52 protein-coding genes (1 of these 52 running past the window's edge) are annotated in these 57,671 nt (G+C 70.1%); 28 read left to right on the top strand and 24 right to left on the bottom strand.

The annotated features are described in order from the left end of the window. The 4 genes from IG98_RS0125550 to IG98_RS50805 form a co-directional block, all read right to left on the bottom strand. Positions 1–955 carry the 5' portion of a Gfo/Idh/MocA family oxidoreductase gene (locus IG98_RS0125550; RefSeq protein ID WP_245651709.1) on the bottom strand. 86 nt of this gene lie to the left of the window's left edge, so only the first 955 of its 1,041 coding nucleotides appear in the window; it begins with the start codon at positions 953–955; the stop codon falls past the left edge of the window. A 441-nt stretch (positions 956–1,396) separates the two neighbouring features. Further along, positions 1,397–1,714 (bottom strand): hypothetical protein, encoded by a 318-nt coding sequence (locus tag IG98_RS0125545; RefSeq protein WP_030917149.1) that lies wholly within the window; start codon positions 1,712–1,714, stop codon positions 1,397–1,399. Positions 1,715–1,858: 144 nt separating this feature from the next. Beyond that, a complete protein-coding gene (locus IG98_RS0125540; RefSeq protein ID WP_245651708.1) occupies positions 1,859–4,060 on the bottom strand; it encodes a polysaccharide lyase 8 family protein in 2,202 nt (733 codons plus the stop codon). 230 nt (positions 4,061–4,290) lie between these two features. Next, a complete protein-coding gene (locus IG98_RS50805) occupies positions 4,291–4,569 on the bottom strand; it encodes a hypothetical protein (protein WP_157594508.1) in 279 nt (92 codons plus the stop codon). Between the two features lie 270 nt (positions 4,570–4,839). On the opposite strand from IG98_RS50805, the gene IG98_RS0125530 reads away from it, so the two are divergent. The 10 genes from IG98_RS0125530 (at position 4,840) to IG98_RS0125485 (ending at position 15,477) form a co-directional block, all read left to right on the top strand. Continuing rightward, entirely contained in the window at positions 4,840–5,085 is a 246-nt protein-coding gene (locus IG98_RS0125530) for a DUF6400 family protein (protein WP_030917140.1), read from the top strand. Then, entirely contained in the window at positions 5,075–5,305 is a 231-nt protein-coding gene (locus tag IG98_RS0125525) for a hypothetical protein (RefSeq protein ID WP_030917137.1), read from the top strand. Before IG98_RS0125530 ends, IG98_RS0125525 begins: the two co-directional genes overlap by 11 nt. Positions 5,306–5,462: 157 nt before the next feature. After that, the gene (locus tag IG98_RS47285; protein WP_157594507.1) at positions 5,463–5,891 is read left to right on the top strand and encodes a DUF2795 domain-containing protein; all 429 of its coding nucleotides are present in this window, start codon (positions 5,463–5,465) and stop codon (positions 5,889–5,891) included. 575 nt (positions 5,892–6,466) lie between these two features. Further along, complete coding sequence (locus IG98_RS55135) at positions 6,467–7,792, top strand: DUF8094 domain-containing protein (protein WP_037971240.1); 1,326 nt, start codon at positions 6,467–6,469, stop codon at positions 7,790–7,792. 30 nt (positions 7,793–7,822) lie between these two features. Then, positions 7,823–9,715 carry a hypothetical protein gene (locus tag IG98_RS0125510; RefSeq protein ID WP_157594506.1) on the top strand — a complete coding sequence of 631 codons (1,893 nt, stop codon included), beginning with the start codon at positions 7,823–7,825 and terminating at the stop codon, positions 9,713–9,715. Further along, complete coding sequence (locus IG98_RS0125505; RefSeq protein ID WP_030917128.1) at positions 9,712–11,553, top strand: hypothetical protein; 1,842 nt, start codon at positions 9,712–9,714, stop codon at positions 11,551–11,553. Before IG98_RS0125510 ends, IG98_RS0125505 begins: the two co-directional genes overlap by 4 nt. Positions 11,554–11,602: 49 nt before the next feature. Further along, a complete protein-coding gene (locus IG98_RS0125500) occupies positions 11,603–12,595 on the top strand; it encodes a nucleotide-binding protein (RefSeq protein ID WP_030917124.1) in 993 nt (330 codons plus the stop codon). Beyond that, positions 12,595–13,356 (top strand): hypothetical protein, encoded by a 762-nt coding sequence (locus IG98_RS0125495; RefSeq protein WP_030917121.1) that lies wholly within the window; start codon positions 12,595–12,597, stop codon positions 13,354–13,356. Before IG98_RS0125500 ends, IG98_RS0125495 begins: the two co-directional genes overlap by 1 nt. Before the next feature lie 18 nt (positions 13,357–13,374). Next, complete coding sequence (locus tag IG98_RS0125490; protein ID WP_030917117.1) at positions 13,375–14,691, top strand: hypothetical protein; 1,317 nt, start codon at positions 13,375–13,377, stop codon at positions 14,689–14,691. A gap of 3 nt (positions 14,692–14,694) precedes the next feature. Next, the gene (locus IG98_RS0125485; protein ID WP_051752860.1) at positions 14,695–15,477 is read left to right on the top strand and encodes a glycoside hydrolase family 16 protein; all 783 of its coding nucleotides are present in this window, start codon (positions 14,695–14,697) and stop codon (positions 15,475–15,477) included. A 115-nt stretch (positions 15,478–15,592) separates the two neighbouring features. On the opposite strand, the gene IG98_RS0125480 is transcribed toward IG98_RS0125485, so the two are convergent. Both IG98_RS0125480 and IG98_RS0125475 read right to left on the bottom strand, forming a co-directional pair. Further along, positions 15,593–17,344, bottom strand: coding sequence for an ABC transporter ATP-binding protein (locus tag IG98_RS0125480; RefSeq protein ID WP_030917112.1), 1,752 nt, complete (start codon positions 17,342–17,344; stop codon positions 15,593–15,595). A 111-nt stretch (positions 17,345–17,455) separates the two neighbouring features. Continuing rightward, positions 17,456–17,968 (bottom strand): GNAT family N-acetyltransferase, encoded by a 513-nt coding sequence (locus tag IG98_RS0125475; protein WP_030917109.1) that lies wholly within the window; start codon positions 17,966–17,968, stop codon positions 17,456–17,458. A gap of 150 nt (positions 17,969–18,118) precedes the next feature. On the opposite strand from IG98_RS0125475, the gene IG98_RS0125470 reads away from it, so the two are divergent. Together IG98_RS0125470 and IG98_RS0125465 are read left to right on the top strand one after the other, a co-directional pair. Beyond that, positions 18,119–19,543 carry an LCP family protein gene (locus tag IG98_RS0125470; RefSeq protein WP_030917106.1) on the top strand — a complete coding sequence of 475 codons (1,425 nt, stop codon included), beginning with the start codon at positions 18,119–18,121 and terminating at the stop codon, positions 19,541–19,543. Positions 19,544–19,605: 62 nt separating this feature from the next. Further along, positions 19,606–20,601 (top strand): GlxA family transcriptional regulator, encoded by a 996-nt coding sequence (locus tag IG98_RS0125465; RefSeq protein ID WP_030917103.1) that lies wholly within the window; start codon positions 19,606–19,608, stop codon positions 20,599–20,601. On the opposite strand, the gene IG98_RS0125460 is transcribed toward IG98_RS0125465, so the two are convergent. The 3 genes from IG98_RS0125460 to IG98_RS0125450 all read right to left on the bottom strand — a co-directional run bounded on the left by IG98_RS0125460 (position 20,587) and on the right by IG98_RS0125450 (position 24,008). Beyond that, positions 20,587–21,936, bottom strand: a complete 1,350-nt coding sequence (locus IG98_RS0125460) for an ABC transporter substrate-binding protein (RefSeq protein WP_157594504.1) — start codon at positions 21,934–21,936, stop codon at positions 20,587–20,589. The genes IG98_RS0125465 and IG98_RS0125460 overlap by 15 nt on opposite strands. 185 nt (positions 21,937–22,121) lie before the next feature. Then, complete coding sequence (locus tag IG98_RS0125455) at positions 22,122–22,502, bottom strand: ArsR/SmtB family transcription factor (protein ID WP_030917097.1); 381 nt, start codon at positions 22,500–22,502, stop codon at positions 22,122–22,124. Between the two features lie 90 nt (positions 22,503–22,592). After that, positions 22,593–24,008 carry an MFS transporter gene (locus IG98_RS0125450; RefSeq protein ID WP_245651707.1) on the bottom strand — a complete coding sequence of 472 codons (1,416 nt, stop codon included), beginning with the start codon at positions 24,006–24,008 and terminating at the stop codon, positions 22,593–22,595. 180 nt (positions 24,009–24,188) lie between these two features. Between IG98_RS0125450 and IG98_RS0125445 the strand changes: the two genes are divergently transcribed. The 5 genes from IG98_RS0125445 to IG98_RS0125425 are packed head-to-tail and all read left to right on the top strand — an operon-like array spanning position 24,189 to position 29,472. Then, on the top strand, positions 24,189–25,148 hold the full coding sequence (locus IG98_RS0125445) for a 3-oxoacyl-ACP synthase III family protein (RefSeq protein ID WP_030917091.1): 960 nt from the start codon (positions 24,189–24,191) through the stop codon (positions 25,146–25,148). Next, a complete protein-coding gene (locus tag IG98_RS0125440; RefSeq protein ID WP_030917086.1) occupies positions 25,148–25,879 on the top strand; it encodes a glycosyltransferase family 2 protein in 732 nt (243 codons plus the stop codon). Before IG98_RS0125445 ends, IG98_RS0125440 begins: the two co-directional genes overlap by 1 nt. Beyond that, positions 25,876–26,997: a cytochrome P450 gene (locus tag IG98_RS0125435; RefSeq protein WP_030917083.1), complete on the top strand. Its 1,122-nt coding sequence runs from the start codon at positions 25,876–25,878 to the stop codon at positions 26,995–26,997. The genes IG98_RS0125440 and IG98_RS0125435 overlap by 4 nt, the downstream gene beginning before the upstream one ends. After that, the gene (locus IG98_RS0125430; RefSeq protein WP_030917080.1) at positions 26,994–28,499 is read left to right on the top strand and encodes a class I adenylate-forming enzyme family protein; all 1,506 of its coding nucleotides are present in this window, start codon (positions 26,994–26,996) and stop codon (positions 28,497–28,499) included. Before IG98_RS0125435 ends, IG98_RS0125430 begins: the two co-directional genes overlap by 4 nt. Further along, positions 28,492–29,472 carry an NAD-dependent epimerase/dehydratase family protein gene (locus IG98_RS0125425; RefSeq protein ID WP_245651706.1) on the top strand — a complete coding sequence of 327 codons (981 nt, stop codon included), beginning with the start codon at positions 28,492–28,494 and terminating at the stop codon, positions 29,470–29,472. Before IG98_RS0125430 ends, IG98_RS0125425 begins: the two co-directional genes overlap by 8 nt. Here IG98_RS0125425 and IG98_RS0125420 read toward each other — a convergent pair. Then, positions 29,427–30,329 carry a hypothetical protein gene (locus tag IG98_RS0125420; RefSeq protein WP_157594503.1) on the bottom strand — a complete coding sequence of 301 codons (903 nt, stop codon included), beginning with the start codon at positions 30,327–30,329 and terminating at the stop codon, positions 29,427–29,429. The genes IG98_RS0125425 and IG98_RS0125420 overlap by 46 nt on opposite strands. 227 nt (positions 30,330–30,556) lie before the next feature. Between IG98_RS0125420 and IG98_RS0125415 the strand changes: the two genes are divergently transcribed. Beyond that, positions 30,557–31,939: an LCP family protein gene (locus IG98_RS0125415; protein ID WP_030917072.1), complete on the top strand. Its 1,383-nt coding sequence runs from the start codon at positions 30,557–30,559 to the stop codon at positions 31,937–31,939. A 119-nt stretch (positions 31,940–32,058) separates the two neighbouring features. After that, positions 32,059–32,619, top strand: coding sequence for a DUF11 domain-containing protein (locus tag IG98_RS0125410; protein WP_030917069.1), 561 nt, complete (start codon positions 32,059–32,061; stop codon positions 32,617–32,619). Between the two features lie 113 nt (positions 32,620–32,732). Here IG98_RS0125410 and IG98_RS0125405 read toward each other — a convergent pair whose 3' ends face one another. Continuing rightward, complete coding sequence (locus tag IG98_RS0125405) at positions 32,733–34,307, bottom strand: DUF7927 domain-containing protein (protein WP_030917066.1); 1,575 nt, start codon at positions 34,305–34,307, stop codon at positions 32,733–32,735. A 644-nt stretch (positions 34,308–34,951) separates the two neighbouring features. On the opposite strand from IG98_RS0125405, the gene IG98_RS0125400 reads away from it, so the two are divergent. Then, the gene (locus tag IG98_RS0125400) at positions 34,952–35,917 is read left to right on the top strand and encodes an ATP-binding protein (RefSeq protein WP_030917063.1); all 966 of its coding nucleotides are present in this window, start codon (positions 34,952–34,954) and stop codon (positions 35,915–35,917) included. A gap of 63 nt (positions 35,918–35,980) precedes the next feature. Continuing rightward, positions 35,981–36,367, top strand: coding sequence for an SCO5389 family protein (locus tag IG98_RS0125395; protein WP_030917060.1), 387 nt, complete (start codon positions 35,981–35,983; stop codon positions 36,365–36,367). Positions 36,368–36,375: 8 nt separating this feature from the next. On the opposite strand, the gene IG98_RS0125390 is transcribed toward IG98_RS0125395, so the two are convergent. From IG98_RS0125390 to IG98_RS0125380, 3 genes are read right to left on the bottom strand one after another with little or no spacing between them, the layout of a single operon-like run. After that, entirely contained in the window at positions 36,376–37,410 is a 1,035-nt protein-coding gene (locus IG98_RS0125390) for an LLM class flavin-dependent oxidoreductase (RefSeq protein ID WP_030917057.1), read from the bottom strand. Positions 37,411–37,436: 26 nt separating this feature from the next. Then, a complete protein-coding gene (locus tag IG98_RS0125385) occupies positions 37,437–38,105 on the bottom strand; it encodes a ribonuclease HII (RefSeq protein WP_030917054.1) in 669 nt (222 codons plus the stop codon). Between the two features lie 54 nt (positions 38,106–38,159). Then, the gene (locus tag IG98_RS0125380) at positions 38,160–39,095 is read right to left on the bottom strand and encodes a LysR family transcriptional regulator (protein ID WP_030917052.1); all 936 of its coding nucleotides are present in this window, start codon (positions 39,093–39,095) and stop codon (positions 38,160–38,162) included. Between the two features lie 99 nt (positions 39,096–39,194). Between IG98_RS0125380 and IG98_RS0125375 the strand changes: the two genes are divergently transcribed. Further along, complete coding sequence (locus IG98_RS0125375) at positions 39,195–40,475, top strand: pyridoxal phosphate-dependent aminotransferase (protein ID WP_030917049.1); 1,281 nt, start codon at positions 39,195–39,197, stop codon at positions 40,473–40,475. A 173-nt stretch (positions 40,476–40,648) separates the two neighbouring features. Beyond that, on the top strand, positions 40,649–41,293 hold the full coding sequence (locus IG98_RS0125370) for a GNAT family N-acetyltransferase (protein WP_030917046.1): 645 nt from the start codon (positions 40,649–40,651) through the stop codon (positions 41,291–41,293). A 205-nt stretch (positions 41,294–41,498) separates the two neighbouring features. Here the strand turns inward: IG98_RS0125370 and IG98_RS0125365 are convergent, their stop codons facing one another. Then, positions 41,499–41,981, bottom strand: a complete 483-nt coding sequence (locus tag IG98_RS0125365) for a hypothetical protein (RefSeq protein WP_030917043.1) — start codon at positions 41,979–41,981, stop codon at positions 41,499–41,501. Positions 41,982–42,284: 303 nt separating this feature from the next. Between IG98_RS0125365 and IG98_RS0125360 the strand changes: the two genes are divergently transcribed. Then, positions 42,285–45,374 (top strand): AfsR/SARP family transcriptional regulator, encoded by a 3,090-nt coding sequence (locus IG98_RS0125360; protein ID WP_030917039.1) that lies wholly within the window; start codon positions 42,285–42,287, stop codon positions 45,372–45,374. 312 nt (positions 45,375–45,686) lie between these two features. Here IG98_RS0125360 and IG98_RS0125355 read toward each other — a convergent pair whose 3' ends face one another. Beyond that, positions 45,687–47,138, bottom strand: a complete 1,452-nt coding sequence (locus IG98_RS0125355) for a DUF7059 domain-containing protein (protein WP_030917037.1) — start codon at positions 47,136–47,138, stop codon at positions 45,687–45,689. Between the two features lie 269 nt (positions 47,139–47,407). On the opposite strand from IG98_RS0125355, the gene IG98_RS53510 reads away from it, so the two are divergent. Continuing rightward, positions 47,408–47,590 carry a hypothetical protein gene (locus IG98_RS53510; protein WP_245651705.1) on the top strand — a complete coding sequence of 61 codons (183 nt, stop codon included), beginning with the start codon at positions 47,408–47,410 and terminating at the stop codon, positions 47,588–47,590. A 34-nt stretch (positions 47,591–47,624) separates the two neighbouring features. On the opposite strand, the gene IG98_RS0125345 is transcribed toward IG98_RS53510, so the two are convergent. After that, positions 47,625–48,221: a TetR/AcrR family transcriptional regulator gene (locus tag IG98_RS0125345; protein WP_030917031.1), complete on the bottom strand. Its 597-nt coding sequence runs from the start codon at positions 48,219–48,221 to the stop codon at positions 47,625–47,627. A 146-nt stretch (positions 48,222–48,367) separates the two neighbouring features. Further along, positions 48,368–48,859 (bottom strand): GNAT family N-acetyltransferase, encoded by a 492-nt coding sequence (locus IG98_RS0125340; RefSeq protein ID WP_245651704.1) that lies wholly within the window; start codon positions 48,857–48,859, stop codon positions 48,368–48,370. A 136-nt stretch (positions 48,860–48,995) separates the two neighbouring features. Between IG98_RS0125340 and IG98_RS45275 the strand changes: the two genes are divergently transcribed. Then, positions 48,996–49,520: a winged helix-turn-helix transcriptional regulator gene (locus IG98_RS45275; RefSeq protein ID WP_245651703.1), complete on the top strand. Its 525-nt coding sequence runs from the start codon at positions 48,996–48,998 to the stop codon at positions 49,518–49,520. On the opposite strand, the gene IG98_RS0125330 is transcribed toward IG98_RS45275, so the two are convergent. After that, positions 49,468–50,121, bottom strand: a complete 654-nt coding sequence (locus IG98_RS0125330; protein WP_030917022.1) for a VC0807 family protein — start codon at positions 50,119–50,121, stop codon at positions 49,468–49,470. The genes IG98_RS45275 and IG98_RS0125330 overlap by 53 nt on opposite strands. 205 nt (positions 50,122–50,326) lie before the next feature. Here IG98_RS0125330 and IG98_RS0125325 point away from each other — a divergent pair, with 205 nt between their 5' ends. Continuing rightward, positions 50,327–51,166 (top strand): SURF1 family cytochrome oxidase biogenesis protein, encoded by an 840-nt coding sequence (locus IG98_RS0125325; RefSeq protein ID WP_051752858.1) that lies wholly within the window; start codon positions 50,327–50,329, stop codon positions 51,164–51,166. Positions 51,167–51,226: 60 nt separating this feature from the next. Here the strand turns inward: IG98_RS0125325 and IG98_RS0125320 are convergent, their stop codons facing one another. Both IG98_RS0125320 and IG98_RS0125315 read right to left on the bottom strand, forming a co-directional pair. After that, a complete protein-coding gene (locus IG98_RS0125320) occupies positions 51,227–51,913 on the bottom strand; it encodes a hypothetical protein (protein ID WP_157594502.1) in 687 nt (228 codons plus the stop codon). A gap of 32 nt (positions 51,914–51,945) precedes the next feature. After that, positions 51,946–52,647 (bottom strand): hypothetical protein, encoded by a 702-nt coding sequence (locus IG98_RS0125315; protein ID WP_157594501.1) that lies wholly within the window; start codon positions 52,645–52,647, stop codon positions 51,946–51,948. Between the two features lie 133 nt (positions 52,648–52,780). Here IG98_RS0125315 and IG98_RS0125310 point away from each other — a divergent pair, with 133 nt between their 5' ends. Continuing rightward, positions 52,781–53,977 carry an amidohydrolase family protein gene (locus IG98_RS0125310; protein WP_030917010.1) on the top strand — a complete coding sequence of 399 codons (1,197 nt, stop codon included), beginning with the start codon at positions 52,781–52,783 and terminating at the stop codon, positions 53,975–53,977. Here the strand turns inward: IG98_RS0125310 and IG98_RS0125305 are convergent. The 3 genes from IG98_RS0125305 to IG98_RS0125295 form a co-directional block, all read right to left on the bottom strand. After that, entirely contained in the window at positions 53,958–54,296 is a 339-nt protein-coding gene (locus IG98_RS0125305; protein WP_030917007.1) for a YkvA family protein, read from the bottom strand. The genes IG98_RS0125310 and IG98_RS0125305 overlap by 20 nt on opposite strands. Positions 54,297–54,475: 179 nt before the next feature. Further along, positions 54,476–55,891 (bottom strand): amidase, encoded by a 1,416-nt coding sequence (locus IG98_RS0125300; protein ID WP_030917004.1) that lies wholly within the window; start codon positions 55,889–55,891, stop codon positions 54,476–54,478. 3 nt (positions 55,892–55,894) lie between these two features. Beyond that, positions 55,895–56,863 (bottom strand): LLM class F420-dependent oxidoreductase, encoded by a 969-nt coding sequence (locus IG98_RS0125295; protein ID WP_030917001.1) that lies wholly within the window; start codon positions 56,861–56,863, stop codon positions 55,895–55,897. Positions 56,864–57,671: the final 808 nt, after the last annotated feature.

Here is a 57,671-nt window from a genome sequence, read left to right as displayed (position 1 = left end):
GTAGCCGGACGGCGTCGATCTGCACCGGCAGCGCCCCCGGTGCGGAGGGAAACCGGGCGTAGCGCGTGTAGGTGCTGCGAACGAAGGCGGACAGGGCGTCGTCGGCGAACGCCGAGCAGGACTGATCTCGGCCCTCGATCACCACCCGGAGCTGGGCGGTGTGGTCCGCGTCGCTGCACGGATAGTGACCGATGAGGGTCGCCCCCTCGAAGTCCAGGGTGATACGGCGCTCGCGCACGGGCGAGGTCAGGTCCGAGTCGATCTCGGTACGCACGCCGGAATGGTGGTCCAACCGGAGCCTGGCGCGGCCCAGGCGGGGCAACCGGAGTTGGTCGGTCACCATGTCCGCCCAGGAGGCGTCGGCGATCCGGGCACCGCCGGCCAGGGTGAGCACCACGGCGAGCGCGTGCGGCATCTCGATGTCGAAGGCGGTGGGGTGGCCGGGGCCCGCCGCGCTGCGGGTGAACCGGGGCTTGTTCTGCACCACACGGATGCCGCGCAGCCTGCCGAACTCCTCCGAGTCCACCGCCGCACGCAGGCGGTGGGTCAGGGAGCTGTGCAGCCAGTGGGTGGCGACGGTGATGTCCAGACCCCAGCGTCGCCTCGTGCGGGCGATGGCCGCCAGGCCCATCAGGTCCAGGGCCAGGGGCTTCTCGATGATGATCTTGCGGTAGCCGAGCTCGGCCAGCCGCTCCAGCATGCCCGAGCGAATATGCGGCGGGGTGCACAGGTGGACCACGGTGCGGTGGGGTGGAGTGCGCCCGGCCGCCTCCTCCAGGGTGCCGACCGCGACCACGCCGGCGACATCGGGGGGAGGCCGGAACGGGTCGTGGACGACGATCCGCCCGGGAGCGAGCAGGTCCGGGATCGCGGCGCGCACCCTGGACAGTGCCGGCAGATGCAGTCCTTCTCCGGCCCTGCCCATTCCAAGGATGAAGGTATGCAACATGAGCATCAACGCCTTTCCGAGTTGCCTGTCGCATAACTCCGAAACATATTTTCCCGGGTACATGTCAGGCGTTCGGCGGAATCTTTATTCACCTGGTTCGACGCCACCGCGAGCACCCCGCAAGCCGTGCTGCTCCACTCACCGTGTCGGGCTGGATGCCATCGAGCGTCAGATATCGAATATCGGGTGCCGGATACCAGGGGAGAAACGTGTGCGTGGGACCGGGCCGCCGTGATGGGGACATGAATAAAGAGCCGACCGGCACCCCTGAACCCGAAATCCTGGAATTTCGCGCGATCGGGCCGCCGGCCTGTGCGGGCGGGAGTTCTCCGGGTAACCGCCGCCCCCCGATCACCGATGGTCATGATTTTGATGGTCGGGTCGGCAGCGAGCCGGACGTGCCTACCGGGCGAACCCGGACCACGTCACGCCGCTCACCTGTCGCGATCAGGCTGTGGAGAAGCTGGACTGTCCGCCGGGCGGGGCGTGCCAGCCGCGATTCGGCTCGACCGGAACACCGGGGCCAAGGCAGAACGGACCCGCGTGGATGAAGACCTTGGAATCGGTCAGGTTGATCAGCAGGTGCGCGGTCGGCGGTAGCCGTCTGCACCCACCGGCGGGCAGGTTCCGGTACCTGCCGAGCTCCTCCAACTCTGTGGTGAAGACGATGACCTCGCCCTCGGCGGCCACCCCCGGCCCCGCCCAGGCGAGAACGGCCGTGGCCGACACCACGATCACTCCCAGAACAGCGCCGAACAGCCTCATTCGCCCCTCCAGGACGGTCTTGAAGCATGCCCCGAAAGATCTCGGTGCCCCGGCGTCGTCCATACGGAACCACCGGCATCGGCCATCATGAGGTAATCGAAAGTGATGTGTCAATCACTCTGGGTAACGGAAATCCAAAGCCGGTCAACCCCGCGAACGTTCCAGCTCCACGTGCCGGTCGAGCCGTACGGTGACCGTCTGCGAGCCGCCGCCCCGGCCTGCCAGTCGTCCGAAGGCGAGGGTGAGCCGCGCGCCGGTCGTGGCACCGGTCAGGAGCGGGTGCCCGTCGAGCACCTCGGCCACCGGCCGGTCCCAGGTCACGGTCAGCTCGTCCTCCTCACGCCGGGGATCCGACACGGTCAGCGTCGCCGTACCGTCGCCGCTCTCCCTGACGAGAACCGCGCACGGGGCCTCGGCGGTCAGATCGGCGACGGTTCCCCCGTTCCAGAAGTTGACCGCGGTGATCCCGAGAGACGGGACCCGGACGCCCTGCTGCCGGACGGTGTTGACGAGCACCCGCGCCCAGCCGGGATCGGCGGCACGGGCCCGGGTCTCCGCCCGGCTCGCACCTGGCAGGAGGAGGTAGACGTAACCGGCCGAGTCCGGGTCGACGCCGTGGTCCAGCCAGAGCGTCACGTAGCTCCGGGTCACCTGGCCTGCGGTGCGTTCCTCGCACAGCGTGCGCAGCCGGGTGGGACAGGGCAGGACGTAGCCGCCGTGCCCGGCCAGATGCGCCCAGCCCTCCCGGTCGTCCACGGTGAGGGGCGCGCCGGTCCTGCGGTTGTCCACGACGGTCTCGACCGCCACGCCGTCCTCACTGGTGATCCCGGCCCCCAGGCAGAGCACCGCGTCGTCGAGGAAGAACCACGACTTGAAAGCCTCCATCGTGCTCTCGAACCCGTTCAGGTGCTGGCCGACCGTCGCGTAGGTGCCGTCGGTGGCACCGCCCACCCAGCGGGCAGGCGGGCAGGTGTCGCCCCAGGCGTTACCGGCGCCGTCGGCCAGCCGCCTGGTGGAGACGGTCGTGCCCGGCAGGCGGTAGGGGTCGACGGTGGACCAGAAAGAGTCGGAGTACTGGTCGCCGTGCCCCTCGCCCCACCAGTAGAGCATCCCCGATCCGGTGTGCCAGCCACGCCTGTTCTCGCCGTTGCCGTGCTCGTAGTGGCCGATCCGGTACGAGGCCATGCTGAGCCCCGCGCACCAGGCCGGCCTGCGGTGGACGGCGCGGGCGCTCATCGCCGGCAGCCGGTGTCCGAGTGGTTCCTCGGCCGCCGGAATCGCGTCGTCGTCCAGAACCGCGGCGAGGCGGGCGTGGAACCCCAGGTCGCTCCTCTCTGCCGCGTCGAGCATAGGTCTGGAGGTGTCGCGCAGCGCCCACCCCTTGACCATGCCCTGCCAGCGGACCCGTTCGGCGGCGGAGGCCGCCTCCCCCAGCAGCAGGATCGCCGCGGCGATGTCGCGCCCCCTGCGGTGGTCGCCGTACGGTTCCCTGCCGATCCCCCGGCCGCTGACCAGGTCCATGCAGAAGCCGTCGTGGACGAACGGCGCGAACGACCTTTCGACACCGTCGAAGACGACCTGCCGGTTCGGATCGGTGATCTCCCATGGCGAGCCGCGCAGCACCGCGAACAGGGTGGCGAGCCCGGACAGCAGCACCACCCCGTACCCCCCCTGGTAGGGGACTGACGTGTGTTGGATGAACGAGCCGTCCCGATAGAGCCCGTCGCCCTCGAAGACATAGCGGAAGACCGGGGAGAGCGCGGAGGCGGCCAGCGCGGCCTTCCCGGAGTCGGAGCCGAGGATGGCGCGGAGCAGCATCACCGTGCACAGGTCCACCCGATTGGCCCCGGTGCTGGTGCCCTCGTAGGCGTCCAGCCGGCATTCGGGGAGAAAGTGGTCCACCGCCTCCTGAAGCGCCCCGCTTCGTGGTCCTGTCAGGTGCGGGCCGATCAGCACGGCCGCGTCGAGGAGCTTTCTGGGAACGCCGATCTGCCAGTTCCACCAGTTGCCTGCCGGGTCGACGCCCGCGGCGTACACCCGCCGCCGGTAGTGGTCGATGCCTTCCGCGACGGCGGCGGCCAGGTTCGCGTCGCCGGTCAGCCCGGTGCCCGGCAGCACGTACCCGCGGGCCATGGTCCGCAACCGTGCCGGAGTGTCGGTGAAGGAGGGGAACGCCAGCCCCGGCCAGAGCGAGGCGCCGGTGGGCGCCATGGTGTCGCGGTATCCGGCGGCCGTCGTCCCCAGCCTCGCCAGCCGGGTTCGGTACGGCTCGGCCGCCGGATCGAATCCCGACCCCGCCGACGCCTCCCGCCAGCGGCGGCGTAACGGGGCGAAGTGGTCGTTCACCGGATTCACCGTACGCTCGGTGTGCGCCGGGATCATCGCTCCGGCCACGGCGGCCCCACCGAGCTGGAGAAATAATCTCCTGGAATGTCCAGTCACATATGGATTGTCAGCCGAAAATCACCCCTGTCCCGTGATGCCACGCCGCGCTGTCGCCACCTGCTCAGCCGCTCTCCGATCGCCGAACGAGAGGCCAAGGATGCACGGCGCCCGGGAGCCGGATCCGATGGAAGTCAGAGGTCCACATCGTGGGAGGCGATCACGTGAACCCCTTCGGGATGCCGGCCCACGGGAGTGACCAGGACCCGCCTGCCCTGATCCCGGTAACCGTGCTCGGTCAACCACATCAGGGCATACGGCCCGAGGTCGCTGAAATTGATCGGGGAGTCGGACGAAAAGAGGTCCTTGCCCGACGAGATACCGCCGGTGTCGCCTTCGACGATCGACAGGGTGTACGTGGTCATGGCAGCCCCCGAGCCGTAGTTGTCCTTGGCTGGTCCATACCCGGTCATCTGAATTCCGCCCCCGGCCCCCGGCTTCCTCGTCCCGGACACCGACCCCCGACTGCCTTTCATCATCCGAAATATCATCAAAGGTAATACAAAGTATATATAGGTATATAATGGACAAAGATCTCTCTTCAGGAGGAGTCTCTCCCCGCAGTACATGTGGTTGATCGCAGAGAGCGGCCCACCCAGGCCGAACCAGGCCATGTCTCCGACGCCGCCGCCCTTCCCGATCGCTCCTCCGACACGCTCACCAGCAGATCCGGAAGCCATGTCATGAGTCAGGACAGCACCAGACCGTATGTCGACTTCGAGATCGACCTCACCCTTGAGGAGACTCGCCGCCGCGCCGCCGTCATGGCGGCACTGGAGCCGGACTGGGATCCCCCGGGGGTGATGCGAGCCGAGGAGGAGGCGTACGACCTCCTCTACTCCGGACTCGACAGCCGGCAGCAGGAGATCTACGACATGCTCGTGGCCGCCGGCGTGCTTCCCCCCAGAGAGTCCGGCCATGCCGCTTGACCCGCACGCCGACTTCGGACGCAGGGCGTGGCTGCCCTGCCCCGGCTGCCAGGACCACCGCGACTGCGACGACTGCCTCGGCGGCCGCAACTGCGGGGAGCACTGGCGCTACCTCATCGGCAACACCGGAAGCCTGCTACACCTGCAGTGCCCGGGATGCACCCACCTGTGGAACCACGAGACGGGCTTCGGCTCGGCCGGCCGGACCACCTCCGGCTGACCTGGTCAAAGGTGTCAACTCATCAGGACCGGGCAGGGATCGCCTCAAACGCCTCGACTCCCCGGACTCCGCACAGGAAGGTCCGGGAAGGTCGGAGGGCGGCCCTCGCGGGGGATCGTCGAGTTCGAGCGATACCCACGCGATCCCCGTCACCGGGGTGCGACAAGGGCGCGCGTTCTCCGGGCGGCATCCGTACGAGAACATCCACCGGGGGTTGGTCACGATGGCCGACGGCAAGCTCATCAATCCTGCTCTGCTCCAGCGCCATCTGCGCGGTGTGGACTACCCGAAGCGCCGTAACGACCTGATCGCCCACGTGCGCGACGAGTGTGAGCGGGTCAACGGCATCCTGCGACAGCTCCCCGACCGGGACTACCACTCGCCGACCGAGGTCAGCAAGGCGTTCGGCGAGGTCGCCCGGCGCTATCTGGAGGAGGTCTCCTATCCGGCCCAGCGCGAGCACCTGGTCGCGGAGGCCACGACCCGGGGAGCTCACCAGGTGGTGGTCGACTCGCTGCTACTGATCCCGGACCGGGAGTACTTCGGGGTGGACGCGGTTCTGGTGGAGCTCATCGAGTTGGAGTAGACGGCGCCCCCTGCCCGACTGGGGCGTTTCGCGTCGGCACCGGGCCCGCATCCACTCGCGCTCGCCCCGGGCCGATCGCGTGCCCGGCGGGCCGTTCGTGGCCCCCAACCCGGGGCGGGAGACCGCCGTCCCCGGCGGGCACGGAAAAGACGGAGCTCCAATTCCCGGAACAGGGTCCGAGGCCGAACAGCCGAACCCGGGAAACGCATTCATATCAAGTTGTTATGGAGCTTGTACCAATCTGGAGCGTGAAAGGTTTTCGCGATCACTTGCCCCTCGCGGGATGACCGACCGGAGACCGGAAAGCCCAACGGAAGGTGAACGACAGGCTTGCCCAGGAAAAAGGGCAGTTCACCAAGGGGCACGTAAGGTCACCCGAAACCCAGAGATGACAGCACATCTCTAGAGAACTACTGGTACGGTCCACCGACAGGATGCCAGCAGGTGGGGGCGATCCATATTTCGGACAGCCCATATGTCGACTTAAGTGTTATTTATAATCAAATAGCCATAAGTGCCAATTACTAAGCCCTTTACCTTCCCAATAGATCACGGTCAGTCTAATATTTGGACCTATGTCATGGCGTGCATCAGATTTCCCAGATGGACAGGCTGGGTCCTCTGGCCGTGGCAGTGCTTCCTCCAGGCATGATTCCGAACAGGGATCCGACTGGCATCCCGAACGCCTCCCGTCATTCGATTGGCGGAAGGTCATTCTGTTCACGGCGGTTTTAGCGATCATCGCCGCCTCCGCGTTCTGGCTCGCGACCAGAGAAACCTCCGGTCCGTCCCTCGCGGCGAACCCCACCCCCGACTCCTCGGACGCCGGCTGGGAGAAGGCCGTTTCCTCGCCCTCGCCCTCACCGACGCCGTCCTCCTCACCCCCCACCCCCGGGTCAACCCCGAAACCCGCGAAGAGCGGCAGGTCCTCTCCTCGCCCCGAGGCGACCGGTACGGAGAAACCCCCCGCGGAGAAACCCCGAACCGAGACGGAAACCACCCCGCCCAACAGCGACTCGCCGGCCGCGTCCCGCCCACCCCAGCTCACCGTCAAGGAGGCGTACGGCATCCACGGCCGCTACCAGCGAGGGCTGTCGGCCGCCCAGAGCAGGAAGGACCAGGCCGCCATGGCGAAGCTGGAGCACGGGCTCGCGCTGGAGATGACGCGGGCCGGCTTCAAGACCGCCGAGATGGAGAAGAAGTCGCTGGCCTCGGGGATATGGCCCAACCCGCAGATGTGGATCCCGCGCCATGTGAACGGCACCGCCGACTGGTTCGTGGCGGTCTCATACGAACCCGGTGTCGCCCGGGTCGTCGACGTGATGAGCTCGGCACCCGGCGGCTGGCGGCTCGTCGCCTCGGCCGCCGACACGCGTGCCACCCCGGCGCGGTTCCCGAAGATAGCGACCGACGCGGAAGGCTACGCGACGAGCCTGCCGGAGAACGCCACCGGGCTGAGCACGTCCCCTCGCCAGATCGCCCGCGCACACCTGGCGAGCCTGGAGCACGCCGAGGTCGACGCGCGATTCGACGAGGGGCCGTGGACCAGCGAGGCCGCACTGTTCTGGCAGCAGGAGCGGGCGCAGCTGAGACAGGCCGACTGGAAGCTCACGCTGTCGTACCGGCTTGAGGGACCGGTACGCGCGCTCAGGACCAGTGACGGGGGCGCCCTGGTCTGGTATGGAGCCCGATCCACCGAGGTCCGCGAAGCGGAGCGGGAGGGCGCGACGGTCAAGCTGAAGGGCTCAGCCGCCGTCCGCACCCGCGGTAAGGCCTTCGCCCACTCGGTGAGCGCCACATACGGACGCATGTATGTGACATATGTCCCCCCCGCCGGCTCGAACGAGCCCGCTCGCGTGCTGGGCGAGTGGAGCGACGTCCTGGAAAGCCACGGCGACTGACGTTTCACCGGAAGAAAAGGAACATTCATAATGACACCCTCACGTAAGCCATCGCGCGCGACGGTGCTCACTGCGAGTGTCGCGATCGGCGTCTTCAGCGCCGGCGCCGGGCTGGGAACCGTCATCGCCGTCCGTTCCGACCCCGGCGGGGGGCAGGTGATGCGACTGGCCGCGGGCACCTATCTCCTCGACGACCAGGCCAAGGCCTGGTCGTCGAGCGCGTCTTCCGGCAGTGATCAACCGGTCCCGCTCTCCGGTGCCGACGCGGGCAGCACCATCGCGGGCGCTGCCCGCAGCGGTGACTCCGCGGACCCGCGGGTCTGCCTGACCACCACCACCGACGGGCACGCGGTCGAGGCATCGGGGGAAGGCTGCGTCGCCCTCCCGGTCCTGGCCCTGGCCGCCGCCGCGGCCCCGCTCGCACAGCGGCCCGGCAACCCCAAGAGCACGCCGACCCCGTCGACGCCGCCCAAGACCACGGAGACGAAACCCTCGACTCCCAAGACGAGCGCTCCGGCCCCCAAGGCCACCTCGGCGCCGGTGCAGCCCGCCCCCAACCCGGGGCCGGTGCAACCCCCGGCTCCACCACCGGTGGCGAACCCCCAGCCCGTCAAGCCTCCGGCCCCTCCGGCGCCGACGCCGACGGAGAAGATCAGCGGGAACATCTCGCAGAGCGAGAGCGAGAGCGGCAGCGTCATCGAGCGCCCCGCGGAGAAGAAGATCGAGGTGGTCTCGCCGCCCAAGCCGGCTCCTGAGGCAGGCGGGACGAAGTCCTCGGGCCCCTCACTGTCGTCGCAACCCCGGTCCCCCGGCGGCAACCGAACCTCCCAACCGCAACCCACCGGCGGCAACAAATCACAACCCCAACCTCCCGGCGGCAACCGAACCTCCCAGCCACGGCCAACCGGCGGCAACAAATCACAACCCCAGCCCACCGGCGGCAACCGAACCTCCCAGCCAGGGGAGACGGCACCGCCCGCCCGGCCGACGGGCACCCTGCGGCCGGCGATCCGGTCGGGCACGGGCCAGCCGATCGTGCCCTCCGGCGATGTCAGGCCCCCCACGGCGCCCGTCGTCGTGCCACCCGCGACCAGACCGACGGACGACGCGGGCGCGCCTTCGCTGAGGACACAGCCCTCGGTCCCGCCGAAAGCGGTGACACCGACAGCGCCCGGCGGCAGCCTGAAGCCTGTCCAGCCGCAGCCGTCCGCCGGTCCCGGTGAGAACGCGTCGCAGGGTCCCGACGGGACCGTGCTCATGCCGGCCACACCGCAACTCCCCGGCGGCCAGAACGGCGTCTCGCTGCCGGTCTTCGAGGACCCTGAGCTTCTGCGGCGAGCCTACGAGGCCCTCGGGCTGGACAGGGGCATGCGCTACACGGACGAGAACGGCGTGTGGGATCTCAACATCGCCCCGCCGGGCACGCCGCCATGCCGCAACTACACCGCCGAGGAGCTCCAGGCGCTGAGCACGTCCCCGGGCCCGAGCCCGGCCCAGAGCGGCCAGACGATCCCCCGCGACTCGTGCCTGTGGCCCGCGTTCATCCGCTGGCTCTACGCGGAGCCCGCATCCGGTGAGGTCAGCAACTGGACCAAGTTCACCGGCCTGCCCCAGCGGAACCTGGAACTCGTGGTGACCGACCCTGCTCCCGCGCCACTTCCCCAGCCGGTGCCCGGCCAGAGCCTTCCCGATCCCGGCCAGGTCCAGCCCGATCCCGGCCAGTCCCTTCCCGATCAGGCCGATCAGAGCCGGCAGGTTCCCGCACAGCCCGATCCCGGTCGGTTGAGCCCGGCTCAGCCGGGAACGGGAGACAGCGCCCCCTCGCAGTGGAATGGCGACGAGAACAACCGCGACCGGACCTCCCCCTTCCAGCCCGACCAAGGCCCGGCCGAGCCGGACCCGGTCGAATACGACGGCCAATGAGCACACCCACCGGAACCGGGCGTTTCGCGCCCGGCCCCGGCCAGGGGGCGGCCTGGGTGCGCGAGCACGGCGCGCACCTGATGGACTACGCCGCCTCCCACCTCGAATCCGGCCGGGCACGCGCGGCGGTCGTCGCCGCGCTGGCCGCCGGCCGGACCGAGGCCGCCCCCGAGGGCGTCACGGTCCGGGGACGGTTGCTGGCCGCGGTGCGACGTGACTGCCGCACCTCCACCGTCCACCGGGAGCGGTACGTGCCGGGTTCGGGACCCGGCATGCCCGATGCCCTGCTGATCGAACGGGTGTGGACGATCGTCGACCCCCTGGGCACGGAGACGCTCAGGTTGATGTACCGTCACGCGCTCGGCATGGAGGATCTCCCCCACGTGCTGGGGATGCCCGCCGACGAGATCGGCAGGCTCGCCACCCGTACCCAGGATCTGATCGAGACCCTGGTGAGCGGGCTGGACGCGCTCGCCAACGGGCGGCGTACCTGTCCGGAACTCACCCCGCTGGTGGAGACGGTCTTTCCCGGCGTCTTCCCCACCGGTAGGCCCGGTGGGCAGGCGTCCTCCATCGTCGATCCCGACGACGCCCGGGCGACCCTGCTCTCCCACATGATCAGGTGTTCCGTGTGCACACGGCCGATCAACATCCGCTACACGGTCCCACAGATGATCTCTCATCCGCCGGTCGCGCCGCTCTCCGCCGAGGAGCGGCAGCGGCTCACGGACTCGCTGCCCCCGGAGGCGGTCCCGCCCGCACCTCCCGCCAAGAGCCGGTCCTCCGTCCTCCCCGCTCCTCCGGCCGGTAGCGGTGTCCCCGCTGCTCCGGTACCGCCGGCCGTGGCACTGCCCGCGCCCAGAGTCGGCACGCCTCCCTATCCACCAGTGGCCTCGAAGCCGCTGGCGAAACCACCGGCCACGACGTCAGCGGGCACAGGGGCGGCGGGTACGGTCACGCCACCGGTGGGCGGACCGGCGGCGGGCACCTCCGATCCCTCCGGCCTGCCCCCGCTGCCCGCCCTGCCGCCCCGCAGGACCCGGCCCGTCCGCCCACCGTCCGCACCCCCCGTACCCGGGCACGACACCCCGCTGTACGACGCCCTGCTCACCCAGGCGTGGGCACGCGAGGTCCTCGCCCAGAGCGAGGAGATCACCGGCACCATCCCCAGGCAGGCACCGCCCGCCCCTCAACCTGTCGCCAGAGCCGAGCCCGTCGTCATCGCGGGGCAAGCGTCCGTCGAGATGCGCGACGACGCCCAGGTTCCCGTGCTGCGTTTCCACACCGAACCCGACGACCGCCCCGACGAGGAGCGGATCGAGATGGGGATCCGCGTGCTGGAGGCGCTCAGCTGGGCCGGTACCCGGATCAGGAATATGACGATCAAGGTCGTCATCATCGTCGTGGCGGGCGCGGCCGGCACCCTGACCGGCATGAACCTTCTCGGCCCCGCGATCGAGTCGAAGGAACCGGCGAGGTCGCTGCAGGCGTCCACCAGCCAGACCACCCAAGCTCCCCCCACCGCGGGCGCGCCGACGCGACGAGACGGACTCGCCTCTCGCATGCGGGTCCCACCGGTGGTGACGCTGGACGAGTTCGGCCAGGGAAGCATGGTCCTCACCATCTCGGGAGAGCCGCTGAAGTGGCGGATATCGGCTCCCGGCCTGGCCGTGAGCCCTTCCGACGGCACGTTGCGGGAAGGGGTCACGCAGGTGATCAATCTGCGGGCCCACCGGATCCGCAACTGGTGTGGTGCCCCCGCCTCCGTCACCGCCCCGCTGACCGTTCACGGCCTCGACGACTCGATCACTACGACGGTGCGCTGGCGGACCTGCTGACAGCCCCGTACCCCTTCCCCACGATCGCTTCTGCGAAAGGACCTTGGCAATGACGGATACCTCCCCCCACATCCAGGCATCGCCGCCCGATCCAGCCGGGCAGTTCCATGAAACGGTCCCGCTCACCGCGGAACACCTGCTCACCAACCGCCGTCCTGAGCCCGCCAAAGGATGGCGCCGCCTCGTCTGGCAACTTTCCGGCAGGCGCATCATCCCCGCGGAGTCGGCGGCGGAGCTGGAACGGCGCACGCTGATGGCGCAGGCACAGACCCCCGTCGCGAGCGGGCACCACCGGATCGCGGTCATGAGTCTCAAGGGCGGGGTGGGCAAGACCACGACGACCGTCGCCCTCGGCAACACCCTGGCCTCCCTGCGCGGCGACCGGGTGATCGCGATCGACGCCAACCCCGACCGCGGGACCCTGGGCCTCAAGGTCAAGTCCGAGACGGCCGCGACCATCCGCACCATGCTCGCCGAGGCCCCACACATCCTGCGCTACGCCGACGCGCGTGCCTTCACCTCGCAGTCCCCCGCCCGGCTTGAGGTCCTCGCCTCCGACACCGACCCGGCCGTGAGCGAGGCCTTCAACGCCGAGGACTACCGCACCGTCGCCGGTCTCATCGAGCGTTACTACTCCATCTGCATCACCGACTGTGGTACGGGCCTGCTTCACGGGGCCATGGGCGCGACGCTGGAGCTGGCCGACCAGATCGTGCTGGTCAGCCTGGTCGCGGTGGACGGGGCGAGCTCCGCCGCCGCGACGCTGGACTGGCTGACCGCCCACGGCCACGCCGACCTGGTCAGGAACGCCATCGTCGTGCTGAACGCGGTAGAGGCCAAGTCCGACGTGGATCTGGACCTGCTGGAGCGTCACTTCACCTCCCGCTGCCGCGCGGTGATCCGTATCCCCTACGACCCGCACCTCAAGGAGGGTGCCGAGGTTGACCTGGTCCGCCTGCGGCCCACGACCCGGGGCGCGTACCTCCGCCTGGCGGCGGCGGCCGGGCAGACGTTCAACCAGCGCACCGCTCGGAGCCACTAGTGCGCCATGTCGCCGACGATCCCGGACTGAACTGGGATCTGGGCCCGCCGCCGAACGCCCGGCGCCGGATGATCATCGTGGTCGTCTCGATCGTGGGGGCGATCCTGCTGGCGGCCGCGGCATGGCAGCTCCTGCGATCCGAATCCGAAACCGTGAGCGCCTCCATACCCGTCGGGAACGCCGGGGACACCGTCATGCTCGCCCCGCCCTCCGGTTACGAGGGCGCGGCCGGCTACCCCGTCGGATTCCCCCGCAGCGAGGTGGGCGCGATCTCGGCCGCCGCCGCCGCGCTGGAGGCGGCGTGGACCCTGGACTCCACACAGGCCGAGCAGGCGGCGCTTCTGTACGCGGCACCCGAACAGCACGACGCGGCACGGGCCGGCGCCCGCGAGGCCGTCGCCGGATGGCGCGAGATCCTTGGCCTTCCCAAGGACGGGGCGCTACCCGACGGCGCCGCCATGCGGACACGGACGGTCGGCGTCCAGTGGAAACCCCGAGGCCAGGATCAGACGCAGGTCTCGGTCCTGGTCCAGGTGACCGCCACCAGGGGCGTCGGGGACACCGAACCGACCTTCTCCAACTCGTACGCCATCAGCCTGCTCATGCGCTGGCAGCCCGGCATGCGCGGCGCGAACCAGGGGGACTGGGTCAACATCCCCGACCCCCTGGCGACCTCCGTGCCGCCGGTCGCCCTGCCGGGCACCCCCGAATTCACCACCGCCGGCTGGAGACCCGTCTCCGGCCCAAAGCCCACCCCATAGATCCAGGAAGAGCCATCAATGCCCCCACGTAGCTCGTCCCGGCGAGTCAGCTTACTCTCCGGCCTCCTGCTGGCCGCGGTATCCGCGACGACAAGCGCGATCATCGCCCAGCCGTGGGCCGCCGTGGCGGATCCCGGCGTGAGCACCACCTCAGGCCCGATCCAGGAGGCGCGTCCCCAGCAGGAGACCGTCTCCGAGATCGTGATCCCCTCCGACCAGAAGGAGAGCTCCCCGCCCACCCAGACGAGACAGTCCCGCACCACCGAGGCCCCCGTGGCCCAGCGGGAGAGCTCCCCACCCACCCAGACGAGACAATCCCGCACCACCGAGGAGAAGCCGACGGAGGAGCCCAGGAGTTCCACCGTCGAGACCGAGGAGACCGCGCCGGTCTCCCGTAACAGCCCCGGTACGAGGAACGCCGCGCCCGCCCCGCAGGAGGAGGTCCCCACCGAGGAGACCACGGCGGCTCGGCAACCCGCACGGACCAGGACCACCGCATCGACGGACCCGGCGCCCTCCAGGACGCGTCCGGCCGAGGAACCCCCCGCGAACACCACCGGGCGCACCACCGAGCCGACGACGGCCCCGAAGCCCACCCAGACGCCACCGAAGAGCACGCAGCCCACCAGGCCTCCCGGGGACACCAAGCCGCCGTCCGCGACGCCGGCACCCTCCGGCACCCCCGCACCGAAGCCGAGCGGGACGGCCACCAGCCCGGCCGCGACCCCGCCGGCCACCACGGCACCGGCCAGCACACCCAGTCCCCCGAAGCCGACACCCCCGAAGCCAACGCTCCCAAAGCCGACACCCCCGAAGCCGACACTCCCCAAGCCGACGTCGATCCCGCCGAAGGCGACGCCGAAGCCCTCGGCGAGTCAGCCCACCATCCCCACCACGCCACCGCGCACCAGCGCGCCGAGCCGGCCGTCGCACACGCCACAGCCCGCCCCCGCGCAGACCGGCGTCTACGAGCCCACCCTGCTGAGCGAGTGGGTCCGTGACAACCAGCCCCAGGCGGTGGACTCCTCCCCGCGGACCGTCGTGCCGCCGCCCTCGTTCAAGCGCTCCTCCTCGGAGGTGTGCGACCCCGCCGACATCGCCTCGTGCTGGAGCCTCGCGCCCTGGCGGAGCCGTACCGCCGAGTCTCCTGACGCCCTGCCGGCCTCGAAGCAGAAGCCGTCGGTGTCGAACGCGCCCCGCTGGGTGTTCGCACCGCCGCCCCAGTCCGCCCAACCACTGTTCAGCCCGATGAGGGTGGCGGCCCCCAGCCCGACGGCCGTCGGCTGCTGGAGCTTCAGTCCCTCCAAGCTCTGCGCCAGATCCTGGGAGGAGTAAGCAATGATCACCAGATCCCACGTGCGGGTGGCCGTACTCAGCATGGTGGCCGCGCTGGCGGTTAGCACCCTCAGCGCGGCCCAGGGAGAGGTGGTCTCCGCGGCGCCCTGCGCCCCCGCCACAACCGGCGAGGCCAGCGCCGCGCAAGCCCTCAACTGGGGCACGCCGTCCTGGTGCGCGGAGTTCGACGACTACCTCAACGAGTCCGACTGGGTGTTCTACGACTCGGCCGGGCACGCGGGTAACGGTCGCCGCTCTCCGCAGCAGCTCTACCTCGGCAACGGGGCGCTCTACCTGTACGGCCGTGAGGACGGGACCACGGCCGGGCTGGCCTCCCGTCACGACCAGGCCTACGGGCGCTGGGAGACCCGCATCCGCCTGTACCCGGGCGCCGGGTCGTACCATCCCGTCGCCCTGCTGTGGCCGAAGGACGGCGGCGGCAATGTGCAGAGCTCCACCGGCGAGGAGGTGGACTTCCTGGAGGTCATCGACGACCCGAACAGGCAGCGGCCGAACTTCTTCCTGCACACCCCACAGGGACAGGAGCAGGCCCACGCCAACATCGACATGACCACCTGGCACACCTACGCAGTGGAGATCACCTCCAACAGCGTCGTCGGCTACATCGACGGGCAGGAGTGGTTCCGCTCCGGCAACGCCACCCGCAGTTCGATGTCGGTCTGTCTGCAGCTGGACTGGTTCCCGGGCCAGGGCAGTTCGGGAGAGGCGTGGATGGAGGTGGACTGGCTCCGCATCTACCCGTCCGGGACGGGCGTCGCGGGCTGACCTCACCTTGGTAGGGCAGGAGGGTGCGGGACACGCGTCCCGCACCCTCCTCACGTTCCCGGACGGTCCGCTCCGGGACCGGCCGTTCCCTGGGAAACGGGCGGCCGGAAGGTGCTCAGGCGAGCTGGGCGCCCCGCAGTCCGGCGTAGGCGCCGCGCAACCGCATCAGTTCGTCGTGGGTGCCCGTCTCCTGGATCCCGCCTTCGCGCATGACCACGATGCGGTCGGCGCCGCGGATGGTCGACAGCCGATGAGCGACGACAAGGACCGTGCGCCCGGCGACCAGGCGGGTCAACGCCTCCTGGATGAGCGCCTCCGAGCGGGTGTCCAGGGCGGAGGTGGCCTCGTCCAGGATCAGCACGCGTGGGTCGCGGATCAGGGCGCGGGCGATGGCCAGCCGCTGGCGCTGGCCGCCCGACAGACGGGCGCCCCGCTCTCCGACGACCGTGTCGAGGCCGGCGGGGAGTCGGTCGATGAACTCCAGCGCGTTGGCGTCCTGGAGCGCCTGCCGCACCCGGTCGGAGGGGACGTCGGCCATGCCGTAGGTGACGTTCTCCCTGATACTGCCCTCGAACAGGATCGACTCCTGCGGCACGACGGACAGGAACCTGCGGTAGGTCCGCAGGTCCAGCGTCTCCATGTCACGCCCGTCCAGCAGGATCCGGCCGGAGGTGGGACGCACGAAGCCGATGACGAGGTTGAGCACCGTCGACTTACCCGCTCCCGAGGGGCCGACCAGCGCGATCGTCTCTCCGGGGGCCACCGTGAGGTTGAACCCGGTGACCGCGCTGTCCTCGCCGTAGGAGAACCCGACGTCGCGGAACTCGATCTCGCCGCCGACGGAGGCGACCTGCTCCTTGCCCGCGTTGTGCTCCAGGTCGGGCGCTTGGAGCACCTCACCGATGGACCGTACGGAGGCCAGCCCCTTGCTGATCACCGGGGTGAGGCTGAGCAGGGAGGTGACGGCGGAGGTGAGGGTGGCGAAGAAGGTGGTGAGCATGACCACGTCGCCCGCGGTGATGGGGATGACCTGGTAGTAGGCGACGAGCGCGGAGCCGGCGAGGAAGACGACACCGAGCGTGTTGAGCAGGATCCAGGCCAGCGCGCCGAAGCTGCCGTTGAGCAGGTCGAGCCGGAGCCCCTTGCGCAGCACCTTGGTCAGCGTGCCGTCGACGCGGTGCAGGGCGTCCTGTTCCAGTCCGTGCGCGCGGGTGATCGGGATGAGCGTGGTCATCTCGCTGACCCGGGTGGACAGCTGCTCGACCTCGCGGCGGAAGCTCTCGTTGTCGTCGCGCAGCCGGGTGCGCATCCGCATCACGAGCAGCGCGGCGGTGGGTACGACCACCAGGAAGACCGGCATCGCGGCGGGCACCCGCACGGCGATCACCACCAGGCCCCCGGCCAGCATGGTGAGCGCGGACAGGCCCATGTCCGCCGCCTGCTGGCTGGTCTGCTCCACGCTCTCGACGTCCCGGATGACCTTGGTCTGGAGTACGGCGGCGCTGACCCGTGAGTGGTAGCCGATGGAGAGCTGCTGCATACGGCGGCATAGCGCGGAACGCAGGTTCGTCCCCATCCGGCGGATGGCTCCGTGCAGGCAGCGCACGTAGAGCAGGTGGAGGGGATAGTTGAGGAGCAGCAGGACGAGCAGCACGCCCGCGTTGACCCACAGGTGCGCGATCGGACCGTGACCGACCACGATGTCGACGACATTGGCCGTGATCAGTGGCAGCAGCCAGGTGGGACTGTGCTTGAAGAGGAAGGCGAAGACCGCCACGAGCAGACTGAGGCGGTCCTCCCGGAAGAGATAGGCGAGCGTACGCGTTGGGTGCTCACCGCGGTAACGGTGATCGAGAGCGCCAACCACAAATCCCCCAAAAAATGGTAGATCTCCAGTCAATCCTCTCGTACCGAAATTTCGCCCGTGTGACATGCCCGCGCGTGCCGCCACCGGACCGCCCCGCCTGTCGCGGGCCGTTCAGTCCCTCGCGGAGGGAAGCCTCATCTCCAGGATCTGGCCGGGCCAGTCGCCGACCCTGAAACTCTCGGTCCTGGTGAATCCCTGGCTCTCGTAGTACGCCACCAGGCGGCCGTCGTCGCCGCCGTAGCAGTCCACCCGCAGCAGCGCGACCCCCCACTCGACGGCCTCGGCCCTGGCACGCTCCAGCAGGGCCGAGCCGACCCCGCGACCGTGGAACCGCTGGTCGATGACCAGCCCCTGAACGTACAACTCGGGCTCGGAGGCGGGGGTGACGTAGGGCATCGCGGACCCCACGACCAGGCATCCCGCGGGTCGGCCGCCGAACTCGGCGACACGCATCCCGCCGGACATCGCCCATGAGGTGACAGTCGCCACGCGGGCCGCGTTGGTCGAGAACGGTTCGCTGCCCCACTGGCCGGTGCGCCCCTGGGAGGTCAGCCACGCCACCGCGCTGTCGAACATCGCCAGGACAGCCGGTACGTCGCCGAGGTGCCCGTCACGGATAATCACCGGCGGATGGTAACAGGACATGCGCCCCTATACAGGATATGCCGCGTAAAGGATCTCGCCGCCCCGGAAGATCAGTACACTCGGCGACGGCCGGAATACGGCTCCTCGGTCACGGGCGCACGCCGTGGCCCTTCCCCCCCCGGGAGTCACGTGAGCAACGAAGTGACCGGCGCGTTCCCCGAGCCGCCGCCGGCTCCGCCTGGCCGGCGCTCGTTCCGCCCTGGTCGCAGGTGGCTGTGGTGGCTGGTGGCCGCCATCACCGCCGTGGTGCTCGTGGCGGGCGGGACCGTGGCCGGCGCGTACGTCAAGCTGACCGGCAACGTCAAGCACGTCGAGGTCGCTGCGGAGGACCTCGGACGCCGACCGGTCAAGGTGGCGACCAGTACGATGAACGTCCTGATCGTCGGCTCGGACCAGCGAAACGGCAAGAATGCGAGGTACGGCCGGGTGGCGGGCGAGCGGACCGACACGATCATGCTCGCGCACATCTCGCCGAAGCGGGACAACGCGATGGTCATCAGTTTCCCGCGCGACTCGATGGTCCAGCTCCCCGCCTGCCGGGCCCGGCAGGGGCTGCCAGGGCAACAGCCACACCTGGGAATGATCAACGAGTCGTTCAACTCCGGCGGCATCACCTGCACCTGGAAGACCGTCGAATCGCTCACCGGCATCCACATCGACCACTTCGTGAAGGTCGACTTCACCGGTTTCAAGGACATGGTCGACGCGGTCGGTGGCGTGGAGATCTGCGTACCCGAGGCGATCGACGACAAGAAGGCCCTGCTCCACCTGGCCGCCGGGCGCCAGAACCTCGGAGGAGAGCAGGCCCTGGGCTACGTACGGGCCCGCTACAGCCTGGGCGACGGATCGGACATCGGGCGCATCCAGCGCCAGCAGATGTTCATCGCCTCCATGGTCAAGAAGGTCATGAGCGGTGAGACGCTCACCGACCCGGCCCGGCTCTTCGGCTTCCTGGACGCGGCGACGAAGTCGGTCACCACCGACCCCGGCCTCACCCCGGGCGTCATGAAGGACCTGGCCACCAGCGCCGAGGGGCTCGCCGCCGGACAGATCCACTTCATCACCACCCCGTGGCGCTACTCGCTGGTCCATCCGGGCCGGGTGGAGTGGGTCGAGCCACAGAGCGGCAAGCTGTTCCGCATCGTCGCGACGGATCGGGCGATCGCCGGCTCCGGAGTCAAGGGCGGCCAGTCCAGGGTGCCCCGATCGAAGATCCAGGTAGAGGTGCGCAACGGAACCACGCGGTCCGGTCTGGCCACCGGAGTGGCGGTCCAGTTGGAGGAGCGGGGCTACCACGTCGCCAGAATCGGCGACGCTCCGCACAAGCCGTACCCGGCGACCACGATCGCCTACTCGCCGAACGGCACCGCCAAGGCGCCCACCCTCAGCCGCGACCTGATCACCTCCACCCCCAAGCCTGTCTCCTGGGCGACCACGGGAAGGCTCATCCTGACGATCGGTGACGACTGGAAGGGCCTGAAGCCGCTTCCCCGCAACGACAACGAGAGCCTGAAGGGGTTCGACGCGACCCACGACTCGTGCGCCGGCGCCTGACGTGCCTTGAACCTCGGCGCCGGTGAAGGTGACCCACATCCGCCATATGTGAGAATCAGGCCATGCACAGGGTCGTCGTGTTCGCCATGGACGGTGTGATCCCCTTCGAGCTGGGCATCCCGCCGCGCATCTTCGGTGTCGCCAGGGGCCCCGAGGGCGAGCGGCTCTACGAAGTGCTCACCTGCACCGCCGACGGCGCCCCGGTACGTACCGACGCCGACTTCTCGATCGCGGTGGACCACGGGGCCGAGGCACTGGCAGCCGCGGACACCGTGGTGATCCCCGCCACCCACGCGCTCGGCCCCGTCTCCACCGAGGGACGGCTCACCAGGCCCATGGCCGACGCGATCGCGCTCGTCCGGCCGGGCACCCGCCTGGTCTCGATCTGCACCGCCGCCTACGTGCTCGCGGCGGCCGGACTGCTCGACGGCCGTCCCGCGACCACCCACTGGAGCCACACCGAGCACTTCCAGAAGCTGTTCCCCCGGGTCAGGGTCAACCCGGACGTACTGTTCGTGGATGACGGGGACGTTCTCACCTCCGCCGGAGTGGCCGCGGGGATCGACCTCTGCCTGCACATCGTCCGGCGCGACCACGGCACCGAGGTGGCCAACCGGGTGGCCAGGCGATGCGTCGTGCCGCCGTGGCGCGACGGCGGCCAGGCCCAGTTCATCGAGCGCCCGATTCCCGCGCCGACCGCCACGACGACCGCGGCGACCAGGGCCTGGGCGCTGGACCGGCTGCACAAGCCGCTCCCGCTCAGCGAACTGGCCGCCCACGCCCGGATGAGCCGCCGTACCTTCACCCGGCGCTTCCGCGACGAGGTGGGCCTCAGCCCCGGGCAGTGGCTCATCCTGCAGCGGGTGGAGCTGGCCCGCCAGCTCCTGGAGAGCAGCGACCTGCCGGTGGAGGGCATCGCCCTGCGGGCCGGGTTCGGCACCGCGGCCTCGCTCCGCCAACACCTGCAGGTGGTCGTCGGCGTCTCACCGTTGGCGTACCGCCGCACGTTCCGGCCCGTGGAGGCCGCACCGGATCCGGAGCCGTCACCGGCTGCGTGACCACTCCTTCTGCAGTCGGTCCGCCGCCTTCTCCGGGGAGAGCCTGCCGTGGGCGACATCGAGGATCACATCACCCTCCGCACGCTCCAGGAACACCTCGTCGGGGACGTTCAGCGAGCCGCCACCCCGGATGAGTTCCTGAAGCGCGGCGTAGCCGTCCTTCCCCTCCTGGGTGGCGAAGACCGACGATTCCACCTTGAAGTCCGTAGCCGCGGGGGCCATCGTCAGATCCCCGGCCCAGCTGGAGACGCCATCGCCCACGGTCAGGAATTCGATCAGCGTGGCCGCCTCGGCCACGTGCCTGGAATTCCTGGGTACGGCCAGGCCCACCTCGGCCGTGCTACGGGCGGCCGGCCTGGCGTCCGGCAGGAGAGTGGGGAAGGGGCCGGCTCCGATCCTCTTGACGGAGACCCTGCCGGTTTTGCGATAGGACGTGGACAGCATCGAGCTCTGACCTGAACCGTCCACCAGGAACAGCGCCTTGCCGGAGCGGAAGAGTTCGGCCGGGCCGTCGCCCCTGAGGGCCAGCGTGGACCTCGCCAGCATGCCCCTGTCGAACATCGACTCATAGGCGGTCAGGGCCGAGACCATCTCGGCGCTCTTCCATGACTTCCGGCCGGCCAGCAGGTCGTCGGAGAGGGTCGGGTGGGTCTGGCCGGCGATGGTGAACAGCAGCTCCTCCTGTCGGCGCGGCTCGCCGGAGAAGACGATCGGCTGGAGGTCGGGGATCTCCTTCCTGACGCGCATGACGATGGATTCGAGATCGGCGACCGTCGTGGGGAATGACTCCCTTAGCTCGGACAGGAGAGCCGCGTCGTAGTACATGACCGCGCCGGCGGTGGATCCCATCGGGACCGAGTAGAGCGTGCCGTCCTTGGCGGCCTGTTCCGTCTGCTTGACCACGGCCGGGTCGAGTTCCCCGAGCAGGTCCCCGGCGACCTTGTCCTTCCAGTCGGCGACCGGTTGGAGCCGGTCCTTGACCGCGCCGGTCATGGTCGGGATGTGGATGCCGACGACGTCGAGTGCCCTGTCTGCCTGGTCACCGTCGAGTGCCTTGGGCAGCCGCTTGCGGTAGTCGGCCTCACCGAAGGTGCGCAGGTCGACCGTGATGCCGGGGTTCGCCTCCTCGAAGGCGGCGAGCGCCGCCTTCAGCCCGGCCTCGGGCGGGGAGAAGGTCCAGTACTTCAGGGTGACGGGCCCCGCGGGCTTCTTTGTGGGCCTGGAAACGGACTGCTCGACCGGTTTCCCGCCTTCGGCCGCCCCGCCGGCGCCACAGGCGGTCAGCCCCAGGGCGAGGGCGGCGGCCATGGCGAACACGCGAGTTGTACCACGCATGCATACCTCCAAAAGGATCACGGTGCGGGTGACGGTGTTCAGCCCGGCGAGTCTGATCACGGTAGATCGTGAAAAAAGATCTTATGTGCTCCTCTGCCGCGACGACGGACCCTGAAACCCGCTGCGCCCCGCGACCCTGCCGTGAACCGCACGGCGAACCCCGGCGACAACCGGACCGGCGGCTCTCAGCCCTCGACGATCTCGTGACGGAGGTGCTCGCGGCTGAGGTCGAGGAGCATCCTGACGTGGGCGTCGGCAAGGCGATAGTAGATCATCCGGCCGGACCGGCGGCCGGCCACGATGCCCGCCGTCCGCAGCAGCCTCAGGGCGTGCGACACGGCGGTGTCGCTGACCTCGACGGTCTCGGCGAGATCGCAGACGCACAGCTCACCGGCTTCGAGCAGCGCGTACAGCAGCTGCGCGCGGGTCTGGTCGCCCAGCAGCCTGAACAGGTCGGCGAGCCGGGCCGCCTCGCTCGGGGTGACAAGGCGATCCCGTGTCGCCGCCACCCTGGCCTTGTCGGGCTCCACGGTCACGCACGTGTCCAGACCGGCGACGACTTCCATGGGCGAACTCCTGAACAGATACTCAAATGATAACGACTATCGTACCAAGTCGCCCGGACGGCGGCGGGGCCCGTGAGCTCGGCGGGATGGTCAGCCCCGCTCGGCGCTCAGCGGCTGGGCGATGTCCTCCAGACCCCTGCCCTCGGCCTTGACCCCGAGGAAGAGCTCCACCAGCCCTGCGATGATCATGAGAGTCGCACCGACACAGAAGGCCAGCGCCGTGTCACCGGGTCTGCCGCTCTTGACCAGGTTGGCGAAGACCAGCGGTCCGGACACGCCACCGGCGAAGGTGCCGATCGCGTAGAAGAACGCGATCGCCATGGCCCGGGTCTCCATCGGGAAGATCTCGCTGACCGTCAGGTAGGCCGCGCTCGCCCCGGCGGACGCGAAGAAGAGCACGACGCACCAGCAGGCGGTGAGCGTGACCGCGGTCAGCACCTCCTGGTCGAACAACCAGGCCGTGCCAAGAAGGAGCACCCCGGACCCGATGTAGGTGCCGGAGATCATGGGGATGCGGCCGACCGTGTCGAACAACCGCCCGAGCAGAAGCGGGCCGAGGAAGTTACCGACCGCGATGACCGCGAAGTAGTAGCCGGTGTGGGTGACGATGCCGAAGAAGGTCGACAGGATCTGCGCGTACCCGAAGGTGATGGCGTTGTAGAGGAACGCCTGACCGATGAAGAGCGCCAGGCCGAGAACCGTGCGCTTGGGGTAGCGGGCGACCATGGTGTGCGCGATCCGCCCGAAGCCGATCGACGTGCGCTGGTGGATGGTCATCGACCGCGAGGGCTCGTCGAGCGGGATGCCCTCCTCGCGCTCGATCCGCTCCTCCACCTCGTCGACCAGCCTCTCGGCCTCCCGGTCACGGCCGTGGATGAACAGCCAGCGAGGGCTCTCCGGCACGTGTCTGCGGACCAGCAGGATGGCCAGGCCGAGCACCACCCCCATCCCGAAGGCGACGCGCCAGCCGATGTTCAGCGGGAGGTTGTCGAGCAGCGGCACGGTCAGCAGCGCGCCTCCGGCGGCGCCGAGCCAGTAGCTGCCGTTGATGATGATGTCGATCCTGCCGCGATGGCGGCTCGGGATGAGCTCGTCGATGGCCGAGTTGACGGCCGCGTACTCGCCACCGATGCCGAAACCGGTCAGGAACCGGAACAGGAAGAACCACCAGACGGAGAAGGAGAACGCCGTCGCGGCGGTGGCGACCAGGTAGACGGCCATCGTGATGATGAACATCTTCTTCCGGCCGAACCTGTCGGTGAACCAGCCGAAGAACAGTGCCCCGAGACACGCCCCCGCCACGTAGAGTGCCGCGGCCTGCCCCGCGACCTGGGCCTGGGTGATCGCCAGGCCGCTGCCCTCCTTGGCCAGCTGGGCGGAGAGGTTTCCGATGATCGTCACTTCGAGGCCGTCGAGGATCCAGACGGTGCCGAGGCCGACGACGATCATCCAGTGCCATCGTGACCACGGCAGCCGATCCAACCTCGCCGGGACCTTCGTGGTCACGGTCCCTGTCTGAACGTCGCTCACGACAGGAGCGGTTACCCCCGTATGACCGGCTTATGCTGGTGTGAGATACAGGGTTTCACCGGTCTTCAGCTGCACGATCAGGACAAATCCCCGCCTTTTCGATACATTGCGCGAGCACAGGGACACGGGGAGACTTAATCCTGTTTAGGGAGATCAATGAAAGCCCGGATCACGGGCGTCGCGACGTATCTGCCGGAACGGACCATGTCCAGCGCGGATGTGGAGCGGCGGATCGAGGGCTACGCACCCTACGGAGGCGTCGTCGAGAGGCTGACGGGAATCCGACGGCGCCATGTGGCCCGCGATGACCAGCAGGCCTCGGACCTGGCCGCCGAGGCGGCACGCGGCCTCGACCACTCAGGTGTCGACCTGCTCGTCTTCGCGTCGGCCTCGCAGGACATGGTCGAGCCCGCCACCGCGCACATCGTGGCGGCCAAGCTGGGACTCTCCTGCCCGGTGTTCGACATCAAGAACGCCTGCAACAGCATGCTCAACGGGATCCAGATCGCCGAGGCGCTGATCCTGTCCGGGACGTATCGCAAGGTACTGGTCTGCTCGGGCGAGATCCCCTCACGGGCGATCCGCTGGCAGGTCCGGGACCGCGCGCAGTTCGTCGACTCCTTCGCGGGCTACACGATGTCGGACAGCGGAGCCGCGGTCACGGTCGCCGCCGATATGGAACGCGGCATTTTCTACCGCGACTTCGCGGCCGACTCCACGGCATGGGCGATCGGCACCCTGCCGGGAGGCGGTTCGGCGCATCCTCGCGACCCCGAATACTCCTACTTCCGAGGCGACGGGCGCAGGTTGAAGGAGGCGTTCGAGATGATCGGCCCGGACATCTTCCTCAACGCGCTCAAGCGCACCGGCCTGACCTGGGACGACTTCACCATCGTGGCGGTGCACCAGGTGGCGCTGCCCTACCTGCGCGTCCTGGCCCAGGTGCTCGGCATCCCCGACGACCGGCTTGTGGTCAGCCTGCCCGAGCACGGTAACTGCGCCTCGACCACGCTGCCGCTCCAGCTCGCGCTGGGCGGCTGGCGGCCCGGCGACCGGGTGGCGCTGCTCGGCCTGGGCGGCGGGATCAGCACCGGCGTGATCCTGGCGGAGATGTGATGGACCTCTGGGTGATCATCCCTGCCTACAACGAGGCGCCCGGCATCGAGGCGACGCTGAGGGCACTGGCCGAGCAGGACGACCGGGACTTCACGCTGCTCGTGGTGGACAACGCGAGCACCGACGGCACCGCCGAGATCGTCCGGCGGCACGGTGTCCAGGTGATCGTCGAGACCCGGAAGGGCACCGGCGCCGCCTCCGACACCGGCATGCGCCACGCCATCGCGCACGGGGCGACCCATCTGGCCAGGACCGATGCCGACTGCCTGCCCCGCCCCGACTGGGTGCGCAACATCCGGCGGGCCTTCGGCGACGGGCTGGAGATGGTCGGCGGCCAGTTGCGCCCCCGGACCGACGAGTTCCGGCTGAAGTTCTGGGAGCGACGCCTCATCCCGTTCGTGGTGGAGGTGGCGGCCGCCTTCGGGCGCTTTCGGCCCGGCAACAGGGACCCGCGCTACCTGGGGCCGTACGTGATGATGCCCGGTGCCACCCTGGCCATCACCGCGGACCTCTACGACCGCGCGGGCGGCTTCCCCAGGACCGCGATCGAGGAGGTCCACGAGGACCGCGCCCTGGTCAACCGGGTGCGTATGCTCACCGCCGCCTACGGCTCGCGCCGCGACGTGGTGGTCTTCGGCTCCGTGCGCAGGCTCAGGGCGTACGGTCTCGCGGGCACCCTCGCCTGGTACGCCGACCACCACTACCGCCCAGAAGTGATCGACGTCCGGTGAACCACGAGACGCGGCTCTACCTGGCCGCGCATCCCTTCGCCTACCCGCTCCTGCGGCTGCTGGCCGGACTCGGGCCCGTGGTGCGGGTTCCCGGACTGGGCGTCGTGGTCAACGACGCCACCGTCGCGCGGGCCGTGCTGATGGACGAGCGGTTCCGCAAGGACGGCCCCGGATCGCCCGGCGACCTGTGGACGCCCGTGCTCGGCCCCTCCGTGCTGCTCAACATGGAGGGAGCGGGCCACCTCGCGCTGCGCAGGAAGCTGATGCCGCTGTTCACCCCCGCGTACGTCTCGGCGCTGGTGGACGACGTGCTCCGCGGGCCGCTCGACGACCTCTCGGCGCGCCTGGGACGCGGCGAGGCGGTCGACCTGGTGGACGCCATGCGGCTGATGGCCGGAGCGGTGATCTGCCGGGTGATCGGGCTGGGCGAGGTCTCCGAGGCTCGGGCCAGGGAGCTGTTCGCAGACGGGGAGCGGGTCGTCTCGATGGTCTCGCTCCGCTCGCGGCGGCTGTCGGATCGGCAGGTGGCGGCCGCCCGGCAGGTGCTGGACCGGATCGGGGACATCGCGCAGGCCGCCTACGAGGCCGCCGACGAGTCCACGGTGATGGGCCGGATGCGGGCCCAGGGGCTCTCGCCCGCCGAGGCCAGGGGAGCGGCCGGGGCGTTCTTCCTGACCGGTACCGAGACGGTCGCCACGTTCGTCCCCCGGCTCTTCGCCCTCCTGCACGACCACCGGACCCCGGTGGACGACCTGGACCGGGTCATCGAGGAGGCCATGCGGGTCACCACGCCGACGCCGCTGATGCTCCGCTCGGTGTCCGCCGCCGCGCGTGTCGGCAAGGTCGCGGTGCGCCCCGGCGACAGAGTACTGATCATCACCCACAACTGCGCCAGGGCGTACGGCCCGTTCGATCCCTCCCGCCCCCACCCGCCCGAACTGCGCAGGCTCTGGTTCGGCGCGGGCCCGCACTTCTGCATCGGCTACCCGCTGGCCCTGGCCCAGATCCGGGCGGTGGCCTCCGTCCTGCTCTCCCATCGGGTGCGCGTCCTGCGACGGCGCGCGGCCAGAGGGGTCCTCATTCCCACCTACGAGCACCTGTGGGTCAGTGCCGCGTGAACGACATCATCAACGGGATCATGACCATCGCCGGGCGGGAGCCGGGACGGACCGCCATCGTCGACGGCCGGGGCCGAGAGATCACCTACGGTGAGCTCGCCCGCCGGGTTTCGGCGGTCCGCGACGCGATGGGCGGACCGTCACCCGAGGAGGGGATGCGGCCCGGGGACGGGGTGCTGTTCGCGGTGCGGCCCGGGGTGGACGCGGTGGCGCTGGCACTGGGGGCGGTCGCGGCGGGCGGGACGCTCGTCCTCGCGGATCCCGGGCTGGCGCCCGACGTGCTCGCGGCCCGCATGGCCGCGACCCGGCCCGCGTGGGTGATCAGCGAGTCCCTGCTCTACACGCTGAGCGGCCCGCTCAGGAGCCTGGCCCGCCGCCGCGGCCTGCTCCTGCCGAACCTCGCCGATCCGCTTCCCGGCCGGCCCGTCCGCCACCTGTACACCGGCCCTTGGCTGCCCGGGGTTCCCCGGGGCGCGCTGCGGCTGCCCCGGATCCTCCGCTTCCCGTCCGGCCTGTCCGGGCAGCGGGCGTACGGATCCGATCCGGACCAACCGGCAGCGGTGATCTTCACCTCCGGGACCACGGCGCGCCCGCGAGGGGTGGTGCACACCCGAAGGTCGCTCGCGACCGGGCTGGAGCTGTTCAGGAGCGTGTTCCCGCTCGGCCCCGGCGATATCGTGCACACCGACCAGCTGATGCTCGGCCTCCCCGCCCTGCTGGCCGGGGCGACCTGGTCACTGCCCGGGGGCGGGGACCTCGCCGCCGAACTGGCCGCCAGGCGGGCCACCCACACCTTCGCCGTGCCGGTGCACCTGGACAGGCTGCTGCGCCAGACCCCCAGGCTTCCCGGAACCCTCCGCTACCTCCTGCTCGGCGCCGCCCCCGCCCCGCCGGGCGTGCTCCGGCGCGCGATCGAGGCCGGCCCCGAGGTGCTGTCCGTCTACGCGATGACCGAGGCGCTTCCCATCGCCATCGCGTCGGCGCGGGAGAAGCTGGCCCAGGCCGAGGGAGACCTGCTCGGAGCACCGCTGCCCGGCGTCGGCGTCCGGATCGCCGAGGATGGTGAGCTGTTCGTCTCGGGGCCCCACCTCGCGCGGTGCTACCTCGGTGAGGAGCCGTTGCGCGAGATCGCCACCGGCGACCTGGTCCGGCTCGACGCCGGTCGGCTGGTACTGCTCGGCCGGAAGAAGGACATGATCCTTCGCGACGGCGTCAACATCTATCCGGGCCTGTACGAGTCCGGCATCGCGGCGCTGCCCGGGGTGGCCGAGGCCGCGATCGTCGGACTCGCCGACCCCGACACCGGGGACGAGGAGGTCGTGCTGGCCGTCGTGCCCACCGGCGGCTACGACGAGAGCCTGCTGCGCGGGGCACTCCCCGAGATCGTGGACTCGGCGGCCCTGCCCGACCGGATCGAATCGCTCAACGCCTTCCCCCGCTCGGGGCGGGCCGACAAGCTCGACCGGGCCGCCCTGCGGGATCTGGTCGCCCGCCGTGACTGAGCATCGAAACCGCCCGCATCGGGCCGGCACCGCCTCCGGGCCGGGTGGCAGGGCGTTGCGGGTCGCGGTGACGGGGGCCTCGGGGTTCGTGGGAGGTGCGGTCTGCCGGGCGGCCATGGCGGAGGGCTGGACGGTGTTCGCCTTCGGCAGGCGGCCCGGAGTGGACGGCGGGCACGTCGGCCACGCGCCGTACACATCGTGGGATCTCCTCGGTGAGCGGCCGGAGCCGCCGGGGGTGGACGTGGTGATCCACTGCGCCGGGAGCGTCACGGACTGGGGGCCGGCGCGCGGCATCTGGGCGGCCAACGTCGACGGCACCCGCAACGCGGCCGCTGCCTTCCCCGGCGCCAGGTTCGTGCACGTCAGCACGGCGAGCGTCTACGACCCGTTCCTGCCGACCGTGATGGCCACCGAGGACGCCGCCCCGGTCGGGCGGTACGCAGGCGCCTACGGTGCCTCGAAGGCCGCCGCGGAGAGGTGCCTGGAGCGGGCGGTCATCCTACGGCCGCACGCGGTCTACGGCAGGGGGGACACCACGCTGCTTCCCCGAGTCCTCGGCGCGGTCAGGGGTGGCCGGCTTCTCGCGGTGGGCGACGGACGCCAGCGGATCAGCCTGACCTCGGTGGACAACCTGGTCCTGGCCTGCCTGCTCGCCGCCGCGGGGCCCGTCGACCACGGTGTCTTCAACGTGACCGACGCCGAACCCGTCGTGCTCGACGACGCCCTGCGCGCGATCCTCGCGGAGCGCGGCATCGACGCCGAACCGTACTATCTGCCCCTGAAGCTGGTCGACCCCGTCGCGGCCGTCGCCGAGGCCGCCTTCCGGCTGCTCCGGCGCCCGAACCCGCCCCGGCTGACGCGTTACGCCGCGGGCCACCTGGCCGTCGAGCGGACCCTCGACATCACCGCGGCGCGCGCCCGCCTCGGCTACCGGCCGTCGGCGACGTCGTTCGTCGGCTCCTCCGGCTGGTGAGCGCGGGATTCGAAGATGGCGGCCTGGTAACGGATGAGCCCGTTCCTGGCGACGAAGACCGCCCCCGCCATGAGCAGGCCGAGCACGAAGAGCACGCGCAGGCCGTTCCTCAGGAAGGCGGTCAGCGCGTCGAATATCACGAGCACGGCGGCGACCGGCAGACCGCCGGGACCGGTGGAGTCCGGCAGGTAGCCGTTACGCAGCACGGACATGGCGATCGCCAGCGTGAACATGCCCCCGGCCACGCCGATACCGGCACCGATCAGTGCGGTGCACCGGTCGCGTGCCAGGAGGACCCCGGCGGCGATCAGGGCCGGCGACATACCCGCCAGAACCCACCTCACTGAGATCAGCCTGTCATGGATGTGGTCGATCCTGGCCACAGCGGAGGCGGGGAGCACCTGGACGACGAGATGTGTCCTGGGCAGGAGGGCGGCGGCTTTCAGACCGCCGCTCCCCAGCCGGTGCTTGACCATTTCGTACATGGGAGCGAGGTCGTAGCCGATGTCGCTTGGTATGCCGGAATCCGCGCTCAGGGCCGCGACGAACCGGCGGTGCGCCAGCCTGTTGGTCTCCACCCAGGCGGTGACGAAGTCATCGTCGACATGATCCCCCACCACGTTGTGGACAAGCCCCTCCTCGGTCGCGACACCCCTCTCGCGCAGCCTCAGGGTGATCTCGTCGGCGACGCGGCCGGTGACCGCGTCCCGCACGTCCGGCTGGTGGGCCAGCGGTGTCATGTTCCTGAGGTAGCCGCCGGAGTCCGCCACCTCGTTCGCCGCCCAGAACGCGACCAGGGTAAGGGGTGCGAGAAGGCAGCCGAGCGCGATCAAAATCGCACTGATCATTTTACGCACGGGACCTCCTAACCGCTTTACCTGGAAATCCCCCCGTTTGCCAGTCAAAATCGATTACGTGTCCTTTTTGACGATAACTTGGAGGTCAGCGTCATCCCGACGGCGTGATCTGGTTTACAAACCTTGACCGACCACCCTCAGCGCGTCGAACAACCACATAGCCCATTCAACTGGAAACCGTTACTAACCTGCGACGTATTGGGGTGACGGACAGGAGATGTAGGGCTATGGCCGATAACACGGGGCGGACAGGCGTCGGATCGAGTCTGGCACTGACACTGGGCTCGGCCGTTCTGTGGGGCCTGGCCCACATCTGGGTGGGCCGCCGCCTGACGGGCGCCTTTCTGATGGGCGTCGAGCTGACCCTCGCCGGAGCCGCCGCGATCGCCATGCTGACCGCGGGACCCGCCCTGCTCGCCCTCGCCGTACAACCCGCCTGGCTCTGGGCCTTCGCGCTCGCCGCGATGTTGCTGGCCGCAGTGGCGGTGGCCGTGGTCATACACTCCTACCTGCTGGTGCGGCCGGAGTCGTCATCGCCCGCGGCCCAGTACCTCTCAGCCGCCGCCGTCGGCCTGCTGTGCGTGCTGGTGACCGCTCCGATGATCTACGTGGCCCGGCTGGCCTACGTCTCCCAGAGCGTGGTGACCTCGGTGTTCGCGGAAAGTGTCACGCCGATGCCGACGGACCCGTGGAAGGGCATGGAGCGGATCAACATCCTGCTCATCGGCGCGGACGCGGCGGCCAACCGGGTCGGCGTGCGCACCGACAGCATGACCGTGGCCAGCGTCGACACCCGGACCGGCGAGACCGTGCTTTTCGGCCTGCCGAGGAACCTGGAGAAAGTCCCGATGCCGCCGGGCCCGGCCCGCGAGCGGTTCCCCTTCGGTTTCGAAGGCGAACCGCCCTACACACCGGGCATGCTCAACGAGGTCTACCAGTACGCCGAGGACTACCCGGAGATGGCGCCGAAGCTGGGCAAGAGGCATCGTGGCCCCTCACTGCTGAAAAGGACGATCGGCGGCATCCTCGGGCTCGACATCTCCTACTACGCGATGGTCGACATGAGGGGGTTCGTGGAAATCGTCGACGCGATGGGCGGTGTGCGGATCCGAATCAAGGACCCCATCGTGTACGGCAGGCAGAACGAGGGCCGGATCGAGGCGGGCCGACGGAAACTCTCGGGTGAGGAGGCGCTCTGGTACGGCAGGTCCCGCACTTTCAGCGACGACTACGTACGGATGAGCCGCCAGAAGTGCCTGCTGAACGCCGTCGCCAAGCAGGCCGACCCCGTGACGGTGTTCAAGAGCTTCGAGAGACTGGCCACCGCCGCCGTCGACGCGATCTCCACCGACATACCGCGGCAACTACTGCCCGACCTGGTCGAGCTTTCGGAGAAGGTGAAGAACTCCAGGATCAGGAGCCTCCAGTTCGTGCCCCCGCTGATCTATTCGGGTGCGCCCGACTACCACCTGATCAGGCGTGAGGTCACCGCCACCCTGGCGGCCCCGCCCGCCGGGGCCGACGCCGCCGTGCCCGCCGTACCGACGGGAAACCGCGGCAGGGAGCGCCCGGGGACGAGCGCCGTCGTCCTCGACTCCGCCTGCGACTGACAGACGACGGACCGGCGGACAACAGCCGATGAGCGACACACCCGGCGCGTTGAGAGCGCCCACGAGGGCCGGAATGCTGTTATGGAGTGATTACTTAGAGTCACCACGGAGGTAAGAGGATGAAACGTCGCCTGGCCGGCCTCGGCCTGCTCACCGCGGTCGCCATACCCGCTGTTGGATGGCAGCCCGCCTGGGGTGACCCGGTCCCCTCGCTCTCCATCTCCCTCGACGACGGAACGAGGGATACCACTCCCGGCGCGGAGAACACGTACACGCTCCGTATCAGCAACCAGGGAACCACCCGGCTGAGACGCATCCTCCTGGTGCAGTCCCTGCCGCCGTCGATGACCTTCGTGAAGGCCGACGCCGGAGGCCGCATGGAGCAGGGCAAGGTGGCGTGGACCGTGAACGTCCTGCCCAGAAAGGAGGCCGTCGTCCACCTGAGCGCCAAGGTCGGCGCGGTCGCGGGGGCGCAGGCGCGAGACCTGGCGACGACTGCCTGCGCCCGCAGGAGCGCGGCCGGCCCCGTGCTGGTCTGCGCCACGGACGTCAACACCGTGGCTTCGCCGGAGACGACCGACTGGGTCCTGCCGATCTCACTGGCCTCCGCCGCGGCGGCCGGGCTGGCCACTACCGCGTTCCTGCTCCGTCGCCGTCGCCGCCGGTCCCAGCCGGCCTGACCCGCGCGAGAGTCCTGGTGCGGTGTTCCTCACCGGAGGCCGGGTACGGGAGACCGCCTGACGGCTTCAGTCTCCCGGTCGCGCGTTCGCGACCTCCGTTGAGGAACGGGACATCAACACGTCCCGCGCCGGCGGCACAGCCGCGGCGCCAGTCCGAGGCCGAGGAGCAGGAACCCCGCCAGGACCGGTCCGAGCGGCAGGCCCGTGAACGGCAGCGCGGGACGGCCCGGTCCCAGGCAGGGCCCGCCGACGGGACAGGGAATCGGCAGGGGCCGCTCCCAGCCCGGCCCGTACGACGGCGTGGGAGACCGCTCGGTCACCCGCTTGGGCGAAGGGATCGGCACCAGATCGGAACCGGGCGACGGCACCGGTTCCCGGCCGGGGACCGGTACCGCCTCCGGTACAGGATCGGTGACGGCATCCGGTTCCGGGCCGGCGCCGGCCTCCGATGCCGGCACCCGTGCTGGGGCTATCCCCACCGGCTCCGTCCCGCAGTCAGGATCGGTCGACCCCGCGGCGCAGTTGGACTCGGGCTTCACGCCCACCACCTCGTCGCGCAGCGCGGAGTCGCCCAACGGAGGGTCGCCCACCGTGACGCGGTAGGTGATCGTCACCGCGGACTCCACCGGAATGTCACCCCGCCAGTCGAGCATCGGCTCGGCGTAGCTGACGGTGCCCGAGGAGGCCTCCACATCGTCGAACACCGCGTCGTCGAGCACCCCCGACAGATCGTCCGTGAGGCGGGCTCCGGGGTACACGATCCGCCCCGGGTTGGTTACCGTGATCGTGTAGGTCACGGTGTCACCCGCCTCGGGCTCCTCCGGCACGAGCGTCCTGCTGATCGTCACCCCCTCCACCGCGACCCGCTGCGCACAGCCGAGGCCCGTCACAGGAACGGGCTCCCCGGGCCCGGCCGGGCCCGGCACCGGACCGGGGCAGTTCGTCCCGCCCCCGCGAGCCTGGACGGCGCTGTCCAGCACCCGGTCCCCGGTGTCAGGGGTGTTCACGGTCACGCTGTAGGTGATCGTGACCGTCTCGCCCGCCGGGATGTCACCGGTCCAGGCCAGCTTCGACGCGCCGTACGAGACGGTTCCGTCCGTGGCCCGCGCGTCGCCGTTGTAGATCGCGTCGTCGAGCACCCGGGAGAGTTCCCCGGTGAGCGCGGCGCCCTGATAGGCGGCGGTGCCGACATTGCCGACGGTGACCGTGTACGCGACCACCTCGCCGGGATCGACCGTCTCCCGGTCCGCGGTCATGAGGACGTACAGCAGCGGCAGGCCGGGCTCGTCGAGGTCGCCGCAGGCGGGATCGGTGGAACCGGCCTCGCAGTTGGAGTCCTCGCCACCGACCAGTTCACCAGAGAGCCGCATGTCCCCCGCCGGAGGGTCGTTCACCGTGACTCCGTAGGTGACCGTCACCGTCTGGCCGGCGGCCACGTCACCCGACCAGGTCACCCTGGACCCGGCGAAGGAGACGGTGCCCGAGGTGGCCGACTCGTCGTGGTCGAAGTCCGCGTCGTCGAGCACGCCTGACAGGTCGTCGGTGAAGCCGAAGTCCGGCCGGTCGACGTCACCGGCGTTGCGCAGTTCGACGGTGTAGGTGATCTTCTGTCCGGGCTTGGCGAGAACGGGCGAGGCCGTCTTGGTGATCTCGACCCTCGCCTCCGCCGCCTCCACCGGATCGGGCAAGGACCTCCCACCAGACTTGGCGAGAACGGGCGAGGCCGTCTCAGTGGCCCCACCCCCCACCTCCGGAGCGGACGGGGCTCTCTCGCCGACCTCCGACCGCTGCGGAGACGTCGTGGTGGCCGGCTGGGACGGTGGCGTCTCCGTCCCGGCCCGGGGCGGGGCGGACACGACCAACGGCGTCGCGAGCATCGCGAGCGCGACCCCCCACGCGGTGAACCCGTCGGCTCGCCGCTTGGAAACGCGACGTGACCAGGTATCGGTACCTACCACCAAAGCCCCTTGCTGACCCTTTGTCCACGATCCCGCCGGGGGGCTCAAGATCAACCGACTCGGGGTGGGATACCCGGGCGGCCGGGATCTCACCGGAGCCGATGGCAAACATCTGCCCTGCCCACGCCCAAGGCCGTCGCCGAGTCCATACAGGAAGGAGCGAAGCGGTAACGGCGGACCTTCGGCACCGGTCATGACATGGCAGGTGTTTTCCCTCAGGACTCACATCCGTACTTGTCATGAGAGACCACTTTCATCCGTGTACGCAGCCCCCACCCCGCTCGGCGATACCCGCCCCGCGCCCTCGCCCCCGTGGCATGATGGTCCCCCCGCAAGAGTTGCAATGATTTTCATAACCAGATTGGATCGTCGTCGTGAGGGTGGCATTCGTCGGCAAGGGTGGCAGCGGCAAGACGACTCTGTCGGCGCTGTTCTCCAGATACACAGCAAGCCGGGGCGGTCCCGTGGTGGCCGTCGACGCCGACATCAACCAGCACCTGGGCATGGCGCTGGGAGTGGCCGATGGCGCGCTGCCAAGACCGATGGGCTCACACCTGACCGAGATCAAGGAATATCTGCGAGGTGACAACCCCCGCATCTCCTCGGCCTCGGCGATGGTCAAGACCACCCCGCCGGGGCGCGGCTCGCGGCTGCTCCGCCTCGACGAGCGGAACGACCCGATCCATGCCGGATTCGCCGCCGGCACACCCGAGGGGCCCCTGCTGATGGTCACCGGGCCGTTCAGCGAGGATGACCTGGGAGTGGCGTGCTACCACTCCAAGGTCGGCGCCGTGGAGCTGTATCTCAACCATCTGCTCGATGGCGCGGGTGAGTACGTCGTGGTCGACATGACGGCCGGGGCCGACTCCTTCGCCTCAGGGCTGTTCACCCGCTTCGACATGACCTTCCTGGTGGTCGAGCCGACCCGCCAGGGTGTGAGCGTCTACCGGCAGTACCGTGACTACGCCGCCGACTACGGTGTGCCGATCGCGGTGGTGGGCAACAAGATCCACGGCCCCGGGGACGTGTCGTTCCTGCGCGAGCAGGTCGGCGCCGACCTGCTCGTCTGCCTGGAGCACTCCGCGGCGATCCGCGCGATGGAGCAGGGCCGCCCCTTCACCCTCTCCGACCTTGAGGTGGCCAACTCCCGGGCTCTGGGCACGCTCCTCGACCATCTCGACGCCCAGGAGAAGGACTGGGACCGCTTCGGCCACCAGGCTGTGCGGTTCCACCTCCGCAATGCCGAGGCCTGGGCCAACAGGGCCACGGGCGAGGATCTGGCGGCTCAGATCGACCCCGACTTCGTCTTCGGGCCCACGCGAGTGTCGCTCTCCCGCTAGATGGAGCGATCACCATGCCCGACCTAGTGTCTGATTGATCCCCTTCCGAGAGGAGAACGCAGTATGTCGCTGACCGTTTCGAACGATCTTCTCGACCAGGCCAGGACCGGTGAGGTGGACGACGCGGCTTTTGTCACCTGCGTCAGAGACTCACTGCCCTACGCCTGGTCGCTGATCAGCGACCTGGTCGAACAGCGTGAACATACCGGTGCCGAATTCGCCGACAACACCGTGCCGCCACCGGACGAGGCCGCCCGCGGCCAGCTCCTGCGCGCGCTCGCCAGCGACGCCATGCGTGGCGCCCTGGAGCGGCACTTCGGGGTGCGGCTGGCCTTCCAGAACTGCCACCGGGTCGCGGTCTTCGACCCGGCCGCCGCCGGGGCCCACGCGGAGTTCATCACCGCCAGGTCTCAGATCCTCAACCAGACGCCCGAGCTTGTCGACTGCTGACGGCGGCCTCACCCCGAGGCCGTTCCTCCCCGTGCCCGCCGTACCCGGCGGGCACGGCCGGAGAGCCTGGGCAGCACCTCGGCTCCCAACCGTCTGATGTTCTCAAGGGTGCGGGCGCGATCGCCCGCCCCCTCCACCATGAGGATCAGGTGCCGCAGGCCGGTGACCTCGGCGGTCCGCTCGATCCTCGCCACGCAGAGGTCTGGCGAGCCGACCGGATGCGTCCCGCAGAGGAAGTCCACGTACTCCCCGATGTCGCGCACCGGCCGCGCCCGCCCGTCCACCGGTACGTATCCCGCGAGACCCGGCTCCAGCCAGCGCGGCATGGCCTTCCGCATCTCCCGCACAGCCCGCTCCGTCGTGTCGGCCACGTAACCCACCGCCGCCGCGACATGACCGGACGGTGACGGCGGGCGGGCCGCCAGCGTGCCGTACTCACGGAGCATGGCCGCCTTCTCCCGATCCCCGACATGCATGCCCAGCAGCATCGGCAACCCGCGTTCGGCGGCGATCCGCACGGTCGCGGGCGAGGTGCACGCGACAACCGGCCTGAGCCGGGCCGCCGGCACCATCGGCACCTGCCTGAAGTTGAAGAACTCCCCGCTCGCGGAGAGCGTGTCACGCGAGAGCGCCTCGCACAGCAGGTCGAGCGACTCGCGGAAGCCGCGCTCGAACCTTGCCAGGCCCGTACCGAACACCTCCAGGTCCACCCACGGCCCGCCCCTGCCCACCCCCAGGGCGAACCGGCCCCCGGAGACCTGGTCGAGGATCGCCGCCTGCTCGGCCAGATCCACCGGATGCCGGGTGGACAGGACGCTCACCGCCGTCCCGACCCTGATCCTGGCGGTGCGCCCCAGTGCCACACCGGCCAGCGTCGCCGCCGACGGGCAGACGCCGTACGACATGAAGTGGTGCTCGGCGATCCACGCGTCATCGAATCCCGCCTCCTCCGCGGCCACGACCGCGTCCACGGTGTCGCGCAGCACCTCTCCCGGTTGCCGTCCGGGAAATCCCGCCGCGACCAGGAAGACTCCGATTCGCACTCTTCGATGATGTCCGATGTCCGCCGCTAGCCGAAGAGGTCGAGCTGGCCCTCACCGGCCAGTGGGTTGCGGTGCCTCTTGAGGTGGCGCCAGCGGGGCAGATCGTCCAGGTACGACCAGGACAGGCGATGGTGCTCCGTCGGGCCGAGCTCGGCCAGGGCCGCCTGGTGGACCGGGGAGGGGTAACCCGCGTTCTCGGCGAACCCGTACTCGGAGAAGCCCAGCGAGGCCATGTAGCCGTCCCTGCGAACCTTCGCGATCACGGAGGCCGCGGCCACGGAGACACAGGACAGGTCCCCCTTGACCTCGCACCGGACCGGCCAGGGCGCCCCCAGATAGTCGTGTTTGCCGTCCAGCACGACCACGTCGGGCCGGTTGGGAAGCCCGGCCAGCGCCCTCCTGGCCGCCCTGCGCAAGGCCTCGGTCATCCCGAGCGCGTCGATCTCCTCGTGGGACGCCTCGCCGTACCCGATACCTGCCGCCCAGGCGGTGATCTCGGAGATCATGGCGACGCGGCGGGCGGGAGTGAGCAGTTTGGAGTCGGTGAGGCCGGCGGGCGGTTCCGACAGGTCGGTGACCACGGCGCAGACCGCCACCGGGCCCGCCCAGGCTCCGCGCCCGACCTCGTCCACCCCGGCGACCAGCTTGGCACCGCCGTCGTTCAGCAATCGCTCTAGCGCGTAGGAGGGAGGCATGCGCCGACGTTACCGGCAGGGGAGCGCGACCGTCTTCCGGTGGACCCGGGGGCGTCATCTGGGCACGGGCTCGACCGCCTCCAGGTCGGCGGCGAGGAGCCTGGCGGCGACGTGGACGGCCCTGAGGGTGACGGAGACGGCAGGACGGTGAACGCTGGAGGATCGGGCGACGGCGTGGACGGTCCGGCCGACCGGCGGGCCAGGCAGCCGGCGGACGGCGATGCCCCGGACGCCCGCGGCCAGCGCCAGGGCGGGAACGGCAGCGATGCCGATGCCCTTGGCGACCAGACCGATGATCGTGCTCAGTCCTTCGAACTCCCAGGGCACCGGCCGGTGGCCACCGACGTCGGCCATCAGCCGGTCCACCGCCAGCCGGGAGGGCTCGCCGTCCGGGGTGGCCATCCAAGGCTCCTCCCTCAGCTCGCGCAGGTCGACCGGGACGTCGGGGGAGGCGAGCCGGTGCGTGCGCGGCACCACGAGCACCAGCGGATCGCGCAGCAGCGGGAAGACCCGCATGGTGTCCGGTTCGCGTATGCCGCCGTACCAGTCATCGATCAGAGCGATGTCCACCTCGCCGGACTGCACCTCGCGCATCCCGCGCCCCGAGCGTCCCTGCCCCATTCGCAGGGTGATCTCGCCGTGCCGGCGGAGCGTCCTGGTCAGCGCGGGCGCGAAGGCCACCGCGGCGGTGGGGAAAGCGGTCACCGTGACCCGTCCCGCCGGGGTGACGGCCTGGGCCGACAGGTCGGACTCGGCACTCTCCACCATGGCCAGGATGCGCTCGGCGTGCTCGACCAGGCGGCGCCCCGCGTCGGTCAGCTCCGCGCTCCTGGCGGTCCTGTCGATCAACGCGGTCCCGGCCTGGCGCTCCAGCGCGGCCAGCTGCTGGGAGACCGCCGAGGGGCTGTAACCCAGGGATGCCGCGGTGGCGGCGATGCTGCCCCGGCGGGCGAATTCGCAGATCAGCGCGAGTCTCCGCAAATCAAGCATCAGCTTTCCTTATGCCCACCCGCGAGAACCGAAGCTTGTCCTTACGCCCCTACCTCATCAGGGTTGGGAACGTTCCGCAACGAGGGAGGGAACCTCACGATGAACGTCACCCTTTCCGCCACGTTGGCGGCCAACGAGGACATCGAGCGAAGACGGCTCGCCGGGGAGCGCGTGCTGCACCTGGCCTTCGGAGAGGCGGGGCTGCCCGTTCATCCGGCTCTGCGCGAGCGGCTGGCCGCGGCGTCCGGGCACAACGGGTACGGACCTGTCGCCGGCGCGCCGGTGCTGCGCGAGGCGGCCTCCGGCTACTGGTCGCGGCGGGGCCTGCCCACCGACCCGGAACTGGTGGTCTGCGGCCCCGGGAGCAAACCCCTGCTGTACGGCCTGCTACTGGCGATCGGCGGTGACATCGTGCTGCCGATGCCGAGCTGGGTCAGCTACGCCGCCCAGGCCGACCTGGTCGGGGCGCGTTCCCTGCTCGTTCCCGCGCCCGACGGCGAGGGTGGGGTGCCCGACCCCGAGCGCGTGGCGGCGGCGGTCACGCACGCCCGCGCCCAGGGACGCGACGTACGTTCGCTGCTGGTCACACTGCCCGACAATCCCAGCGGCACGCTGGCCGGGGCGCCCACGATCCGGCGGATCGCCGAGGTCGCCCGCGAGCTCGACCTCACGATCATTTCCGACGAGATCTACCGCGACCTGGTCCACTCCCCGGCCACCGGCTTTCTCAGCCCCGCCGACGTGGCCCCCGAACGGACCGTGATCACCAGTGGGCTCAGCAAGAGCCTGGCCCTGGGCGGCTGGCGGATCGGTGTGGCCCGGCTCCCGTCCGCGGGGCTGCGTGACCGGCTGCTGGCGGTCGCAAGCGAGATCTGGTCCAGCCCGGCCGCACCCGTCCAGCAGGCGGCGGCGTACGCGTACACCGAACCGCCGGAGCTCGTCGAGCGGATCGGTGAGAGCCGCAGGTTGCACGGCACGGTGGCGCGGGCGGTGCACGAGCGGCTCGTCCGTGCGGGCGTAAGGGTGCACGCGCCGCAGGGCGGCTTCTACCTCTACCCCGACTTCACCGGGCTGGACTTCGCGTCCTCCGCCGACCTGTCGGCGTATCTGCTCGACCGGCACGGCGTCGGGGTGCTCCCCGGCCACGCCTTCGGCGACGACCCGGCGGCCCTGCGGGTGCGGGTGGCGACCAGCCTTCTGTACGGCGAGACGACGCGGCGTCGGCTGGCCGCGCTCGGTGCTCCCGACCCCCTGGAACTGCCCTGGATCTCGGCCTCACTGGACCAGCTGAGCGAGGCTCTGACCGACCTGCGCGCCACCCGGCGGCCACCCCGCACGCAGGTACGCGCCCCGCTCGTCGCGGCCCCTCCGGCGGGGTGAGATCGCATCGCGGCCCCCGCCTCGGCGACGCGTGTTCCCAGGGTGGATTTAGCGGGCCTGAACTGGTCTTACTTGCTGCGGAGAGCCCTGGCGCCGACGCTTCCCACGATGCTCGCCAAGATGTCTCGTGTCGTTTGGCATCGGGCAGGGGAAAGAGCCCTCATTATGTGCTCATGCCCGCTTCTGTCACCCTGTCCGGGCGCCTCGTGCGCCTGGAACCGCTCAGCCTCGCGGTCGTCGACGACCTCGTCGCCGCGGCGAGTGAAGACCGTTCTACCTACGACTTCACTCGCGTCCCCAATGGCCGGGACGAGATGGTCTCCTATGTGGAGGCCACTCTGGCTGAGCAGGCGGAGGGCCGCACGATGCCCTTCGCCATCCGGTGGCTTCACACCGACCGCGTGGTCGGTGCCACCCGTCTCATGAACCTGGAGTACTGGCAGGGCCCCATGCCCTGGCCGCCGGGCACTCGTGGGGCGGTGGGCGATGTCCCGTCCGTGGCGGACATCGGTTACACCTGGCTCTCCGCCTCCGCGCAGGGGACCGGTGCCAACCGCGAGAGCAAGTACCTGATGCTCTCCCTCGCCTTCGAGACCTGGCAGGTCCACCGCATAACCCTCAAGGCCGACATACGGAACGTACGATCCCGGGCCGCCATCGAAGCCCTCGGCGCGCACCTCGACGGTGTGCGGCGGGCGGAGAGCCGAGGCGCCGACGACACGGTCCGAGATACCGCGTACTACTCGATCCTGAGCGACGAATGGCCGATCGTCCAAGAACGGCTGCGTGCGCGGATGGGCCTGTTCGAGGCCGCGTGAGGCGCCCCTGGACAAGGGGTAAGGCGAGGAGAGCCAAATAAACCGACAAAAGCCATATAACGGTAAAAACTCACTTTAACTACTTAATGGAATAAAAAGCCCGCCCGGCGCCCCGGGCGGGCCTGGTATTCGTCCGATGTCGTACGCGGGTCATGGAGGCGTTCGTACGCCACGCCGCCGAGGAGGTCCGCCGGACGAGGCGGGATCACTCCTCGCCGTCGACCTCGTAGATGTAGCGCCACTTGCCGCACAGCGTCCTCTTGGCGTCGTGCTTGTCCCAGTAGCAGACCCTGACCTGCAGGTTTTCAACCTCTTCCCGGACGAAGTGGAAGGGGGTGTAGCCCTGGGAGCCGCACTTGCGCGCCCAGTAGTAGCTCTCCTCGCCCTCGTGGTCCTCGACCTTGAACTGGACGTAGCCGCAGAGCCAGCCCGGCGAGTACTTGTCGTAGAGCCTGCCCTGGACGTGGACGCTGTCGTCGTCCTCGGTCCAGACGCGGCCCTTGGCGCTGGCGCGGGAGTCGTCGTAGTACTTGGAGTAGTAGGAGCCCCAGAACTCGTCGTAGTCGCTGGAGGCGGCCGAGCCGGCGGGGGTGGCGGCCGAGGCCGGGGAGGCGAGGGCCGGAACACCGATCGCGATGACGGCGGTGGCGGCGGCGAGACCGAGGAGTTTGCTGATCGAGCGGCGCATGATGGTTCTCTCCTTGAGGGGGCGGCTCCCGACTTCCTCTAGGAGCCATGGCTCATTGATAGGCCCGCCCGCCTTCATCACGCTTACAGCGCCTTTATCCATACCTGCAATCCACCGACATGTCGGGCATGGCCGCCCCCGTATGGGGCCATGCCCGACAGCCACAGCATTGTGGACATGGCTCAACGGCCGATTAACGTGCGATCAACGGCCCGGCGAACGGACAACCCTCTACTTACTGAGTCAGCAGGGGAGGACCTATCATTTGGCCATAAAACTTCCCATCGGGCGGAGATTCAAGAAATGGCTGTTCAGGGCAGCGGAGACGGATTACGGTTCGCCGTACTCGGTCCTGTCCAGGCCTGGCGTGACGGATCCGAACTCGACCTGGGCACCCCACTGCAACGTTCCATCCTGGCGATGCTCCTGCTGAGGGAGAACCGGGCGGTGACGCCGGCCGAGATGATCGACGCGATCTGGGGGGACGACGCCCCACCCCGCGCGCTCGGCGCCCTGCGCACCTACGTCTCCCGGCTGCGCGCGGTGCTGGAGCCGGACAGGTCCCCGCGCACCCGCCCCGAACTGCTCACCTCCGTCGGCAGGGGGTACGCGCTACGGCTGAACGGGGTCGTCCTTGACCTGGTCCTCTTCGAGCGTGGCATCGCCGAGGCCGAGGTCGCGCGCCGCGCGGGCGAGCTGGTGAAAGCCGCGGAGAGCCTGCGTGCGAGCCTGGCGCTGTGCACCGGCGAACCGCTGGCCGGAGCCGTCGGCCCCTATGCCGAACACCAGCGCGACCGGCTCACCGAGCGCCGGATGAGCGTGCTGGAAGTACTGATGGACCTGGACCTGGAGCTGGGCAGGCACGCCGACGTGCTGTCCGAGCTGATCGCGCTGACCGCCGACCATCCGCTGCGCGAGCGACTCCGCGCCCAGCTGATGCTGGCCTACTACCGCTGCGGGCGCAGGGCGGAGGCACTGGCCGCCTTCGCCGACACCCGCGCCACACTGATCGAGGAACTGGGCATCGAGCCCGGCCCCGACCTGACGAGCATGCACCAGCGCATTCTCACCGACGACCCGGTCCTCGCGCTCGCCCCCACCGCACGGCTCACACCCGCCGAGGCCACACCGGCCGCCCCGGACCGGAGCCCGGAGCCGGAGCCGACGAGAACGTCGGGAAGGCGGGGAACACCGGTGTTCCCGGAGCTGCCGCGCCCCGCGCAGCTTCCCGCCGCCGTGAACGACTTCACCGGGCGCCGTCAGATCATCGCGCGGCTGCGCACGCTGCTGTCGGCCCAGGAGGGCTCCGAGGGCGTGCCCGTGGCGGCCATCTCCGGCATCGGCGGCGTGGGCAAGACGGCGCTGGCGGTGCACGTCGCCCATGCCATGTACGACCTGTTCCCCGATGGCCAGCTCTACGCCGACCTGCGCGGGTACGGGGTGGAGCCGACCGCGCCCGAGTCCGTGCTCGCCGCGTTCCTGCGTGGGCTCGGCCTGCCCGCCGACGCCATCCCCGACGGCCTGGCCGAGCGTTCCGCGCTGTTCCGCTCGCTCCTGGCCGACCGGCGGATGCTCGTGCTGCTGGACAACGCCCGCGACGCCGCGCAGGTGGGCCAGCTGCTCCCCGGTTCGGCCGGGTGCGCGGCGATCGTGACCAGTCGCGGCAAACTCGCCGACCTGGCCTCGGCCCGGCTGATCGACCTGGACGTCATGGAGCCGGAGGAGGCCCTCGCGCTGTTCGGCACCGTCGCCGGCACCGAGAGGGTGGAAGCGGAACGCGCCGCCGCCATGGACGTGGTCGCCGCCTGCGGTTTCCTGCCGCTCGCAGTGCGAATCGTGGCGGCGCGCCTGGCCGCCCGGCCGTCCTGGACCGTCGCCTCCCTGGTTCCCCGGCTGGCCGACGAGCGCCGCCGCCTGGACGAGATGCGTGTGGGAGACCTCGCGGTGGAGGCGACCTTCGCCCTCGGGTACGGCCAGCTCAGCCCGGCTCAGGCCCGCGCGTTCCGGCTGCTCTCCCTGCCCGGAGGCCCGGACATCTCGATCGGGGCCGCCTCCGGGCTGCTCGCGCTGGAGGCGATGGACACCGAGGACGTCCTGGAGTCCCTGGTGGACGCCAGCCTGCTTGAGGCTCCGGCTCCCGGTCGTTACCGCTTCCACGACCTGCTCAAGCTCTTCGCCCGCCGGATCGCGGAACGGGCCGAGAGCACGGCCGAGGGGGACGGCGGTCAGGACGGCGGGGAGCAGCGCGGGTCCGGGGTGAGCGTGGCCATCGGCGGGGAGGGCGCGGCGGCGCTGGCCCGGCTGCTCGACTTCTACCTGGCGTCCGCGCGCTCGGCGCACCGCCTCGCCTACGAGGGCAGCACGATCGCCGACCAGCTGGGGGTCACCGGTACCGGCCACGCCTTCGTCTCCGCCGACGAGGCTGTGGCCTGGCTGTCGGTGGAGGCGGAGTCGCTGTTCGCGTCGATCGCCCAGGTGGGCCTCGCGAACCGGGCCGAGGCATTGCTGCCGGGGGCCGACCTGCTGCTCGCCATGGAGCCGCTGCTGGAGTCGGGGAGCCACGGCCGCGAATTCGAGAGCCGGACGCGGGAGATGCTGGCCGTGGCGCGACGGCTCGGTGCCGTCTCCAGCGAGCTGCGCTGCCGCTACGTGCTGGGCCGGGTGCTGTTCGGCACCAACCGGCTGGCCGAGGCCGAGGAGGAGTTCCGTGCCTCCCTGGAGCTGTCGGCCGGGGGCGATCGCATCGTTGTCGGCGAGGTACTGAACGCTTTGGCCGTCGTGGCCGGGCGCCGGCGCCGCCACGTGGAGGCCCTGGCCTGGTTCAGCTCGGCGCGCGAGGCGTTCAGGGAGGTCGGAGCGCGGGGCGGGGAGGCGCTGACACTCAGCTACTCCGCCCGCGACCACCTGTTCCTGGAGCAGCCGCAGGAGGCGATCGCCGCCGCCGAGCAGGGGCTGGCCCTGTTCATCGAGATGGGCTCCAGCGCCGGCACCGCCAGGGCCCGCTACCACCTGGGGATGATCCTGTCGCGGGTCGGCCGGTTGACCGAGGCGGTCCACCACCATGCCGAGTGCCTCGCCTTCTTCCGGGCCAGCAGGCAGCGGGTCTGGGAGCAGCGGGTCTGTTCCCGGCTGGCCGAGACCTTCATCCACGCGGGTCGCTTCACGGACGCGACCCGTCACGCGGAGCAGGCGCTTACCGTGAGCCGGGAGATCAGCCACCCGTACGGTGAGGCGCAGGCCCTGTGGGTGCTAGGCAAGGCGCTCAACGGCCTCGGCAGCACCGGCCGCGGTCGCGACTGCCTCGAACGCGCCCACGACCTGTTCAGCAGGCTTGGGGCACCCGAGGCCGAGGATCTGCGCCTTCTGCTGGAGCGCGACCAGGTCGACAGCTGATCCAAGATCGCTGTAAAGATCATCGTCAAGTCGCGTCATCCAGACGTGGTTGATCACTGGCATACCCCTCGAAGTCGGTCCGCGGTCCGGAATGAACGTGGCAGCCCGGCTGGCCGCCTGGCCCCGGGCGACGTGTAGGGGGCCCGGTCATCCGGTACGTCGCCCGCGGGCCGGCCGCCTCACTGTGGCGGCCGGCCGGACTTTGCGCGGACCCTTCACCCCCCGGGTCCGTGCCCACGTCCAGAGCTTCCCCCATCGGGTTTGACATCCGATTGACAGGCAATAGCGGCGATATCCACAGCCTGTGGAGAATCACCCTGTGGATATGTGGAAAAACCCCTCGGCAATCAGTGGACGGAGCACGGCAGGGGCCTTGGCCCGCAGGTCATCGGGGTCCTCGCCGGTGAGTTCCGCGATCGCGTCGAGCAGCGGGGCCAGTGGATAGTCACCGTCGCAGACCCCCGCGAGGGCGGCTTCCACGGTCCCGACCCGCGTGCTGCGGCGTAGTCTTCCGGTCTGCCGCAACACGATCCGCGCCGGGTCCTCGGCGCCGGGCGGCCCGATCCGCTCCTCCAGCACCCCCTCGGCGACCGCCAGCCTGGCACCCAGCAGCTGGGCGTCGGTCAGCCGGTGCGCCGTGGTGATCGCGCCGAGCACCTCGTCCACGTATCCGCCGACCGGCAACTCCACTGGCAGGCCGTACTCCTCCACCCGCACGACCGGGTCAAGACTCCCGGAGTCGTGCAGCGTGATCCAGCCGAAGCCGATCCCGGTGACGTTCTCGGACTCGAACCAGCCGAGCCAGTCGTCGTAGAGCTCGCGGTAGCGCGGGGTGCCCTGCTCGGCGGCGTCCCTCAGCCACAGCTCGACGTACTCGGCGGGATCCTGCACGTCGCGCTGGACCGCCCAGCCGTCGCAGCCGGTCCCGGCGAGCCAGCCGCCCACCCGGTCACGCCAGTCCTCGCCGTCGACGTGCAGCCAGTTGGCCAGCAGGTGGCAGGTGCCGCCGGGGGCGAGGTGATTCGGCGCCCGCCGTACCAGGTCGCGGCAGAAGTCGTCGGCGGACAGGCCCGACTCCCGGTAGGTGAACCGGCCGGCCGGGGAGATCACGAACGGCGGGTTGGAGACGACCAGGTCGAAGCGTTCGCCCTCGACGGGATCGAACATGGAACCCCGCCGCGCCTCGACCCCGGTGATCCCGGACAGTGCCCAGCTCAACCGGGCCAGCTCCAGCGCGCGCGGGTTGACGTCGGTGGCCGTGATCTCCTCGGCGCGGCCGTTCAGATGGAGCACCTGGACCCCGCACCCGGTACCGAGATCCAGCGCACGCCCGACCGGGCGATGTGAGGCCAGCTGGGCGAGGTTCGCCGAGGCTCCCCCCGCGCCGACGACGTGGTCCGGGCGCAGGGCGGGGTCGCCCGGCCTGACCTTGCGGTCGGAGACCAGGTAACCACCGGTCTCCCAGGGCTGCAGGTGAACCGTGGAGGTGACCCGCCCGCCCTCGACGGTCACCAGTCCCGCGGCGGCCAGTTCCTCCAGCGGGAGGCCCGCCGGTGCCCCTCGCGCCTCCACGGAGGCGCCGAGCCACCACAGCCGGATCAGGGTGCCGAGCGGATCGCCCCGGCCGGTGACGCGCAGGGCGGGCACCGTCTCCTCGCGGGAGAGCGCGGTGGCGGCGATGTCACCGAGCCGCTCGCGGACGCCGTCGATGGTGTAGCCGGTGTCGAGCAGAAGCTCTCTGAGCCGGTCCAGCAGATCGTTCACCGGGCAATCCTCGCACCGGGCAGGTCCGGCCGCCCCGAGTGATGAGACCGTTACACACCGGGGTAAGCATTCTGCAAGCGGGCTTCAACCGGGAGGCGGTACTTCTTGGTAGCTGCACCATCCGTTCCAAAGGATCCGTGATGCTGATCCCCTGCTTCGCCTGTGAGTCCCGTTTTCGCCCTGATGAGTATTTTCGCGCCTGCCACGATTACTGCCGAGGCAAGGATCTGGTCGCCTGGACCTGTCCACGATGCGGCAATCAGGATGAGTTGCGAGTCCTCCCCGGAGAGCTGGGGTTCGGCTACGCCAGGCGTGGCAGGTTCGACGTCTCCGACCGGGTGCGCGTGCCCGGCCTGCGGCGCCGGCGTCAGGACCTGCGACTGGACATCTCGCTCGACAAGGACGTCTGGCGGGTGTCGACGCGGATGCGCCAACTGGCGGGCACGCGCTGAGCCCGCTCCGGGCGGGCGAGAACGGTGACGGCGGTCAGGAACCCTGCTGCCGCAGGCTCTGCCAGGCCGCCTCACAGAGGCCGCCGATCTCTTCGGAGGTGGGCTGGTGCGCCCCGGCGAACCACAGGCGGCACATCTCGTTGGCCGGTCCGAGCCAGAGCACGTAGCACATCGTCGGGTGGACGGGCTGGAGCAGCCCGTTCTTCATGTGCGGGCGCCACCAGTCGGAGACCGTTCTGAAGAACGCCCTGCGCGACTCCGACACCTCGGTGCCGCCCGGCTCCTCGCGCCTGGGCGGCCGCTCACTGATCAGCAGGTGGGCCCGCTCGCGGTGCTCGCCACACCAGGACATGTGCAGCGCGACGATGGCCTCGATGCCCTCCCGCGCCCCCTCGTGGCGATGGAGTTCGGCGAGGAACGCGTCCTGGTACATGCGCAGGGTCTCGGCGTACAGGACGCCGAAGACATGTTCCTTGCTGGCGAAATGGTGATAGAAGCTGCCGACGCTGACGCCGCTCTCCTCACGGAGGCTGGCCAGCGTGGTGGCCGAGACACCATCTTGGCTGAATCGTCGCAGGGCGCCCTCGACGATCCTGGTGCGGCCGTCGCGTCCGTTCTTGGCAGTCTTCACGATTCCAATGGTGAGGCACCAGAACCTTATTCCGCAAACTGTGCGGGAAACAGCTTGGGCCACGCCGATCCTACCGCCTTGATCGCGATACCGCGCCATCCCCCCGGAGGCCCTGCCCGCCTGCCCGCGCCCCGACACGGGGCCCCTCAGTGCGGGATTCTCGCGGTCACCTCCACCGTGCCGCAGGAGACACGCATGGTCGCCTCGGGCCACATCCTGCGGATCATCGCCAGCACCGTGCGGTTGTCTCCGAGCACGTCCATCCCCACCGTCCCGGCCCCCCGGGCCGCCGCGCGGCGCATCAGTGCGCGGACGAGCCGGGAGCCGAGCCCCACTCCCTGCCACTCGTCGCCCACCACCACCGCGATCTCGACGTCGACCGCTTCTTCCTCTCTCCGGTAGCTCATGGCGTGCCCGACGACGAGATCCCCGCGGAGCGCGAGCAGCGCGTCGCACCGTTCGTCCACCGCGAGGAGCGCCCTGACGAAACCCGCGCCGGGACGGCTCACCCCGCCGAAGAACCGCCGCACCCGTGTCCGGGGCGACAGTCCCCCGAGGAAGCGACGAATCCGTTCCTCGTCATCCGGCCGCGCGAGCCGGATCTCGACGACCTTCCCCGGCATGGCGTCCAGGGGCACGGGTGACGCCGGGGCCTGGCACGGCGACGCAAGCTGAGTTCGCATCATGGACTCAGATTCTCGCAAGAGAGCTGAGTATGTCAAGTAGACTTAGGTGCGCGTTGGAGGTGGCGCCATGGCGACTTACGATTCGCACATGAGTGAGGCGGCTCCCGGCAACCTGCCCCTGCGGCTGGAGAACTGTTCCATCGAGCGCGCCCTTGGCATCGTCGGCGAGAAGTGGACGTTCCTGGTGCTGCGCGAGGCGTTCAGCGGGGTACGGCGTTTCGCCGACATGCAGGCCGCCACGGGAGCACCCAGGCAGGTGCTCAGCGCCAGGCTGGCCCGTCTCGTGGAGAAGGGACTGCTGCGCAAGGTGCCCTACCGCGAACCCGGGCAGCGGCAGCGCGACGAATACCGGCTGACCCAGATGGGTCTCGACCTCTACCCGACCTTGGTGGCCCTGATGCAGTGGGGCGACAGGTATCTCAGCGACCACGAGGGGCCGCCGACACTCCTCACCCACCGCGGCTGCGGCGCTCCGCTCGAGCAGCACTTCCGCTGCGCCAAGGGACACGAGGTGTCCGGTCCGCGAGAGGTCACCGCGCTTCCCGGACCCGGCATGCGCCTCAGTCCTCCGGCCCCCGTGTCTCCAGCCCCCGCAGGCAGTGCCGGAGACTGAGCACCGAGATCAGTGCCGCGCCGCCGAGCAGCACCGCGACCGCCGAGGTGCGCACCAGCAGGTAGGTCTCCAGAGACTGGCTGAGCAGCAGCCACAGGCTCAGCGCCGCGTTCAGCAGTTGCGCGCAACCCCACAGCACCGACTGTGACACGAAGAACCGGCGCATCCGCGGGTGCTCCGTCACCTGGTCGGGCAACGGCACGAGATCGGCCACCACCCGCCGGATCAACGGCCGCCGCAACGGCGCGGTGAGCAGGAAACCCATGCTCACGCAGAACACCCCGAGGCAGGGCTGGAGGAAGAACACGATGGGGTTGCCCGTCGCCACGGTCAGCACCACCCTGACCGTGATCGTGCCCGCCGCCAGCATGAGCGTGCCGGGTGCCTCGCTCCGCCTGGCCAGTCGCCAGGCGATCCCGCCGTAGACCCAGAGTGCCGCCACCGCGATCGCGACATCCGAGTTGGTGAAGATCAGCGCGACGTAGAAGACGAGAACGGGAAGCATCATGCTCTCGAACGCCCGGGGGGCGGCATGCCGTAGCAGAGCGCCGAGACTGGGGAGTGCGATCGGAGCCGTGGGAGCGGGCATGAGCACAGTCATCAGGAGCAGGCTCCGAGGGTGGTGGAACGTCCCGGGGGATATTTCAGCCGACCATATGCGATCTCCGGAGTGTCCATGGAATTTTCCATGACATCCGACGATCGCGCGGTTCCGGGCACCTTACTACGCCCACAGGCACCCCCCGCCACTCCCAAAAGCGCACTCGAAGGACGGGGCGACACTCCCGATGCCTACTCTTGAGAGCGTGTACCGGTTTCTGCTGACTCCCCGATGGCTGGCTCTGCACGTGGTGGTGTTACTGGTCATCCCCGCTTTCGTGCTGCTGGGCCAGTGGCAGTTCGGGCGTTTCACGGAAAGATCCACCAGCAGCGACCAGATCACGCGCAACCTCGCCACCGCCCCCGTCTCCGTGGAAGAGCTGACCTCGCCCGGCGGCACCGTCTCCGTGCAGGACAAATACCGCCCCGTCACGGTCGGCGGCAGGTACGACGCGGACGCCCAGCTCCTGGTCAGACGCCGCACCCAGAACAAGGTGGTCGGCTTCTACGTGCTGACCCCGTTGATCTCCCCGAACGGCACCGGTGTGCTGGTGAACCGAGGCTGGGTCAAGGCGGGTGCCACGGCCGACGCCCTCCCCGAGGTCCCCGCCCCGTCCTCAGGTGAGGTAACTGTCACCGGCAGGCTACGGCCCACCGAAACCGAGGAGACCTCGGGCATTCGGGACCGAGCGGGCCTGCCCACGGGCCAGGTCCTGCTGATCAACACCGAGACGATCGGCAGCCGCCTGCCGTACCGGCTTCTCGGCGGGTACGTCGAGTTGACCGGGCAGTCACCCGCGGCCACCGCCGCGCCGGAACCCGTTCCGGCGCCGGACGTCGGCGGGGGAGGCGGGCTCAACCTGGCGTACGGCGTGCAGTGGTGGCTGTTCATCGGGGTCGCGATCGGCGGCTGGGCGCTGCTGATCCGCAGGGAGGCCGCCGATCTCAGGGCCGCGGCCACGACCGGCGGTCCGGAGCCCGGCGAACCCGCCGAATTCCCGGACGGCCCCGAACAGCCCGCACCGGCGGAGCGTGCCGGCACCTGACCGGAAGAACCCGCCTGAACCGCGGCACCCGGGGGTGGACCCGACGGAAAGCCGCAGAGCCTAGCCGCCGACGAGGTTCAGCAATGCGCCGGCGCTCAACGTCAGCCCCGCGGAGAGCAGGCCCACCCCGATCGCCAGCAGGAAACCCCGTACCCCGCCGAGTCGCTCGCGCGGCGCGGGGCGCCGCCCGGCCTCGAACCAGAGCGGGCGGGGTTCGAGCAGCAGGAACAGCAGCGCGCCGGTCTGCCCGACGGTGAAGAGCCAGAGCCAGGCCCACCGGTTGCCCAGCCTGGGCGTCGAACCGAGCATGATCAGGAAGGCAAGCACCCAGGCGCCGATCACCCACACGCCGCCGACGGCCGCAGGCACCTTTCCGACCCAGGAGGGCACGAGCTCCACTCTGTCGGAGTCGTCCGGCTCGGTCGCCCTGATCCGGCTCCGGCCCAGGTCGCCCCTGAGATCCGCCCTCGTGTAGGCAGGCTGTTTCGCCAGGAGCGCCTCCGGGCCGATCTCACGCCAGATCAGCGTGCCCTGGGCCCAGCGGATCCGCTGGATCGCACCTGCCTGCTCGTCGTACTCGAGGAGGGAGACGCGGTCGGCCGCCGCCGCGGCGCGAAGTTCGGCCCGCGTCCCCGGCCGGGGAGTGAGGCTCAGCGCGGCGACCAGGCCCCCGAAGATCAGGACGAGCAGGAGCACCGTCCGGATGGTCAGCCCGAGGATCCGCCAACCATGACGGACTTCGACCACGGCGGGAATCATGTCCCATTACTACCCCATGGTCATGCGTTGACCATGGCCATACCGAAAAGGAGCGCCACCGCGATCGCGAACCCCCGCGTGCCGTCGATTCTGGCCGGTGCGGGCAGCACCTCGTACGGTCCGCGCCACAGGGGATGGGGCTCCAGCAGGACGTAGAGCAGCGAGCCGCCGGTGAGGAACATCCAGAACCACGCCCAGCGGCTGGCGTAGCGGGGGTTCGGCCGGGTCAGCATGAGCAGCCAGGCGAGCACCTCCGCCGCCACCGCCACCGGGCCGAAGGGGGCCCACCAGCGCCCGTAGGCGGGCGAGCCCATCAGGCCGCCGAAGCCCTCGGTGCGCACGATCTCCACGCCGGGGTCGGCCGCGGCGCGCACCTGGGCCAGGAAAGCCCCCTGGCGCCGCTCAAGGGCCTCGGGGAGCAGCCGGGTGGTCTCGGGGTCCCAGACGTCGTCGGGCTGGTCGAAGCGGGCCTGACTCCAGGAGAGCGGCCCGTGCGACCACGTCAGCGTGCCGTAGGCGGGCCAGTTGCGGTCGTAGACGACCTTGGTCACCCCGCCCGCCCGCAGGTCCGAGATGAGCTCCGAGGCGGGCCGCAGGGGTGGCGCCTGGTTGAAATGGACGATCATCGTGGAGATCGCGAGCACGAACAGCAGCGCCAGACGCACGACGTGCGGTATGTCGCCCCGCGCCGGAACCACCACTCGCATCTCTGCCCCCGTCACGCGAGATCCACCGCCAGACAGGCTAGCCGGTGGTCCCGTAGGGCGCCTGTAAGAGACGTCTTGGGAGACAGAGATACCAACCGGAGACCTTGCGGCTTGAACAGTGTTATTCCAGCGTCATACGGTTGACCGTGTGACTACGCCGCTGCTCCCCGACCCCGAGCCCAGGCGGCGGGACTATGTGATCATTTCAGCCGACGACCACCTGATCGAGCCGCCCGACATGTTCGACGACCGGCTGCCGGAGAAGTACGCCGAGCTGGCTCCCAAGGTGGTCGAGACCGACTCGGGTCACCAGGTCTGGCGTTACGGCGGTGCCACCTACCCCTGCGCCGGCCTCGACGTGGGCGCCGGTCTGCCCCGCGAGCAGTGGACGCTCGACCCGGTGCGGTTCGAGCACATGCGTCCCGGCTGCCACGACATCGAGGCCCGGATCGAGGACATGGACCGCGCCGGCGTCTGGGCCGCGCTCTGCTTCCCCGGCATGCTGGCCGGGCAGTCGGGCATGGTCTTCGCCAAGACCCGCGACCAGGAGCTCGGCCTGGCGATCCTGCGCGCGTGGAACGACTGGCACGTGGACGTCTGGGCGGGCACCTATCCGGAGCGGATCATCGCGCTGCAGCTGCCCTGGCTGACCGACCCCGAGATCGCCGCCAAGGAGGTCCGCGACAACGCGGCGCGCGGCTTCAAGGCGGTGCTCTTCCCCGAGTTCCCCACCCGGCTACGTCTGCCGTCCATCCACAGCGACCACTGGGACCCGTTCTTCCAGGCCTGTGAGGAGACGGGCACGGTCGTCTGCCTGAACGCCGGCGCCGGCTCCTGGGCACCCGTCCCCTCGCCGGACACCCCGATCGAGGCGATCACCACGCTGATGCCGACAAGCGCCATGTTCGCCTGTGCCGACTGGCTCTGGTCGGGCATCCCGCTGCGCTTCCCCGCGCTGCGGATCCTCATCGTCGAGGGGGGCGTGGGCTGGCTGCCGATGCTCGCCGAGCGGGCCGACTACGCGCTCGACCACCCGGTGGCCGGCGAGGCCTCCTGGGAGGGTGGCCTGAAGCCCAGCGAGGTCCTGCGCAGGAACTTCTTCTTCGGCACGCTCAACGACCACGCCCTGTCCGGGGTGCGGCTCGCCGTCGGGCTGGAGCACGTGCTGCTGGAGAGCGGCTACCCGCACTCCGACTCCACCTGGCCCGACACCCAGCAGGCCGTCGCCACGAACCTGGGCAGCCTGCCGCCCGCCGACATCGCCCGGGTGGCCTACGGCAACGCCGCCCGCCTGTTCGGCCACCCGCTGCCCTCTCGCGCCTGGCTCAGGATGGAACAGCTCTGACCCGGTCACGCTCCCAGTCGACGTAGCGTCCGCCCTCGCCGAGCAGGGAGCTCATCAGCCACAGGAAGACGCCGAAGTCGTCGGCCACCCCGATGAGAACCAGGAAGTCGGGGATGACGTCGATCGGCGAGATGATGTAGAGCACGCCAAGGCCCATCATGGCCAGCTTGCCCTTGCTCATACCGGGGTACTGCCCGCGTATGACCGCGCCGATCATCTTGGGGAGGGCCCGCAGGCGAGCGCCGAGACCGGGCGAGCCCGGCTTCGACACACTCCTGTACGTCTTCCACGCCTGTGCCGCGCGCGCCGCCTTCGCCATGGGGATTCCTCTCGGAAGCACGTTCGCCTGGTGGCGTACTACCCCGCCACTTCACGATATAACGCGTGATTTTCCGATACGGTTCCCGAACGCCGGCCACGGCCGGGACGATCACGCCCCTGCCGCCGCTCCCGTCCATCCGCTCCCCGATATCACCAGATATCCCGAAAAAATTCGGGTCAGCGCATCGCCGTGTGCTGGAAGGGTCGCTCCGCCTCGATCTGGGCGGCCACCCGGATGAGCAGGTCCTCCCGTCCCGCCGCGGCGACCAGTTGCACGCCTACCGGCAAGCCGTCCGCGGTGCGGTGCAGCGGCAGGGCGATCGCGGGCTGTCCGGTGGCGTTGATCGGCGAGGTGAACGCCACCGCCTGGTTGGTCAGGCCCCGCGAGAGGCTGACGTCGTCCGCGGGCAGTCGGCCGAGCCGGAAGGGCACCACCCCCAGGGACGGCATGAGAAGCAGGTCGTGGGATTCCCACCAGGCGGCCATCCGCCGCCGGAACCCGTCGATCCAGTCGCGCGAGGCCAGGTAGTCGACCGCACCGAGCTCGCGACCCGTCGCGCCCAGGATCCGGTTGCGCGTCTCCAGCTCGTCCAGCTCCACGGGTCTGCCGCGCCAGCGCCCGATGTCCTCCAGGTCGGCGGCCACGTGGGCGGCGACGATGGTGCCGAAGTGCGTGGCGAAGCCGTCCTCGGCGAGTGCGGGCGGTCCCCCCGGCTCGACGTCGTGCCCCAGCGCCGCCAGCAGCCCGGCGGCCCCGGTGACCGCGGCCACCAGGTCCGCCTCCGGCGGGACGGTCCCGTCCGGATGCTCGGTGAGGAAGCCGATCCGCAGCCGCCCGGGGTCGGCTCCGACCTCCTCGGCGAGCGGGCGCCGCCAGGCGGACGCGCCGTACGGATCGCCCGGCATCGCCCCCGCGACCACGTCGAGGGTCGCCGCGCTGTCCCTGACCGTACGACAGAGCAGACCCGCGGCCGAGAAGCCCGCCCAGGGCTCGCCCGCCGACGGCCCCGAGCTGACCCTGCCCCTGCTGGGCTTCAGTCCGACCAGTCCGCACATGCTCGCCGGGATCCGGATCGATCCGCCGCCGTCGCTGGCCGTGGCCACCGCGACCATGCCCGCCGCCACCGCCGCCGCGGATCCGCCGCTCGACCCGCCGCTGCTGTAGCGCAGGTCGTACGGGTTGCGGGTCGGGCCGAACGCCACCGGCTCGGTGGTGATCGCGGTGCCGAACTCCGGGGTGTTGGTCCGGCCCAGGATCGTGAACCCCGCCCGGCGCAGCTTGGCCACCGCGTAGCCGTCGCGCTCCGCCGAGATCCCGTCGAGGGTTCGCGATCCCGCGCGGTACGGCTCACCGGCCATGCCCCAGCCCAGGTCCTTCAGCAGCGTCGGCACCCCCGCGAAGGGAGCGTCGGACTCGACCTTGTCCGCCTCCTCCAACGCCCGTTCGAATCTGCGGTGGACCACCGCGTTGATCGCGCCGTCGCACGCCTCGATCCGGGCGATCGCCGCCTCGGCGAGCTCCCTCGGGGACGCCTCTCCCTTCCGTACGGCCTGCGCCTGTCCCAGCGCGTCCAGCTTCAACAGGTCGTGCAAGAGTCACTCCTCGACGGGGGCCAGATCTCGTACGGCCTGCGTGATCGGGACCTCGCCGCCGGGGATGGGGGCGAGGATCGGGGTGTTCAGGCCGTTGCGCACATACTCCCGGATCCTGGCCCGGCAGGTGGCGGCGTCCCCGTGCACGATGAGGTCGTCCACCACCTCATCCGGGATGGCCTTGAGCGCCGCCTGCCGGTCACCGGCCGCCCAGGCCTCGTGCATCGGCCGCAGTGTCTCCCCACGCCCCAGCCAGTCGTGGAAGGCCGCGTAGACCGGGACCGTCAGGTAGCTGGCGAGCATCCAGCGTCCGAGTTCGCGTGCCTTCTCCGCGTCCTCGCTGACGCACACGAACAGCCGGGCGATCAGTTCGGTCTCCTCGCCGATCTCGGCCCTGACCTTTAGCACGTCCTGTGGGGAGAGCCAGTTGGTGATCGCGCCGTCGGCCTCGTCGGCGGCCAGGTGCAGCATGCGGGGACGGAGCGCGGCGAGCACGATCTTCGGCGGGACCTTGGGAGCACGCTCCAGCTTGAACCCCTTGATCTCGAACGTCTCGTACCGCTCGGTGACCTTCTCTCCCGCGAGGGCCTTGCGCAGGAAGCGCAGGGTGTCCCTGGTCCTGGCGAACGGCTTGACGAACGCTCCGGCGTTCCAGCGCTCCACGATGGCCGGGGAGGAGGCCCCGATGCCCAGGACGAAGCGCTCGGGGGCGAGGCCGGCGAGCGTCGCGGCGGACATGGCGAGCAGGCCGGGTCCCCTGGTGGAGACCGGGACGATCGCGCTGCCGAGCCGCATCTCCGGCGCCCATTCCGCGGTCATCGCCAGGGGCACGAAGCCGTCGACCCCGTTGACCTCGGCGGACCAGGCGTCGGTGTAGCCGAGTCCGGGGAGTTCGGCGATCAGCTCCTTGGAACCGGCCAGTGAGCGGTCGTAGAAGGGAACCGTCATACCCCAGCGCGGGCCTGCAGTCATCGTGCCACCTCCGTGTCAGCGGTCGCCGTCCCGGGACCTTCGCCTAGAACGATGTTCTGATGTAGCTTGCCGCACCCACTCGGGGGGGCGTCAATAGATTGGCTGTACCAACCAGACGGTATGCCATCGACACGATGATCTATGTCGACTCTCCGGTTACCCGCCCATTACTTTCCGTGTGATGTTAGAAACTTCGCGTGACGACGCATCGACGGAGGATCCAACGACGAGGCCTGCTCGGCGCGGCGGTCCTCGCGACCTGTATCGCGGCCCTCGTGCTGGCCGGAGCACCCCCCATTTCCGCGCTCTCGGCACTCCCGGCGGGGAGCGGTGCCGGCCCGCCCGCCCCGCGAAGCGTTTCGTACGCCGGGGAGCCGATCTCGGCCCCAGGCCGCTCAGCGCGCCCGGAACCGACGGACCGCTCCACGGCGGCCTCCCCCGCGAGCCGGGGATCCGGATATCCGGCCATGCCGTTCCCCGAGATGAAACCCGAGCCCGACCACCCGACGGTGGCTCCCCCGGCTCCCGGGGTGAACCGGGAGCCGGGGGAGGTGGTCGTGTCTCCCACCGAGATGAAACCCGAACCGGACTATCCGACGACGCCTCCCTCGAAGATCGACCCCCCGAAGAAACCGGGCTACCCGGCAGACATTCCGATCAAGCCAGAACCGAAACCGGAACCCAAGCCGGAACCCAAGCCTGACCCCGAACCCGAACCGGAGTCGCCGACGCCCATCGCGTCCTCACCGGCCCCGCCCTCCCCCTCGCCCGCCCCACCTCGGCCCCGGCCCCTCCCTCCCGCCCCGCC

Origin of the sequence: Streptosporangium amethystogenes (assembly GCF_000721075.1) — a bacterium.
Taxonomy (GTDB): Bacteria; Actinomycetota; Actinomycetes; order Streptosporangiales; family Streptosporangiaceae; genus Streptosporangium; species Streptosporangium amethystogenes.
This window is presented reverse-complemented; position numbering and strand designations above follow the sequence as displayed.

Coding starts and splice junctions, on each gene's coding strand:
- IG98_RS0125465 (WP_030917103.1), top strand. CDS start 19,606: ATGCACAGGGTCGTCGTGTTCGCCATGGACGGTGTGATCCCCTTCGAG.
- IG98_RS0125410 (WP_030917069.1), top strand. CDS start 32,059: ATGAAACGTCGCCTGGCCGGCCTCGGCCTGCTCACCGCGGTCGCCATA.
- IG98_RS0125530 (WP_030917140.1), top strand. CDS start 4,840: ATGAGTCAGGACAGCACCAGACCGTATGTCGACTTCGAGATCGACCTC.
- IG98_RS0125360 (WP_030917039.1), top strand. CDS start 42,285: ATGGCTGTTCAGGGCAGCGGAGACGGATTACGGTTCGCCGTACTCGGT.
- IG98_RS0125440 (WP_030917086.1), top strand. CDS start 25,148: ATGGACCTCTGGGTGATCATCCCTGCCTACAACGAGGCGCCCGGCATC.
- IG98_RS0125505 (WP_030917128.1), top strand. CDS start 9,712: ATGAGCACACCCACCGGAACCGGGCGTTTCGCGCCCGGCCCCGGCCAG.
- IG98_RS0125375 (WP_030917049.1), top strand. CDS start 39,195: ATGAACGTCACCCTTTCCGCCACGTTGGCGGCCAACGAGGACATCGAG.
- IG98_RS0125545 (WP_030917149.1), bottom strand. CDS start 1,714: ATGAGGCTGTTCGGCGCTGTTCTGGGAGTGATCGTGGTGTCGGCCACG.
- IG98_RS0125385 (WP_030917054.1), bottom strand. CDS start 38,105: ATGCCTCCCTCCTACGCGCTAGAGCGATTGCTGAACGACGGCGGTGCC.
- IG98_RS0125490 (WP_030917117.1), top strand. CDS start 13,375: ATGCCCCCACGTAGCTCGTCCCGGCGAGTCAGCTTACTCTCCGGCCTC.
- IG98_RS45275 (WP_245651703.1), top strand. CDS start 48,996: ATGAGTGAGGCGGCTCCCGGCAACCTGCCCCTGCGGCTGGAGAACTGT.
- IG98_RS50805 (WP_157594508.1), bottom strand. CDS start 4,569: ATGACCGGGTATGGACCAGCCAAGGACAACTACGGCTCGGGGGCTGCC.
- IG98_RS0125330 (WP_030917022.1), bottom strand. CDS start 50,121: ATGACTGTGCTCATGCCCGCTCCCACGGCTCCGATCGCACTCCCCAGT.
- IG98_RS0125365 (WP_030917043.1), bottom strand. CDS start 41,981: ATGCGCCGCTCGATCAGCAAACTCCTCGGTCTCGCCGCCGCCACCGCC.
- IG98_RS0125510 (WP_157594506.1), top strand. CDS start 7,823: ATGACACCCTCACGTAAGCCATCGCGCGCGACGGTGCTCACTGCGAGT.
- IG98_RS0125455 (WP_030917097.1), bottom strand. CDS start 22,502: ATGGAAGTCGTCGCCGGTCTGGACACGTGCGTGACCGTGGAGCCCGAC.
- IG98_RS0125395 (WP_030917060.1), top strand. CDS start 35,981: ATGTCGCTGACCGTTTCGAACGATCTTCTCGACCAGGCCAGGACCGGT.
- IG98_RS0125500 (WP_030917124.1), top strand. CDS start 11,603: ATGACGGATACCTCCCCCCACATCCAGGCATCGCCGCCCGATCCAGCC.
- IG98_RS0125445 (WP_030917091.1), top strand. CDS start 24,189: ATGAAAGCCCGGATCACGGGCGTCGCGACGTATCTGCCGGAACGGACC.
- IG98_RS0125295 (WP_030917001.1), bottom strand. CDS start 56,863: ATGACTGCAGGCCCGCGCTGGGGTATGACGGTTCCCTTCTACGACCGC.
- IG98_RS0125415 (WP_030917072.1), top strand. CDS start 30,557: ATGGCCGATAACACGGGGCGGACAGGCGTCGGATCGAGTCTGGCACTG.
- IG98_RS55135 (WP_037971240.1), top strand. CDS start 6,467: ATGTCATGGCGTGCATCAGATTTCCCAGATGGACAGGCTGGGTCCTCT.
- IG98_RS0125370 (WP_030917046.1), top strand. CDS start 40,649: ATGCCCGCTTCTGTCACCCTGTCCGGGCGCCTCGTGCGCCTGGAACCG.
- IG98_RS0125305 (WP_030917007.1), bottom strand. CDS start 54,296: ATGGCGAAGGCGGCGCGCGCGGCACAGGCGTGGAAGACGTACAGGAGT.
- IG98_RS0125485 (WP_051752860.1), top strand. CDS start 14,695: ATGATCACCAGATCCCACGTGCGGGTGGCCGTACTCAGCATGGTGGCC.
- IG98_RS0125380 (WP_030917052.1), bottom strand. CDS start 39,095: ATGCTTGATTTGCGGAGACTCGCGCTGATCTGCGAATTCGCCCGCCGG.
- IG98_RS0125525 (WP_030917137.1), top strand. CDS start 5,075: ATGCCGCTTGACCCGCACGCCGACTTCGGACGCAGGGCGTGGCTGCCC.
- IG98_RS0125460 (WP_157594504.1), bottom strand. CDS start 21,936: ATGCGTGGTACAACTCGCGTGTTCGCCATGGCCGCCGCCCTCGCCCTG.